Genomic DNA, 55,700 nt, shown 5'->3' on the forward strand with positions numbered 1-55,700 from the left:
CGGGCGACACCTGCGGCGAGGTCGAGTCCACCAAGTCGGTCAGCGACCTCTACGCGCCGGTGGCCGGCGAGGTCACGGCGGTCAACGACGCCCTCGACGCCACCCCGGAGCTCGTCAACTCCGACCCCTACGGCGAGGGCTGGATGTACGAGCTGCGCCCGTCGGACGCCGCGGCCGTCGCCGCGCTGCTCGACGTCGACGCCTACCGCGCCCAGCTCTCCTGATCACTGCCCTGCGCAACCGGTTTCCCCCGGGACCGGGACTTCCGCGCCGACGTGATCTAGGGTGGCAGGTCCCGGCGACCGCCGACGGAGAGGGTGGTAGGACGACATGACTGGCGACGAGCGCGGCGAGCAGCAGCAGCCGCCCGTTCCCGAGCCCACGACGATGCGCCTGCAGGCGGTCGAGGGGACCCGGGTCGAGCCGCAGAGCGAGGCCGAGCACGTCCTCACGAAGGCGGACCTCGCCACCGTCGAGGCGCTGCGGGCGGGCACGGCCCTCCTCGTGGTGCTCCGCGGGCCGAACACCGGCGCGCGCTTCCTCCTCGACGACGACGAGGTCGTCTCCGGTCGTCACCCCGACAGCGACATCTTCCTCGACGACGTGACGGTCTCGCGCCGGCACGCGGTCTTCCAGCGCTCCGGCGGGACCTTCGTCGTGCGCGACGTGGGCTCGCTCAACGGGACGTACGTCAACCGCGACCTCGTCGACGAGGCGGAGCTGTCGACGGGCGACGAGGTGCAGATCGGCAAGTTCCGGCTCGTCTTCTACGCCTCGGCCCAGGCCTGACGCCCCCGCCGTGCGACCCCTGACCATCGGGGCGGTCGTCGCGGCCCTCGCCGAGGACTTCCCGGACGTCACCGTCTCGAAGGTGCGCTTCCTCGAGGCCGAGGGTCTCGTGACGCCCGAGCGCACCGGGTCGGGCTACCGGCGCTACACCGAGGCGGACGTCGAGCGCCTGCGCTACGTCCTGCGGGCCCAGCGCGACCTGTTCTGGCCGCTGCGGGTCATCAAGGACTCGCTCGAGGCCCTCGAGCGCGGCCTGGTACCGGACGGCCCGGGTCGCCCGCCGGTCGTGCCCGACCCTGCGGCGGACCCCGCCGTGCCCGCCGTCGCCGAGCTCGTCGAGTCCGGCACCCCGCTCCGGCTCACCCGGGCCGAGCTCGCGACCGCCGCGGGCCTCGACGCCGGTCTCGTCGCCGACCTCCTCGACCACGGCCTGCTGCGGCCGGGCGCCGACGGGATGCACGGGCGCGAGGACCTGCGCGCCGCCCGCGCGGCCGCGGGCCTGGCCCGTTTCGGCGTCGAGGCCCGGCACCTGCGCGCGGCGCGGACCGCGGCCGACCGCGAGGTCGGGCTCGTCGAGCAGGTGACCGGCGGCCTGCGCGGCGAGGACCGGCGCCGCGCCGCCGCCGAGGTCACCCACCTCGTCCTCACCCTCCACACGGCGCTCGTGCGTGCCGGCCTCGACACCTCCGGATGAGCGCCCGGGCACGGCGTCGGGGTCGCGGGGTACGGTGACGGGGTGAAGCTCATGGACGTCCTCGGCGTGCGGGTCGAGATGCCGGGCAACCAGCCGATCGTCCTGCTCCGGGAGCGCGACGGCGTCCGCTACCTGCCGATCTGGATCGGCGCGGCGGAGGCCACGGCGATCGCGTACGCCCAGCAGGGTGTCGTGCCCCCGCGCCCGCTCACCCACGACCTGCTGCGCACCGTCATCGACGACCTCGGGCACACGCTGACCCGGGTGCGGATCGTCTCGCTCCAGGACGGCGCGTTCCACGCCGCGCTCGACATCGACGGCGGCGGCGAGGCCGGCGGCACGACGATCGACTCCCGCTCCTCGGACGCCATCGCCCTCGCGCTGCGCGCCGGCGCCGACATCGTCGCCGAGGAGGCGCTCCTCGACGAGGCCGGGGTCGAGATGGCCGAGAGCGAGGACGACGAGGTCGAGAAGTTCAAGGCCTTCCTCGAGGACGTCTCCGCCGACGACTTCGACACCGAGACGGGGTCCTGACTGCGACACGCCGGTGAGCGTACGGGGCCTGCGGTCGTTGACCGCCGTCACAGCCGCCCCTACTGTCACACCAGTCACAGAAGTGGCCGGGAGAGTGACGTCGATGTCATTCCCGGGCGTATCGTCGTCCGGAGCAGCCGGCACCATCAGGAGGTAGGCGTGGGCTCCACCGGAGAAGCGCGACAGGGCGGCACCCCCGCGCCCGTCGTCGCGCAGGGCGTGCTGTTCGCCGACGACCTGCCCCAGCTCGACGACGAGGTCGGCTACCGCGGCCCCACGGCGTGCAAGGCGGCCGGCATCACCTACCGCCAGCTCGACTACTGGGCGCGCACCGGGCTCGTCGAGCCCTCGGTCCGCTCGGCGGGCGGCTCCGGCACGCAGCGCCTGTACGGCTTCCGCGACATCCTCGTGCTCAAGGTCGTCAAGCGGCTCCTCGACACCGGGGTCTCGCTCCAGCAGATCCGTGGCGCCATCACCGTGCTGCGCGCCCGCGGGGTCGACGACCTCGCCGGCATCACCCTCATGAGCGACGGCGCCTCGGTCTACGAGTGCACCTCGAACGACGAGGTCATCGACCTGCTCCAGGGCGGCCAGGGCGTGTTCGGCATCGCCGTCGGCAAGGTCTGGCGCGAGGTCGAGGGCACGCTCTCGGACCTGCCGAGCGAGCGGGCCGCCTCCGAGGGCGGTGCCGAGGCGATCCAGCCCGGCGACGAGCTCGGCGCCCGCCGCATCGCCCGTCTCGCCTGAGTCCGCCACCCCGGCCGCCGGCGCCTCCGGTGGTAGGTTGACTTCGCCGCTCACACCGTGCGGGAGAGTCCCCGGCACTGCCGGCCGGGGCGCCGAAGGGGCAATTCTCCCCAGAACCTCTCAGGCGCAAGGGACCGCACGGGACAGGCACCTCTGGAGGGTCCACCGACCCGACAGAGGGGGAGGACGTCAGCATCGTCTGCCCTCCGGAGGACCTTCGTGAGCACGCCAGCCCTTCCCGCCTTCGCCGCCCGCCACATCGGCCCCCGCGAGTCCGACCTCGCCGGGATGCTCAAGGTCGTCGGGCGCGAGTCGCTCGAGGACCTCCTCGCCGCCGCCGTGCCGGACGGCATCCGCTTCGAGGGCGCCCTCGACGTCGAGGCGGCCGGCTCCGAGGCCGCCGTCGTCGCCGAGCTGCGCGAGGTCGCGGCGCGCAACCGCGTCGTCCCCTCGCTCATCGGCCTCGGCTACTACGGCACCCTGACGCCCGCCGTGATCCAGCGCAACGTGCTCGAGAACCCCGCCTGGTACACGGCCTACACGCCCTACCAGCCCGAGATCTCGCAGGGCCGTCTCGAGGCGCTCCTCAACTTCCAGACCGTCGTCGCCGACCTCACGGGCCTGCCGACCGCCGGCGCCTCGCTGCTCGACGAGGGCACCGCCGCGGCCGAGGCGATGACGCTGATGCGCCGCTCGTCGAAGGCCGCCGCCGGCGCCGTGCTCGTCGTCGACGCCGCCGTCTTCCCGCAGACGCTCGCCGTCGTGCGCACCCGCGCCGTGCCGCTCGGGCTCGACGTCGTCGTCGCCGACCTCACCGAGGTCACCTCGGCCGAGGCGCTGCGCGCCGCCGCCGGCGACCGCGACGTCTTCGGCGTCCTGCTCCAGTACCCGGCCGCGGACGGCCGCCTCCACGACCTGCGCGCCGTCGCCGACGCCGCGCACGAGGCCGGCGCGCTCGTCACCGCCGCCGCCGACCTCCTCGCCCTCACCCTCGCCACGCCGCCGGGGGAGTGGGGCGCCGACGTCGCCGTCGGCACGACCCAGCGCTTCGGGGTGCCGATGGGCTTCGGTGGCCCGCACGCCGGCTACATGAGCGTGCGCGCCGGGCTCGAGCGCACGCTGCCGGGCCGGCTCGTCGGCGTCTCCGTCGACGCCGACGGCGCGCCGGCCTACCGCCTGGCCCTCCAGACCCGCGAGCAGCACATCCGCCGCGAGAAGGCGACCTCGAACATCTGCACCGCGCAGGTGCTGCTCGCCGTCATGGCGAGCATGTACGCGGTCTACCACGGCCCCGACGGCCTGCGTGCCATCGCGCTGCGGGTGCACGCGCACGCCGTGGCCCTCGCCGACGCGCTGCGTGCCGCGGGCGTGGAGGTCGCGGACGTCCCGTTCTTCGACACCCTCGCCCTGCACGTCCCGGGGCGGGCCGACACCGTCGTGGCCGCCGCCCTCGCCGAGGGGGTCAACCTCTGGCAGCACGACGACGACACGGTGTGGCTGAGCGTCGACGAGACCACCGACACGACCGTGCTCGGCAAGGTCGCCCGCGCGCTCGGTGCCACGGCCCCCGAGCGGGTCGAGGTCGCGGCCCCGGCGTGGCCCGAGGCGCTCGTGCGCACCTCCGAGTACCTCACCCACCCGGTCTTCTCGGCGCACCGCTCCGAGACCGCGATGCTGCGCTACCTGCGCCGCCTCGCCGACCGGGACTTCGCGCTCGACCGCGGGATGATCCCGCTCGGCTCCTGCACGATGAAGCTCAACGCGACGACCGAGATGGTCGCGGTCACCTGGCCCGAGTTCGCGAACCTGCACCCCTTCGCACCGCACGAGCAGACCCGCGGCATCCGCGGCCTCGTCGACGAGCTCTCGCAGTGGCTCTGCGAGGTCACCGGGTACGACGCGGTCTCGCTGCAGCCGAACGCGGGCAGCCAGGGCGAGCTCTCCGGCCTGCTGGCCATCGCCGCCTACCACCGCGCCAACGGCGACGACGAGCGCCGCGTCTGCCTCATCCCGAGCAGCGCCCACGGCACGAACGCGGCGAGCGCGGTCATGGCGGGGATGAAGGTCGTCGTCGTCGGCACCGACCCGGTGTCGGGCAACGTCGACCTCGACGACCTGCGCGCCAAGATCGAGCAGCACCGCGACACCCTCGCCGCGATCATGGTCACCTACCCCTCGACGCACGGCGTCTTCGAGGACACGATCACCGAGCTCTGCGGGCTCGTCCACGACGCCGGCGGCCAGGTCTACGTCGACGGCGCCAACCTCAACGCGCTCGTCGGGCTCGCCCGGCCGGGCAGGTTCGGCGCGGACGTCTCGCACCTCAACCTGCACAAGACCTTCTGCATCCCGCACGGCGGCGGTGGCCCCGGGGTCGGCCCGGTCGCGTGCCGTGAGCACCTCGCGCCGTACCTGCCGAACCACCCCCTCGACGCGGCGGCCGGGCCCGAGACCGGCGTCGGTCCGGTCGCGGCGGCGCCGTACGGCTCGGCGAGCATCCTGCCGATCTCGTGGGCCTACGTCCGGCTCATGGGCGGTGAGGGCCTGCGGCACGCCACGGAGGTCGCCGTCCTCAACGCCAACTACGTCGCCGCGCGGCTGCGCGACCACTACCCGGTGCTGTACTCCGGCGCCGACGGCCTCGTCGCCCACGAGTGCATCCTCGACCTGCGCGGCATCACGAAGGAGACCGGCGTCACCGTCGACGACGTCGCCAAGCGCCTCGTCGACTTCGGCTTCCACGCCCCGACCATGTCCTTCCCCGTCGCGGGCACGCTCATGGTCGAGCCGACCGAGAGCGAGGACCTCCAGGAGATCGACCGCTTCTGCGACGCGATGATCGCCATCCGCCGCGAGATCGACGAGGTCGCCGCGGGCTCGGTGGCCGTCGCCGACAGCGTGCTGCGCCACGCGCCGCACACGGCCGTCTCGCTGGTCGGGGAGTGGGACCACCCGTACGACCGGAAGACCGCCGCCTACCCCGACGGCGTCGACGCCACGGCGAAGTACTGGCCGCCGGTGCGCCGCATCGACGGCGCGTACGGCGACCGGCACCTCATCTGCTCGTGCCCCTCGCCCGAGGCGTTCGAGGACTGAGGCCCTAGGCCGCGGGGGCGGCGTCGCCGGCACGGACGGCGACGCCGCTCCCGGACACCCCCTTGGTCACGACGACCTGGTGGGTGATGCGCGAGCGCAGGTCGGCGACGTGGCTGACGACACCGACGGCGCGGCCGCCCTCACGCAGCCCGTCGAGCACCGACACGACCTGCTCGAGGCTGTCGTCGTCGAGGCTGCCGAATCCCTCGTCGACGAACAGCGTGCCGAGGTCGAGGCCGCCGACCTCCTCGCGGACGGCGTCGGCGAGGCCGAGCGCGAGGGCGAGGGAGGCCATGAACGCCTCGCCGCCGGACAGCGTGGCGGTGTCGCGGACGCGGCCGGTCCACTGGTCGAGGACCTTGAGGCCGAGCCCGGACCGCGCCCCGCGGGCCGCGCGGTCGTCGGAGTGCTCGAGCAGGTAGCGGCCGGCGCCCATGACGGCGAGCCGCTCGTTGGCCAGGGCGGCGACCTTCTCGAGGCGGGCGGCGAGCACGAACGCGCTGAGGCGCATCCGGAAGGTGTTGTCCGCGCCGGTCCCGGCGACGGTGTCGGCGAGGTCGCGCACTCGCGCGTGGCGCTCGGCGAGGCGCACGACGAGCGCGGCCTGCTCCTCCAGCGCCGGGCGCAGGCGGTCCAGGGCCCGGCCGGCGCGCACGAGGACGTCGTGGGCCGCGCTGCCGGCGAGGACGGCGCGCCGGGCGGCGCCGTGGGCCTCGACCAGGGCCGGGAGGTCGGGTGCGGGGGAGGCGAGGGCGACCGCGACGTCCGGGTCGTCGAGCACGGCGCGGGCGGCGGCGCGGTCGCGGCCGTGCGCGAGGACGAGGTCGCGCAGCCGGTCCGTCTCGGCGACCGGGAGGAGCGCGGCGGCCACCTCGTCGACGGCGGCGAAGCCGGCCTCGGCGAGGGCGGCCTCGAGGGCGGCGGCCGCCTCGTCCCGCCGCTGGTGGGCGGCCACGAGGGCGTCCTGCTCGTGGGCGAGGGAGGCGAGCACCCGGTGCACGGACCGGTGGTGCGCCGGCTCGGTGCCGCGGCACGGGCAGTCGGCGTGCGCGGCGAGGTCCTCGGCCAGCCGGTCGCGGACGGACTCGGCCTCGGCGGTGACCTCGCCGAGCCGCTCCTCGAGCGTGCCGAGCGTCGTCGCGGTCTGCTCGACGAGGGTGGACAGGCGCTCGGCCTCCGCCCCGGCCCGGGCCTGCTCGGCGGTGGCCTCGGCGAGACGGTGCTCGGCGGCGCGGGCCTGCGCGAGGGATGCGGTGGCCGCGTCGCGCGCCGCCACCACCGTGCTGCGGTCGGCGCCCTCGAGGACCTCGCGTCGGGTGCGGACGGCCGCGTCGAGGGCGCCGGCGCGGGCCTCGAGCCCGGAGAGCGTGGCGCGCGCGGCGCTCGCCTCGTCCTCGGCGGCGGCCAGCTGCTGCGGCGTGACGGGGTCCGTGGCGTGGGCGGGCCTCGGGTGCTCGGTGCCGCCGCAGACCGGGCACGGCTCACCCACGGCGAGCGCCGTCGCGAGCTCGGCGGCCATCTCGTCGAGGCGGCGCTGGCGCAGCCCGATGAGGTCCGCGAGCCGCTCGGAGAGGGCGTCGCGGGCCGCGAGCAGCGCCGGGTCGAGGGCCGCCCGCGCGGCCCGGTCGGCCTCGACCTCGTCGAGCAGGGCGAGCCGGCGCTCCTCCTCGGCGACGGCGGCGGCGAGGTCGGTGGTGCGCCCGCCCTCGACGCTGAGCCGGGTGACGAGGGCGGCGGCGTCCGCGGCGAGCGTGCGCGCGGCCGGGAGCTCGAGCAGAAGCCGCGCGTGCCGGGCGCGGAGGGTCTCGGCCCGGGCGGTGCCCTCCGCGAGCGCCGTCCCGAGGTCGCGAGCGGCCTCGGTGTGCCGGGCGACGGCGGCGACGGTGTCGTCGAGGGCGGCGACCTGCTCGGCGAGGAGGTCGGCGTCGTCGCAGACCTCGACCCCGAGGTCCGCGACGCGGCGACGCCCGTCTCCGACGGCGCGCTCGAGGTCGGTGACCTCGCGCCCGAGCCGCTCGACCGCGGCGAGGTGGCCGCGCAGGCCGGCGGCGCGGTCTGCGGCCTCGAGCCGGCGGGTGCGCGCGTCGTGCTCGGGGGCGGCGGCCTCCAGCGCGTCGAGCCGTGCCTGCGCCGCCTCGCCCCGGGCGCGGGCCGCGGCGACGGCCCGGCCGTCGGCGAGCGCCTGCTGGGCGGCGCCCTCGGCGCCCTCGGCCGCGTCGAGGGCGGCCAGCGAGTCGGTGAGGCGCTCGGCGAGGTCGGCGGCGACGGCACCGAGCCGGTCCTGAAGCTGCTCGAGGGGGCCTTCGGCGAGGGCGGTGTCGGCGTCGGCCGTCGCGAGCGGCTCGAGGGCGTCCGCGAGCCGCAGCAGGTCGGCGTCCAGCGCCGAGCGGGCCTCGTCGAGCTCCGCGGCGCCGGTGCGACGGGTCTCGGCCAGCCACTGCTCGACGTCGGAGTACACGCCGATGTCGAAGAGCCGCTCGAGCAGCGCGCGTCGCTCCTCGGGCTCGGCGCGCAGGAAGCGCGCGAACTCGCCCTGCGGGAGCAGCACGACGGTGGAGAACTGCTGCAGGCCCATCCCGAGCAGGTCCTTGACGACGTCGGCGACCTCGTCGTGCCGGGTGCTCAGCGCCGCCCAGCGCCCGGACCGCAGCTCCTCGAGGACGACCGAGGGCTGCACGCGGGTCGTGCCGTCGCCGCGGCGCTTGGGGCGGTACCACTCCGGGGAGCGGGTGATGCGCAGGCGCCGGCCGGCGACCGTCACCTCGAGCACGACCTCGGGCGGGGTCTCGGCGTCGGCGTGGTCGGAGCGCAGCGAGCGCCGCGAGCGACTGCCCGGGACGTCGGCGTAGAGCGCGAAGCAGACGGCGTCGAGGAGGCTGGTCTTGCCGGCGCCGGTCGGGCCGTGGACGAGGAAGAGCCCCGCGGACGCGGCGGCGTCGAGGTCGACGTCGACGCGCCCGGCGAAGGGCCCGAAGGCCTGGACCTCGAGGCGGTGGATCCTCACGCCGCGCCCGCTCCCCGGCTCGACGCGACGCCCTCGTCGTCGGCGAGGCCGCGGGCGACGCGCGCCGCGGTGACGGCCTCGTCGAGCAGGCCCCGCTCCTCCTCGTCGACGGGGCGCCCGCCCCGCACGTGGTCGAGGAAGTCGCAGCAGACGTCGACGACGGAGGCCGCCTGCACCCGCGAGGCGTAGGAGCGCAGCGGCACGGCGGCGCCCTCGGGCTCGAAGCGCAGCTCGAGGGTGTGCGGGAAGCGCCGGCGGACCTGTTCCATCGCGCCGATCGGGCGGGCGGCGTCGGTGAGCGTGACCTGGCACCACGCGCGCTCGGCCGGTGCGTGCCGCGGGTCGGCGAGCAGGTCCTCGAGGGTGCCGCGCAGCACGGCGAGGGGACGCTCGACCGGCGCGTCGACCTCGGTGACGACCGGCTTCGCCCCGCCGAGGTCGACGAGCAGGGCACCCTTGGTGTGGCCGTGCTCGCTGAAGCTCATGGCGACGGGGGAGCCGCTGTAGCGCACGGTGTCGGAGACGCGCTGGCGCCCGTGCAGGTGCCCGAGCGCCGCGTAGTCGACCCCGTCGAGGACGTCGAGCGGCACGGCGGCCACCCCGCCGACGGCGATGTCGCGCTCGGAGTCGCTGGAGAACCCCCCGGAGACGAAGGCGTGGGCCATGACGACGGTGCGCCCCCCACGGGTCGCCGCGTCGGCGCGCACGCGGTCGAGGGCCGCCCGCAGCACCGCGGCGTGGGTGCGCTCGGGAGCGCCGAGGGCGTCGGCGACGAGGGCGGGCTCGAGGTAGGGGAGGGGGTGCACGGCGACGTCGCCGACGAGCACCGGCCGGCCGACGTCGGCCACGGAGGTACGGATGTGCACGCCGGCGCGCTCGAGCAGGCCCGAGGCGAACCCGAGCCGCACCGCCGAGTCGTGGTTGCCGCTGGAGACGACGACCTGCGCACCCGCGTCGACGACCCGCTCGAGGGTCTGCGACAGCAGCGCGACCGTGTCGGGAGCCGGCATCGCCCGGTCGTAGACGTCGCCGCTGACGAGGACGGCGTCGACCCGCTCGGTGCGCACGACCTCGACGAGGTGGTCGAGGTGGGCCGCCTGGGCAGCGAGGAGCCCGACCCCGTGGAACGAGCGTCCCAGGTGCCAGTCGGAGGTGTGGAGGAACCGCACGGGGTCCACGCTAGGAGACACCCCCGACAGCCCCGTGGACCGAAACGCGGCTCCGGCTTCCGCGCCCCCACCGGATGTGGTTGGTTGTCGTCATGGGTGCGGAGGTCACGGCGCAGAGCTACTCGCGCGAGGAGCGTCAGCGGTACCGCGAGAAGGTGCGTCAGAACCTCGACGTCTTCGAGCGGATGCTCACGACGAGCTCGTTCGAGTTCGACCGGCCGATGACCGGCCTCGAGATCGAGCTCAACCTCGTCGACGAGCAGCAGGACCCGCACTTCCACAACGCGGCCGTCCTCGAGGCCATCGCGGACCCCGGCTACCAGACCGAGCTGGCGCGCTACAACATCGAGCTCAACGTGCCGCCGCGGCCGCTGCCGGGCGACTCCGCGATCGAGCTCGAGCACGACCTGCGCGAGAGCCTCAACGCCGCCGACCAGGCGGCCAAGGAGGTGGGCTCGAAGATCGTCGCGATCGGCATCCTCCCGACGATCATGCCCGAGCACTACGAGGGCGACTGGATCAGCGCGAACAACCGGTACACCGCCCTCAACGACTCGATCGTCCTGGCCCGCGGCGAGGACGTCTACCTCGACATCGAGGGCCCGACGGGGGAGCGGGTGGCGACGTACTGCTCCTCGATCGCCCCCGAGTCGGCGTGCACGTCGGTGCAGCTGCACCTCCAGGTCGCGCCGCACGAGTTCGCGCAGCACTGGAACGCGGCCCAGGCGCTGTCGTCGGTGCAGCTGGCCCTGGCCGCCAACAGCCCGTACTTCTTCGGCAAGCGCCTGCACGCCGAGACGCGCATCGAGCTGTTCAGCCAGGCCACCGACACCCGCCCCATCGAGCTGAAGAACCAGGGCGTGCGCCCGCGCGTCTTCTTCGGCGAGCGCTGGATCACCTCCATCTTCGACCTCTTCGAGGAGAACGTCCGCTACTTCCCGACCCTCCTCGCCGAGATCACCGACGAGGACCCGATGGCCAAGCTCGAGGCCGGGGTCGCGCCCGAGCTCGCCGAGCTGCGCCTGCACAACGGCACGGTCTACCGCTGGAACCGTCCGATCTACGACATCGTCGGCGGGACCCCGCACCTACGGGTCGAGAACCGCGTCCTGCCCGCCGGCCCGACGATCGCCGACGTCCTCGCGAACGCCGCCTTCTACTACGGCGCGGTGCGCCACCTCGCGGCCGCCGACCGGCCGGTCTGGACGAAGATGAGCTTCGCCGCCTGCGCCGACAACTTCGAGCGGGCGGCCCGCTCGGGGATGGACGCGCGCCTGTACTGGCCGGGCTTCGGCGAGGTCTCGGCCGACGAGCTCGTCCTGCGCCACCTGCTGCCGATGGCCCACGAGGGGCTGCGGTCGTGGGGCGTCTCGGACGCCGTGCGCGAGCGCTACCTCGGCATCATCGAGGGGCGGGCGACGACGGGCGTCAACGGCGCCGAGTGGCAGACCCGCACGGTCGAGCACCTCGAGGCGCAGGGGCACGGCCGGCGCGACGCGCTGCGCCGGATGCTCGCCCGCTACTCCGAGCTGATGGACTCCAACGAGCCGGTGCACACCTGGCCGCTGCCGTAGGGCGTCAGCCGGTGGGCCGGTCGCGCGCGTTCCAGGCGAGGATGGCCGGGCGCCCGTGCTCCTGCCCGAGGACGCACAGCGCCCCCGCGTCGAGGACGACGCAGGCCCCGAACCGCGGCTCCTGCCTCAGGTAGGTCGCGGTGAGGACGCGCAGGGCGTGGCCGTGCCCGACGAGGACGACGTCGCCCGTGGCGAGGTCGGGCTCCACCCGCTGCAGCACCCGCGAGGCCCGCGCCGCGACCTCCTCGACGGTCTCACCGGGGGTGTCGCCGGGGACCACGCCGTCCTCGAACACGGTCCACGCGTCGCCGCCGCGCCGTTCGCGCACCTGTGGGGTCGTCAGCCCCTCGTAGCCCCCGTAGTCCCACTCGTGCAGGTCCGGGTCGACCCGGTCCACCCGCAGCCCGGCCAGCTCCGCGGTGCGCCGGGCCCGCTGGAGCGGGGAGGACACGACGCGGGCGACGTCGAAGGTGCCGAGCGGCCCCCGCAGCGCCGCGGCGTCGCGCTCGCCGGCCGACGTCAGCGGCAGGTCGGTCCGACCGGTGTGCCGTCCGGTGGCGGACCACTCGGTCTCGCCGTGACGGAGCAGGACGAGGCGGCCGCGTGAGGACATGCCCGCATCCTTCCAGCCCCCGGGTGACAGGATGGCGCCCGCGGCCGGCGGACGTCGGCCCCGGACCCGAGAGGACGGAGCAGGCATGGTGCAGCCCCAGGAGGTGACCGGCGGGACCGGGCTCGGCCACCGCAGCGTGTCGATGACCCGCGTCGGCAAGGGCCTCTACGAGGTGACCAACGAGCGCGGCGGCACGATGCTCGTCGGCGGTGGCGGCGACTCGCCGGACTTCACGCCGGTCGAGCTCTTCCTCGTCTCGATGGCCGCCTGCAGCGCGACCGACGTCGACTTCATCACGAGCCGGATCGCCGAGCCGACCTCCTTCGACGTCGTGTCCGAGGGCGAGAAGAGCAAGGACGAGGGCGGCAACCACCTCTCCGACATCGAGATCACCTTCCGCGTGCGCTTCCCCGAGGGCGCCGACGGCGACCGCGCCCGCCAGCGCCTGCCGCGGGCCATCGCCCAGAGTGGTGACCGCCTGTGCACCGTCTCGCGCACCGTGCAGCGCGGCGCCCCGGTGACGTACCACGAGGACTGACGCGGGCCTAGGCTGACGGGATGGCGCGCTACCTCGACGTCCACCCGGTCGACCCCCAGCCGCGCTCGATCGCGCAGACCGTGGCCGTGCTCGACGAGGGCGGCCTCGTCGCGTACCCCACCGACTCCGGCTACGCGCTCGGGGCCCGGATGGGCGACCAGCAGGCCAAGGAGCGGATCCGGACGATCCGCCGGCTCGACGACCGCCACCACTACACGCTCGTCTGCCGCGACTTCGCGCAGCTCGGGCAGCTGGTCCACGTCGACAACCACGTCTTCCGCGCGGTCAAGGCGGCCACCCCCGGGCCGTACACGTTCATCCTCCCGGCGACGCACGAGGTGCCCCGGCGGCTGCTGCACCCGAAGAAGCGCACGGTCGGCGTCCGCATCCCCGAGCACCCGGTCGTCCGGGCGCTGCTCGCGGCGCTCGGCGAGCCGATGCTCTCCTCGACGCTCATCCTCCCCGGCGAGAGCGAGCCGATGACCGACGGCTGGAGCGTCAAGGAGGAGCTCGACCACGTGGTCGACGTGGTCATCGACTCGGGGGAGTGCGGCACCGAGCCCACGACGGTCGTCGACTTCACCGGCGCCGACCCGTCGGGCGAGGTCGTCCGCCAGGGGGCGGGGGCCTGGCCCGTACGCTGAGCGAGGCCCGGGGCAGTGGTCGTCGACGTCGCAGTGGTTGTCGGCGTCGCGCCGGACCGGGGTACCCACGGCCTGCGGCGCGACGCCGACGGGTCTGTGCGCCTCGGCGCCGGTGAGCCGGCCGGCGCCGAGGCGGCGGTGGGTGGTCGGTCCCCGGCCGCGGCCGGAGGGGGAGGACAGGCGGCACCTCGACGGTGCCGGGCCTGCGGCCGGAGGACCTGCTGACCACCTGCCGACAACGTTATCGCCGGTGGGTCAGGCGGTGGCCAGCGTGGCGTCAGGAGTCGGTCAGGGTTGCGAACAGTTCGGTCAAGGACCGGTCTGCCGGCGGTCTCAGCCCTGCTCCTCGCCGCGCAGGACGGCGAGGACGCGCGCGTCGATGCCGCCGGCGGCGTGCCGGTTCTCGAGATTGGCCTCGCCCATCCACGCCTCGAGCGCGGCCTCGACCTCGCCGGGGTGGCCGAGCGCCGCGAGGCGGGCGCCGACCTCGTCGCGCAGCTCGCCGGTCAGCGGCCGCACGTCCTGCGCCGTGCCGAAGTACAGCGTCGAGAGGCCGTGCAGGCGGGCGAGCTCGGTCGTCGCGTCCGGGTGGTCGTCGACCCGCAGGTCCGCGACGACGCCGCTCGCGTCGTAGCCGGCGCCGGGGGCGCGCACGAGGAGGGCAGCGCTCTGCCGGCCGCGGGAGTCGCCGCCGGCCGCGTCGCCCGCGAGCAGCACCGCCATGAGCCGGGTCTCCAGCGGCAGGTCCGCCTGCGCGCGCCAGGCGGTGACCATCGCCTCGACCACTTCGGGCCCGGTGAGGATGTTGCCCTGCACGGCGAAGGCGGTGCGCCCGTCGCCCTCGGCCTCGCCGCCGGCCCACGTCATGCAGCCGGACCCGGTGAAGGTCGCGGCGCCGTCCGGGCCGACGACCCCGACCTGGCGGTCCTCGCGACCGGGGTCGGCCGCCGTGGCCGCGGCGAGGACGGCGGACGTGGCGTCGCCGGCCCGCAGCCCGGCCTCGAGCTCGTCGAGGTAGGCGACGCGGGCCATCGCCTGGGTCGCGACGGCGCAGACGCCGGGGACGACCCGGGGTACGACGGATCCGACGGCGAGGAACTTGCTGGCCACGGCGACGCCCCAGGCGTCCCCGTCGCGGGCGGCGATGGAGAAGGTCATGACCCGACCCTAGGTCGGCGCCGGGGACGCAGGCGGGTCAGGCGCGCTCGAGGAGCAGGACGGTCTCGACGTGTCGGGTCTGCGGGAACATGTCGACGACGCGCCCCTCGCGGACGGTGAAGGACGGCATGGCGTCGAGGTCGCGGGCGAGGGTGTCGACGTTGCAGCTGGAGTACACGACGTGGCGGGCGGGCGAGGCCTCGAGCCGAGCGGCGAGGTCGGCGCCGATGCCCCGCCGCGGCGGGTTGACGACGACGAGGTCGGGGTCGCCGGGCACGCCGTCGGTCGCGTCCCCGGCGGTGAAGGTGATGTCGAGACCCGCTGTGGCAGAACGTATCTCGCTGGCCGATGCCCGGGCGGCCGCGACCGCCTCGGACGACACCTCGACGCCCGTGACGCGGCGACCGGGGGCCGCGAGGTGCAGCGCGAAGCCGCCGACGCCGCAGTACAGGTCGGTGACGGCGGTGGGGGAGAGGCGGTCCGCCCACTCCGCCGCCTGGGCGTAGAGGGCGGTCGCGACCGTCGTGTTGGTCTGGAAGAACGCGCGCGGCCCGAGCCGCAGCGTGACCCCGCCCAGGCGCATCGGCAGCACCGCGTCGTCGGTGAGCACGACCTCCGTCTCGCCCTCGAGCACCGCCTTGTGCTCCGGGTGGAGGTTGACGGTGACGACGCGGGCCGACGGGAGCGCCGCGCGCAGGTCGGGCAGGAGCCGGCGTACGGCCTGCAGCCCCTCCTGCGTCCGGACGACGAAGCGCACGAGGTGCTCGCCGTCGGGGGAGTGGGTCACGAGCAGGTGCTTGAGCTCGCCCCTCCGGGCCGGGACGTCGTACGGCACGACGCGGTGGTCGGCGAGGAGGCGGTGCAGCGGGTCGAAGGTCGCCGACAGGCCCGGCTCGTAGAGGCCGCAGCGGCGCAGGTCGACACCCCGGCCACCGGTGTCGAGGATGCCGAGCGTCGGGCGTCCGGCGCTGCCGCCGACGACGAACTTGGCCTTGTTGCGGAAGTGCGACGCGGGGGAGCGCACCGGCTCGAGCCAGGTCGTGGCGCCGGCGTGCGGCGCGAGCGTGCTGCGGACGTGCCGGACCTTCTCGGCCAGCTGGTCGGCGTACGGCGTGCCCATGAGGGTGCACGAGCGGCACCGGCCGGCGTCGTAGTAGTCGCACTGCATCGCGGGACAGCGTACGGCGGTGCGGCGGTCAGGCCTGCAGGGCGGCGCGCAGGTGCGGCACGAAGGCGCGGGCCAGCTCGGCGTAGCCGGCGTCGTTGGGGTGGAACAGGTCGGCGGCCAGGCGCCCGCGCCAGCTGCTCGGGCCCTCGGCGCGCATGTCGACCAGGTGCAGCTCGCCGCGGGCCACGGCCTGCTCGAGGTGGGCGTTGGCCCGGTGCGCCGCGGTGCGCGGCTGGGGGAGCGTCGCGACGACGGCGCCCCGGGGCAGGGCGGCGACCATCCGGCCGAACTCGTCGGGGAGGCGGTCGCGGACGGCACCACCGGCGAAGAGGTCGTTGGACCCGACCATGACCGAGACGAGGTCGGGGGCGTCGGTGCCGAGCGCCGGCGGCAGGGCGCGCAGGACGGGCAGCTGCTGGTCGACGACGTCGGCGGTGCGGGCGCCGGTGGCCGAGAGGTTGACGACGACGAGGGGGAGTCCGTCGTCGGCGAGGCTCGCGGCGGCCCGGTCGACCCAGCCGGTGTCCCAGGCCGAGGCGCCGACCGCCTGCGACATCGAGTCGCCGAGGACGACCCACCGGCGACCCGGCGTCGTGAGGGCGCGGCGGTTGTGCGCGGCCCAGGCGTCGGCCCACGGGGCGGCCGTGCCCTGGACCCGGCGGACGCCCGGCAGGACGACACCGAGGGCTCGCACGCCGCGTCCCGGCGCACGGCCGGTGCGGTTGGCGTAGCCCAGGAGCGGGTCGAGGTCCGGCACCGGCTCACTGTAGGTGGCGCTGCGCGGCGTCGACGTCCGACCGGTCACACCTCGACGCCGCGGTGACGGCCCGTGCCTACGCGGGGAGCGGGTCGGCCGCCGCACCGTCGTCTCTCCTGACGCGTAATGACATAATGTCGATTATCGGCGTTCTACGAGAGGGCGCCGGCAGCCCCGAAACCCCGCTCGGTGAGCACCGGCAGCACCTCGCTCGCGTCGAGGTCGGCCGCGACGTCGACGTCGTCCCCGAAGCCGGCGGCGGCGAGCTCGCGCCCGCCGACGCACGCGTGCAGTCGTTCGCGCAGCCGCGGCCGGACGACGTCGAACAGCTCGGCCGCGCTCAGTGCCTCCGGGCTCCACGCCGACGTCGAGCCCGTGGCGTCCCTCAGGGCCGTCAGGACGGCTCCTGCGCCGAGCTGGTCCTCGAGCGCCGGGCGCAGCGACCCGTCGGTGACCCAGCGCTCACCCGCGGCCACGACGACCACGGTCGACCCGGACGCCACCGACGGTGCGAGCCACCGCCCGACGGCGGAGGCGTTGCGCAGGCACCCGGCGACGACGTGCGCGCCGGCGTCGCGCAGGGACGCGCTGATCGTCGAGCCGTTCGGCGACGGCAGCACCAGGCGCGGCACGACCGGCCCGGTGAGCAGCCCGGCCGGCGACAGCGACGGCGCCCCGACGGCCCCGGCGCGCCGGGCCTCGAGTCGGCCGACGGCGAGGACGGCGTCGTGAGAGGCCGCGTACGCCGCGGCACGCTCGTCCCGCCAGGCGAACGGCAGCACGGTGCTCCCCCGGCCCACGGCGACGGTGACGGCCGTCGTGAAGCTGAGCACGTCGACGACGACCGCGAGGTCGGCGCGCACGACGCCCGCGCCGACCGGCCCCCACTCCATCCGGACCGCAGCGTCCGACTGGTCGAACGGTGCGCTCACGACGCGCAGTACGCGGCGAGGTGGCGCCCGGTGAGCGTCGAGCCGTCGGCGACGAGGTCCGCCGGTGTGCCCTCGAAGACGACGCGCCCGCCGTCGTGGCCGGCGCCCGGCCCGAGGTCGACGACCCAGTCGGCGTGCGCCATGACGGCCTGGTGGTGCTCCACGACGAGGACCGAGGTTCCGCCGTCGACGAGGCGGTCGAGCAGGGCGAGCAGGTTCTCGACGTCGGCCAGGTGCAGGCCGGTGGTCGGCTCGTCGAGCACGTACAGGGTCGTGCCCGACTCCCCCATCCGTGTCGCGAGCTTGAGCCGCTGGCGCTCGCCACCCGACAACGTGGTGAGCGGCTGCCCGAGGGTCAGGTACCCCAGGCCCACGTCGGCCAGCCGCCGGAGCACCCGGTGGGCGGCCGGGACGCGCCCCTCCCCCGCCGCGAAGAACGCCTCGGCCTCGGTGACGGTCAGGGCGAGGACGTCGGCGATCGAGCGGCCGCCGAGGGTGTACCCGAGCACCTCGGCCCGGAACCGCCGGCCCTCGCACTCCTCGCAGGGGGTCTCGACGCTCGCCATCACGCCCAGCTCCGTCACGACGACCCCGGCCCCGCCGCAGGTCGGGCACGCGCCCTCGGAGTTGGAGCTGAACAGCGACGCCGGCACCCCGTTGGCCTTCGCGAAGGCCTTGCGGACCGGCTCCAGCAGACCGGTGTACGTTGCTGCGTTGCTGCGGCGAGAGCCCTTGATGGCGCCCTGGTCGACGACGACGACCCCGTCGCGTCCCTCGACGGACCCGCTGACCAGCGAGCTCTTGCCCGAGCCGGCGACGCCCGTGAGCACGCAGAGCACCCCCAGCGGGAGGTCGACGTCGACCTCGCGCAGGTTGTGCGTCGACGCGCCCCGGACCTCGAGCACGCCCATGGCGGTGCGGACCGAGCGCTTGAGCGCGACCCGGTCGGCGAGGTGGCGGCCGGTGACGGTGTCGCTCCTGCGCAGCTCCTCGACGCTCCCCTCGAAGCAGACCTCTCCCCCGGCGCCGCCGGCTCCCGGCCCGAGGTCGACGACGTGGTCGGCGACGGCGATGGTCTCGGGCTTGTGCTCGACGACGAGCACGGTGTTGCCCTTGTCGCGCAGCCGCAGGAGCAGCTCGTTCATCCGCCCGATGTCGTGCGGGTGCAGCCCGATCGTCGGCTCGTCGAACACGTAGGTGACGTCGGTCAGGGCCGACCCCAGGTGCCGGATCATCTTCGTCCGCTGGGCCTCCCCGCCGGACAGCGTCCCGGCGGGCCGGTCGAGCGAGAGGTAGCCCAGCCCGATGTCGACGAAGGAGTCGAGCAGGTGGCGCAGGCCCGCGAGCAGGGGCGCGACGGACGGCTCGTCGAGATCCGCGACCCACGCGGCGAGGTCGCTCACCTGCATCGCGCACAGCTCGGCGATGTTGTGCCCGTGCACGCGCGACGCGAGGACCTCGGGCCCGAGCCGGGCCCCGTGGCAGCCCGGGCAGGTCTGGAAGGTGACGGCCCGCTCGACGAACCGCCGGACGTGCGGCTGCATCGCCTCCGGGTCCTTGCTGAGCATCGAGCGACGGATGCGGGGCACGACCCCCTCGAACGTGAGGTTGACGCCCTCGACGCGGATCTTCGTCGGGGAGGCGTGGAGCATCGTGTCGAGCTGCTTCGCGGTGAACGAACCGACGGGGACGTCCATGGGCAGGCCCATCCCGGCGAACAGCCGCCCGTACCAGCCGTCCATCGAGTACCCGGGCACGAGCAGCGCACCGTCGGCCAGCGAGCGCTCGGCGTCGTAGAGGGCGCCGAGGTCGATGTCCGTCACCTGGCCCATTCCCTCGCACCGGGGGCACATCCCCCCGAGGTAGACCGCCCCCTTGACGACGCTCTTCTCGACGCGCCCGCCCTTCTCGGTCGCCATCACCCCGCTCGCGGTGCGCGTCGGCACGTTGAAGGAGAACGCGGTCGGCGGGCCGACGTGCGGACGGCCGAGGCGGCTGAAGAGGATGCGCAGCATCGCGTGCGCGTCGGTGGCCGTCCCGACCGTGGAGCGCGGGTTGGCGCCCATCCGTTCCTGGTCGACGATGATCGCCGTCGTCAGCCCCTCGAGCCGGTCGACGTCCGGCCGGGCGAGGCTCGGCATGAAGCCCTGGACGAACGCGCTGTAGGTCTCGTTGACCAGGCGCTGGGCCTCCGCGGCGACCGTGCCGAAGACGAGCGAGCTCTTGCCCGACCCCGACACCCCGGTGAACACCGTGAGCCGGCGCTTGGGCAGGACGACGCTGACGTCCTTGAGGTTGTTCTCGCGGGCCCCCTGGACCCGGATGACGTCGTGCGAGTCGGCCCCGTCCATCCGCCCACCCTAGGGCGAGCCCCCCGCGACCCGCCGGAGCCGCCGGGCCTCCACCTCGTACCGGCTCGCCGGCGCGCCGCCGGCCCGGAAGAACCGCCGCCGCAGGCTGCCGTCGACCTCGACGCGGTCGCCCACCTCGAGCCGGCCCGCGACCCGGCGGGTCACGGCGCTCCAGCACGCGACGTCGAGGGCGTCGACACCCGGGCGGGCCCGCGCGTCGCGGCCGACGGTGACCCGGACGCCGTGGACGACGTCGCCGCTGGGCAGCGTGCGCGGCGGGTCGAGCGAGGTGACGCGCCCGACGAGGTGGACGGTGTTGACGTCGCCGGTCCGGTCGACGGTCGTGCGGTCGACGTCGCTGGTTCGTGCCATGAGACCCCCTGGAGCCCGGCCCGGCGCCGGTCGCCGGGTCCCGGGACCAGCACACCCCCGGACGGAGGGTGGCGGCAAGGACCGCAGCGCGACCTGTGGACGGGCGCGGCCCGCTCCCCCGCCTGTGGACGACGGGGGCCGACCGGCCGACCCCGGCCCGGCCGCCCGGCCGACGTGCACCTGACGATCGGGTGACCTTTCGCCGCGGACCCGGGACAGGTGCCGGGTCGGCGACCTATGGTGGGTGCAGGTACGCGGTGCAGGGCTGCGCGCCGGGCGTCGTCCGCGGCGCCCCGAGACCATTCGAAACGAGTCGTGGTGCGTTCTTCCGTCGTCCGTGGGGCCGTGCTCCGCCGCGCACTCGTGGTCGCCGTCGCCGCCGCGGTGCCGCTCGGCCCGGCTGCGGCCGCCGCCGTCGCCGACCCGGTCGCGACCCCCACGCCGACCGCCTCGGTCACGCCGTCTCCGAGCGTATCCCCCACTGCCACAGCGACTCTCGCGCCGGTCGTCACCGGGAACCCGCCGGAGGGCGACATCGAGCCCGACGCCGACCCCACCCTCTCCCCCGAGGTCGTCGCCGCCCAGGTCGCCGAGGCCGACCGCATCTCCGCCGTCATCGAGGGCTCCACCTCCGAGCTCGCCGTGCAGACCCGGAAGATGGACGAGCTCTCGGCCCGCTCCAACACCGTCCTCGAGGAGCTCGCCGCGGCGACCGACACCGAGAACTACGCCCACGAGGAGGCCGAGGGCGCCCGCGCCGACCTGGCCGCCCTCGAGGACCGGCTGGCCCGGGCCCGGGCCGTGGTCCGCGACTGGGTCTTCGACGTCTACTCCAACGGCGGCGGCAACTCCGACCTCACCGGGATGCTCGACGCGCTCGACGCCCGCGACGACGAGGTGAGCGACCCCCTCGGCGACCTCTCCTACCTGACGGGCGAGCGCACGCGCGCCCTCCAGGAGGTGCGCGTCCTCACCGCCGAGCAGGTCCGCCTGACGACGACCGCCGAGCAGGCCGAGCGGACCGCCACCGACGCCCGCGTCCGCGTCGCCGCCGCGAAGCAGGAGCTCGACGGCGTGATGCGCGAGCAGCGTGAGAAGATCGGCGCGCTGCGGGCGCTGCAGATGAACGAGGTCGACAAGGCCGGCCCCATCGCCAGCGCCCTCGTCGGCGCCAGGACCCCCGAGGCCAAGAAGGCGGCCGCCCGCCTGCGCGACGCGCTCTCGAACGCCGTCGTCGAGACCGCCCACGTCGGCAAGCCGTGCTCCGACGACAGCGGCGACCACCCCAACGGCCAGTTCCCGGACAGCGCGCTCTGCCCGCTGTGGAGCGCCCCGGGCGAGCGCCTCTCCCCTGCCGCGGCCGCCGCCTTCAACGCGATGAGCCAGGCCTACGCCGCGCAGACCGGCAGCCCCCTGTGCGTCACCGACTCCTACCGCTCCTACCCCGAGCAGGTGGCGATCAAGGGCACCCGCGGCAGCTTCGCCGCCACCCCCGGCACGAGCCGGCACGGTCTCGGCCGAGCCCTCGACCTGTGCGGCGGCATCGACGACTTCGGCTCGGCGGCCCACCGCTGGATGCGGCAGAACGCACCCCTCTACGGCTGGTTCCACCCCGCGTGGGCGGAGGCCGGCGGTCAGCTCCCCGAGCCGTGGCACTGGGAGTACGCGGGCTGAGCGGTGACGCGCCCGACCGAGTAGCGCGACCTACGGCGGCGCCGCCCCCGCGTGTGGAACGCTGCCGCTCATGACGACGCAGTCCGAGGCCACCGACGCCTGGGCCGACACCACCCGCTACCACCGCCCCTGGTACTGGTACGACTGGGCCAACTCGGCCTTCGTGACGACGGTGGGCACCGTCCTGTTCGGCCCCTACCTCACCGAGGTCGCGACCGAGGCGGCCTGCCCCGGGCTCGCCGAGGACGCCCGCTGCACGACCGACCTGTACGTGGTCCCCGCGGCCGAAGGCCTGCCGGGCTGGGTCCCCGGCCTCGCGATGGTCGCGGCCGTCGCGCTGCTCGTCGGCCTCGTCCTCTCGCTCGTCGCGTACGCGCGCGACACGCGCCTGCCCTACCGTCCCTCGACCCTCGTCCCGCCGCTGGCGCTGGCCACCGTCGTCCTCGTCCTCACCGCGCCGCTGGACCCGGGGTCGGTCGCGCCGTACACGGTGACGCTGGCGACCATCGTCTCCGCGGTCCTGCTCGTCTTCGTCGGCGCCGTCACGGACCGCACGCCCCGCCCGGCGCGCCTCATGGGCGTCTTCGCCTGGACCGGCTCGGCGGCCGCGGTGCTGCTGTACTTCCTGTCCGGCACGAACTGGCGCTTCGGGGCCCTGATGATGATCATCGCCTCGATCAGCCTCGGAGCCTCGCTCGTCGTCTACGACGCGCTGCTGTGCCGCATCGCCCGCCCGGACGACCGCGACCGCGTCTCCAGCCGCGGCTGGGCCCTGGGCTACCTCGGTGGCGGCCTGCTCCTCGCGGTCAACCTCGTCATCGTCAGCAAGCCCGAGCTCGTCGGTGCCACGACCGGCACCGCGGTCCGCATCAGCCTCCTCTCGGCCGGCCTCTGGTGGGCGCTGTTCACCCTCATCCCGGTCGTCGGGATGTGGAACCTGCGCGGAGCCCCGCGCACCGAGCTCGCGGACGCGCCGCGGGCGGGCATCGTGGGCGGCAGCCTCAGCCAGCTCGGACACACCTTCCGTGACCTGCGCGCCTACCCGAACACGTTGCTGTTCCTGCTCGCCTACCTCTTCTTCAACGACGGCATCCAGACGGTCATCTCCTCGAGCAGCCTCTACGGCGCCGAGCAGCTGAAGTTCGAGCAGAGCCAGCTCATCGCCCTGATCCTCCTCGTGCAGTTCGTCGCCTTCGGCGGCGCGCTGCTCTTCGGCTGGCTCGCCGCCCGCTGGGGGGCCTGGCGCACGATCCTGCGCAGCCTGGTCGCGTGGTCGGCGATCGTCGTCCTCGCGTTCTTCCTGCCCGAGAAGGCGTTCCTGCCCTTCCTCGTCCTCGGGATCTTCATCGGGATCGTCCTCGGCGGCAGCCAGGCCCTCAGCCGCTCGCTCTTCTCGCAGCTGGTCCCCCGCGCCCGGGAGGCCGAGTTCTTCGCCTTCTACCAGGCGATGGAGCGCGGCACCTCGTGGTTCGGGGCGCTGATCTTCGGGGTCGTCCACCAGCTCACCGACTCCTACCGCCCGGCGATCGTCGCGCTCGTCGTCTTCTTCGTCCTCGGCTACCTCGTCCTTCGGCGTGTCGACGTCCGACAGGGCATCATGGACGCGGGGAACGAGCTGCCGCGGATCGTGTGAGCCCTCGGGTGATCTGCGTCACACGCCCGCCTGCCATCCGGTGACCCCCGGAACAACGAACCCCGGCCGCACGTTCTCCAACCATTGACCCGGCCGCGAGGACCCCGGCCCGGGACATTCGAACTCCGGGAGACACCCATGGCAGAGCGAAGCCTGCGCGGCAGCCGGCTCGGCGCCCTCAGCATGGAGACGGACGCGAACGTCGTCCCCTCCGACCGCAACATCACGACCTACCTGTGCCCCAACGGCCACACCATCGAGCTCCCCTTCTCCGTCGAGGCCGACGTGCCGCCGACGTGGGAGTGCCGGTGCGGCGCCGAGGCCAAGCTCCAGGGGGGTGGCCCTGAGCCCGAGGCCAAGCCCGTCAAGCCGCAGCGCACCCACTGGGACATGCTGCTCGAGCGTCGCTCCATCCCCGAGCTCGAGGAGCTGCTCGAGGAGCGCCTGACGCTGCTGCGCCAGTCGCGCGGCGAGAAGACCTCGCGCAAGACGGCCTGAGCCGTCCACCCCACGCCGGAGCCCCGGTCACCGAGCAGGTGACCGGGGCTCCGTCGTGCGTGGCGCCGGACGTCGTGGGACGCCGGGTCAGCCGACGATCTGTCCCTGGACGACGTCGGGCGGGCCCTCCCCCGGGCGCCGCGGACCGCCGAAGGGCGCGAGCAGCCGCCGGGCGACCACCGCCTCGAGCCACACCCGGGCCAGCGGACGCGTCCACGGCAGGAGCACGAGCGCCCCGAGCAGGTCGGTGAGGAAGCCCGGGACGAGCAGCAGGACGCCCCCGACGAGCACGAGCACGCCGTCGGCGAGCTCGCGGGCCGGCATCCGGCCGCTGCGCAGGGCGTCGCGCAGGGCCGCCCAGGCGCGGGAGCCCTCCCGGCGGATGACCCACGCACCGAGCACGGAGGTGAGCAGGAGGAGCAGGACGGTGGGCCAGCCGCCGATCGCGTCGCCGACGAGGACGACGGTCGAGATCTCGAGCAGCGGGACGAGCACGAGGACGACGACGAGCAGGCGGCGCACCAGCCGTCCACGCCGGCCTCGGCCGGCGTAGGGGGTGGCACCGGGGTGGTTCACAGCTCGTGCCAACGCTCCGGGCGGCGCGCCAGTTCCCGGGCCTGGCGGGCCCGGTGCCGCACGCCCCAGCCGGTGATCCGCCGCAGCGACTCCGTCATGATGTCGCGGCTCATCTTCGAGGCGCCGACCTCGCGCTCGACGAAGGTGATGGGGACCTCGACGACCCGCAGGCCGGCGCGCACGGCGCGCCAGGTGAGGTCGGTCTGGAAGCAGTAGCCCTGCGAGGCGACGTCGTCCAGCCCCATGACGTGCAGGGCGTCGGCCCGGTAGACGCGGAAGCCGGCCGTCGCGTCGTTGACGGGCATCCCGAGGAGGACCTTGACGTAGAGGTTGCCGCCGACCGAGAGGGCCTTGCGGTGCAGCGGCCAGTTGACGACCTTGCCGCCGGGGACCCAGCGCGAGCCGATGACGGCGTCGGCGTCCGCGGCCGCGGCGAGCAGCGACGGGAGGTGCTCGGGGCGGTGGGAGCCGTCGGCGTCCATCTCGACGACGGCGTCGTAGCCGCGCTCGAGGGCCCAGCGGAAGCCGTCGAGGTAGGCGGCGCCCAGGCCCTCCTTGCCCGCGCGGTGCAGGACGTGCACCTGCGGGTCGGCGGCGGCCAGCTCGTCGGCGACCTGGCCGGTGCCGTCGGGCGAGGCGTCGTCGAGGACGACGACGTCGGCCGTCGGGACGGCGGTCCGGACGCCGTGGACGGCGGTGGGGAGGTTCTCGCGCTCGTTGTACGTGGGGACGAGCACGGCGACACGCGTGATCGGCGGGCGGGGACTCTCAGGCAACGGGGTGTTCCTCGGGTGGGCTGGACTCTGCCGTCACCCTAACGCGCCGGCCCACCCGCACCGACGACAGGACGAGCAGGGCCAGCAGCGCGCTCGCGAGCAGCACCGGGGCCTCCCCCACCCGGTCGGCCGGCGTCGTCTCCGTCCGCACGACGACGGGTTCGGCGGCCTGTGCGGCGGTGAAGAGCCCGGTCTCGGCGGAGACGCTGCCGTCGGGTGCGACGAACCCGGACACGCCGACCGTGGAGACGTGGACGACGCTGCGGCCGTGCTCGATGGCCCGGATGCGGGAGATCGCGAACTGCTGCTCGCTCTCGGCGGTGTAGCCGAAGGTCGCGTTGTTCGTCTGGACGACGAGCACCGAGGGCGTGGTGCCGGCCGCCGCGACGCTGTCGCGCATCAGGCCGTCGTAGGCGACCTCGAAGCAGATGGTCGGCAGGGCCACGTACGCGCCGCCCGCCGCCGGCACCCGGAAGACGCCGATCGTGTCGCCGGCGACGAAGTTGCCGGCGAGGTTGGCCATCGGGGTGAACATCGCGAAGAACTCGCGGTGCGGGATGTACTCGGCGAACGGCACCGGGTGCAGCTTCGTGTAGCGCTGCGGCTGACCGGAGCCGGTGTAGAAGAGCGAGACGTTGGAGTTGGCCCCGACCGGCTCGGCGAGCACGGCGCCGATCATGAGCGGGACGCCGACCTCGGCCTGCGACGCGCGGATCTCGGCGTCGGCGTCGGCGTTGCGGAACGGGTCGATGTCCGAGGCGTTCTCGGGCCAGACGACGAGGCTGAGGTCCTCCGGGGCCTTCTTCGCGAGCTCGAAGGTGCCCTTGACGTGGTTGTCGAGCACGGCCCGCCGCTGGGCGTTGAACTCCAGCCCCGCCGTGGGGACGTTGCCCTGGACGAAGCCGATCGTCTCGGGGCGGCCGTCGGTTGGCAGGGGCAGCAGTCCGGCGGCGAGCGGGGCGACGGCGACGAGGAGCCCCGCGACGACGCGGCCCGGCCGGCGTCCGACGAGGCCCCACCCGAGGGCCAGGAGGCCGGTGCCGACGACGGCCACGGCGAAGGTGACCCCGGGGGCCCCGAGCCAGCGGGCGACGTGCGCCAGCGGGCTGTCGGCCTGGCTGAAGGCCAGTCGCGCCCACGGGAACCCGCCGTACGGAGTGGTGGAGCGCGCCCACTCCTGGGCCACCCAGGCGAGCGGGACGAGGAGCAGCGCCGCGCGTCGGTGCCCGGCAGCGACCAGGCGTCGCCCGGCGTACCCGACGACGGCGCCCATCATGGCGAGGTAGAGCGCCTCGAGGGTCGCGAGGGCGAACCAGGGCAGCCTGCCCACGTACACCCCGGACCACGAGAGGGTCGGGACGAAGAACGCCAGGCCGGCGACGAGGCCGAGGAGGAACCCGCGCGCGGCGCCGGCCACGAGGACGACGGCCCCGAGCAGCGCCACGCCGACCGGGGCGAGCCACCACAGGTCGTGCGTGGGGAAGGCGAGCCAGAGCGCGAGGCCGGCGAGGACGGCACCGACGAGGGCGGCCGGCAGCCGGAGCGGGGTGGGCACCGGCCCACGGTAGGTCACCCGGCTGGGGGGACCACGACCACCCCGCGGGCGGTCGTGGCGAGCACCGGCGGGTCGAGGACGTCGGCCGCCGACTCCCCGCGCTCCGGGGCGCCACGGCCGACGACGCGGACCTCGAACTCCATCTCGCGCGAGCGGCTGCCGACCCGGACGATCCGGGCCTCGATCTCGATGACGTCGCCGGCCCGCACCGGCGCGCGGAACTGCACGTCGGAGTAGGAGGCGAAGAGTCCCTCGTCGCCGTCGGTGACGATGCACATCTCGGTGGCGACGTCGCCGAACGCGGCGAGGCTGTACGCGCCGTCGACGAGGTTGCCGGCGTAGTGCGCGTGCGAGTACGGGACGTAGCGGCGGTGGGTGACGGTGCGGCCGACCTCGGCTCGGGTCATCGCTGCTCTCCTCGGGGGTCGGTGCTCGTGCGGGGGGCGACGAGCTCGTGGACGAGGTAGGACGCCACCTCGCCGGGGGTGGTGCCGCGGCCGAAGACGCGGTCGACACCGAGCGTCGAGGCCGAGCCCTCCTCGAAGCGCGGGCCGCCGACGACGAGCAGCGGCACCTCCCCGGCGGGGAACGCCTCGCGGAAGGCGGCCGACATCGTCGTCGTGTTGTGGATGTGGGCGTCCTTCTGGGTGACGACCTGCGAGACGAGGACCGCGTCGGCGCCGACCTCGCGGGCGCTCGCCACGAGCTCCGGCACGAGGACCTGCGCGCCGAGGTTGACGACCTTCATCTCGCGGTAGTACTCCAGGCCCTTCTCACCGGCGAAGCCCTTGATGTTGAGGATGGCGTCGATGCCGACCGTGTGCGCGTCGGTGCCGATGCACGCGCCGACGACGACGAGCTTGCGCCCCAGGTGGCTCCGGATCGCCTGGTTGACCTCGGACGAGCCGAGCAGCGGGAACTCGCGCTCGACGACCTGGACCTCGCGCAGGTCGACGAGGTGGGTGACCGAGCCGTAGACGACGAAGAACGTGAAGTGCGGTCCCATCGCCTTGGCGTGCACGAGCAGCGCCGGGCTCATGCCCATCTTCGCGGCGAGCTGGAGGGCGGCCCCCTCGGCGCGCTTGTCGTGCGGCAGCGGCAGGGTGAAGGAGACCTGCACCATCCCGTCGCCGGTCGTGTCGCCGTAGGGGCGCACGAGGGGGCCGGGCGTGGCCGGGGTGGGGGTCGCGCTCATCGGGTGGCCCCTTCCTCGAGGAGGGCGGTCGCGGGGTTGTCGTAGCCGTCGGCCTTGACGAAGACGCCGTCGAGGCCCTTGCCCTTGGTCGGCGGCCGCTTCATCGCCCCGAACGTGCCGTCGGTGATCGCGGCGAGCAGCGGCTGCGGGTACTGCGTGCCGCGGGTGCTCGTGTCGGTGACGATCGTGTCGAGCAGGTCGACCGCCTCCGAGAGCACCTGGCGGGCGCGGGTCTGGATGAATCCGTCGCGCGGCGGGTGGAAGTCCTCGGTGAGGCCGCCGGCCGCGTCCATGACGTAGCGGACGTTCTGGAGGGCGAGGTCGCGGTCGGAGAGCCACGGCGTGACGACGGCCTCGGTCATCATCCCGACGAGGAGGATGCCCTGCCCGGTCATCGCGCCGACGAGGTTGAAGAACCCGTCGAGGAGGTAGCCGCGGAAGACGTCACCGGTCATGTGCTTCGTCGGCGGCATCCACTTCAGGGGCGCGTCCGGGAAGAGCTGACGGGCGAGCAGGGCGTGGGCCAGCTCCATCCGGAAGCTGTCGGGGATGTCGGGGTTGATCTCGAACGCGTGCCCGAGGCCGAGCTGCCAGTCCTCGAGGCCCGCCTCCTTGGCGAAGTACTCGTTGAGCAGCTGGCTGACCGTGACGGTGTGCGCGGCCTCGACGGCGTCGGCGGTCGTCAGGTAGTTGTCCTCGCCGGTGTTGATGATGATGCCGGCGCGCGCGTGGACCTGGCGGCTGAAGCGTTGGTCGACGAAGGTGCGGATCGGGTTGATGTCGCGGAAGAGGATCCCGTACATCGAGTCGTTGAGCATCATGTCGAGCCGCTCGAGCCCGGCGAGGGCGGCGATCTCGGGCATGCAGAGGCCGCTGGCGTAGTTGGTCAGGCGGACGTACCGGCCGAGCTCGCGGCTGCTCTCGTCGAGGGCGGCGCGCATCAGGCGGAAGTTCTCCTGCGTCGCGTAGGTGCCGGCGTACCCCTCGCGCGTCGCGCCCTCGGGGACGAAGTCGAGGAGGCTCTGCCCGGTGGAGCGGATGACCGCGATGATGTCGGCGCCCTCGCGGGCGGCGGCCTGCGCCTGCGGGATGTCCTCGTGGATGTCGCCGGTCGCCACGATCAGGTAGACCCACGGGGTGCGCGGTGCGTCACCGACCTTGGCGATCATCCGCTCCCGGGCGCGGCGCTGGGAGTCGACCGTGCGGACGCCCTTCGCGACGGCGCTGCGGGCGGCCTTGCGCGAGCCGGTGAGGTCACGCCCCTCAGGGAGGCGGAACGACACTCCCCCGCTGCTCGCCTTCTGGGCGAGCGTCAGCAGGTCCGGGGCCTCGCCGCGGCGCAGGGCGTCCCAGACCGGGGTGGTGACGCCGTGCTCGAGCCCGACCTCGCCGCGCACCGCGTCGACGAGGTGGTTGACCCACGGCGTGCCCTCGTGGTCGGCACCGGAGAGACCGGCCAGGCGCAGCGTGGCGCGCTCGACGGAGACGGTCGTGTGGGCTCGGGCGAGGTCGACGACGGGCTTGCCGGCGCGCCGTGCGAGGCTGCGGGCCTTGCGGACGACGGCGGGGTCGAGGTCGAGCAGGGCAGGACGACGCGAAGACACGGCGTCAATCTAGCAATTCGGCCGCAGAACTTGTAGCGGATCCGGCCGCGCGCCGCAGATCCTCGCGGCGCGACCCGGGCACGAGAACTCGATGGAAGCGCGCGTCCCCGTCTGGTTCGATCGAGGGATGAGCGACGACCCCGGCCTGCCCCCGGTCCGCCCGCGCCGGGACGGGGACCTCGTGCTCCGCCCGGCCGTCGAGGCGGACGTCGCGGCCGTCATGGCGTGGCGCAACCACCCCGACGTCGCCCGGTGGCTGCTGCGCACGACGATGACCGAGGCCGAGATGCTCGAGCGCCTCCGGGATCGACCGGAGTGGACCCTGCCGCTCGCCGTCGAGCACGAGGGGCGCGTCGTGGGGACCGCGTTCGTCGACGTCCTCGACGGCATGGGCCAGGACGGCGGCACCGAGCACCTGCGCTCCGAGGGGCTGGTGGGGTACCTCTTCGACCCCGCGGTGCACGGGCGCGGCTTCGCGAGCCGCACGCTGGTGCTGCTCCTGGAGATCGCGTTCGAGGACCTGCGGCTGCGGCGGGTGACGGCCGGCTGCTTCGCGGACAACATCGGTTCGTGGAAGGTCATGGAGAAGGCGGGGATGCGGCGCGAGCAGCACGGCGTCCGCGACTCCTGGCACGCCGAGCTCGGGTGGGTCGACGGCCTGACCTACGCCCTGCTGCGCGAGGAGTGGATGGAACGAGAAGCGCGCTGAACGTCGTTGAGGGCCGCTCGGAACCGGCTGTCGTGGGCGGATGTTCGTTGTCCACAGATGCCTACTAGCGCTTGTCCGTCGAACACGCGTTCGGTACACTGAGGCATGGACACCGAGACCCTCGCCCGCCGCATCGCGGGGCTGCGCGAGGAGTGCGCGCGGCTGGGTCGTGAGCTGGCGGAGTCGGGTCAGTCGCTGTCGGAGGACGAGGCGTTCGAGCTGGCGGGGCAGCTGCAGGGTGTGGTCAACGCGGCCGAGGGCGCGACGGCGGTGGCGGGGGCCTGGGGTGCGCGGTTCGAGCTGACCCTGCTGGGGACCGAGCGCATCCACCCGCTGGGGTACATGGACCAGATGGCCTCGACGCAGATGGCGCTGGCGACCGGGCTGACCGAGGGCCTGGCCTCGCGGAAGGTCTCCCTCGGGGCGGCGCTGGGTGGGTGCTTCCCGCGGCTGCTGGAGCTGCTGCTGGCCGGTGAGGTCCCGGCGGCGTCGGCGCACAAGGTCATCGACGCGTGCGCCGGTCTGGACGCCGAGGCCTGCGGGCAGGTGGAGGCGGCGCTGGCGCCCCGGCTGGGATCGATGGACCCGGCGCGGGTCGCGGGTGAGGCGCGGCGGGTCGCGACGCGGGTGGCGGCCGACCAGGTCGCGGCGCACGCGGCGCGGACGCGCAAGGGGCGGCGGGTGGAGCTGTGCCCGGGTGAGGACGGGCTGACGGACTGGTTCGCGTCCGTGCCGACGGCGACGTCCTCGGCGATGTGGGCGGCGGTGGAGGAGCTGGCCGGGGACTACCGGCAGAGCGACGAGGCGCTGTCGGTGCCGGAGTCGCGGGCGGACGCGCTGGCCGACCTCGTGCTGCGCAACGTGAAGGTCAGCGCGCAGGTCACGCTCGGGGTGCCGGTGGTGAGCGACCGGCCGGCGCCCGAGGAGCAGTGTGGGACGAGGTTCCGGGTGGAGTGGGACGACGACGAGACGGTCATCGACGCGGTGACCGGACTGGAGACGCGCTACGGGGACCTGGACGCGGCCAGCCGGGAAGCGCTGTCGTGGCTGGAGGAGCCGGCCGAGCTGGACGGCGACCTCGCCTACACGCAAGCGGTCGTGTCGCCCGGGTACGCGGTGTCCGGGACTCAGCTGCCCGGCCTGGGCTGGGTCGACCCCGCCACCCTCGCGAACCTGCTGAAGCTGCTGCCGTTCGAGGTCGCCCGTGCGGTGCTCGAGGCCGAGACCGGCACCCTGGCCTCGCTCACGACTGCCGCGTACAGGCCACCGAAGGCGATCAGCGAGTTCGTCAAGACGAGGGACGGGACGTGCCGGATGTGGGGCTGCACCCGACCGGCCGCTAGCTGCGACCTCGACCACGTCCGGCCTTGGCCTGTTGGTGCGACCAGCCCGACCGGGTTGGAGGACCTCTGCCGGCGCCACCACCGCTTCAAGCAGCAGGGCCGGTGGCGACTCCACCTCGACCCTGACGGCACCGTCACCTGGCACGGCCCCGACGGCGCCAACCGCACCACCGAACCCCAGCACCGCGTGCAGCGCTGACGCGCGGAGGGATGCTGGAGAGCGGCGACGTCAGGGCTCCTCGGGGAGGTCGAACGGCACGTCGCCCGAGCCGTCGTCGAACACCTCGCTCGAGGGGACGCCCGGGTGGACCTCGGTAGAGCGGGAGGCGATGTTCGAGAACACGACGAGCGCGATGATGGCGATGACGACGAACAGCACGATGCCGACCGGGCTCGTCGGCAGGCTGCTCCCCGAGCGTTGCGCCCGGTGGTGGCGCATCTGCTGCTCGTGCATCCACAGCGGCGACTCAGCGCCGTGCATCCCCGGGATCCCGTGGTCGTGCACCCCGTGAGTCCCGTGCATCCCGTGGTGGTCGATGCCCCCGGCGGGACCGGGGTCGAAGGAGGGACTCCCGGAGTCGAAGCCGCCTCCGCCGAACGAGCCGGAGTCGAAGCCTCCCCCGCTCGACCCGGAGTCGAACCCGCCGCTCGCGCCGCCGTCGCTCATGACTGCCTCCCCGCTGCCGTGGTGTGGTCCTCGTGCCGTGGACGCACGCGGTGGCCGAAGCGTTGCACGGCGCCAGCCTGCGCGCGACGGGAACCGACCGGACGCGCCGACCGACGTGGGGGTCAGGCCGAGGCGTCGTGGAGGACGACCCCGTCACGCACGGTGAGCAGGCACTCCGGCAGCGGCGCACCGCCACCGAGCGTGGGCAGGTCGTCAGCGGCGTAGGCCGGGACCGAGAAGACCGCGAACGAGGCCGCCGCTCCGACCGCGAGGACGCCACCCTCCCGCCCGGCGAGGTCGTGGCCGCCGACGGTGTGGGCCGCGAGCGCGGTCGCCGTGTCGATGCGCTCGGCGGTGTCGCGGTGCTCGACCGCGGCCCGGACGGCGACCCACGGGGCGAAGGGCGTGACCGGGGAGTCGGCGCCGAACGCCAGGCGAACCCCCGCCCGGCCGAACGACGCGAACGGGTTGGTCGCCACCCCGCGCTCGGCGCCGAGGCGCGCGGCGTACATCCCCTCGCGCCCACCCCAGTACGCGTCGAAGGCCGGCTGCACGCTGGCGGCGATCCCCAGCCGGGCCATCGTCGCGATGCCGTCGGCGTCGACCATCTCGGCGTGCTCGAGGCGAGGTCGCGAGGCGCGTACGGTCTCCTCCCCCACCAGCTCGGCGGCCTTCACGTACCCCTCGAGGACGAGGTCGAGACCGGCGTCGCCGATGACGTGGAAACCGCTCTGCACCCCGGCGGCGGCGCACGCCGCCACGTGGTCGCGGACCCCGGCCGCGTCGCGGTACGCCGTCCCGCGGCAGCCGTGCTCGTCGAGGTAGTCGTCGCGCAGCAGCGCCGTGTGCGACCCGATGGACCCGTCGATGTTGAGGTCGCCCCCGAGCCCGACGGCTCCGTGCAGCCCGGCCAGCGCACGGGCCTGGCCCGGCTCGGTGACGGCCTCGGCCCAGTAGCCGACGGTCTCGGGCAGGTCGGCCCGGCGGCCGAGGTCGAGGACGTCGGCGAAGTCCTCGGCGGAGGTGAGCAGCGGTCCGCCGCACTCGTGCACGGACACGATTCCGAGGGATGCCGCCGTCCGCAGGGCCACCTCGATGTCCTCGCGCCGGTCGGCGTGGCTGCGGGAGGCGTCGAAGGCGGACCTGGCGGCGTTCTTCGCGTCCCGCACGACGAAACCGCTCGCCGACCAGCCGTCGAGGGCGTCGGCCCCGGAGAGGGCCACGAGCGCGGTCGAGACGACCGCCGAGTGGCCGTCGATGCGCGAGGCGTACACCACCCCTCCCCCGGTGGCACGGTCCAGCTCGAGGGCCGTCATCGCCCGCTCGCGGGTCCAGTCCTGCTCCTGCCAGCCGTGCGCGAAGACCGGCGCGCCGGGGAGCTCGCGGGCCGCCGCGGCGACGAGGTCGAGCGCCTCGGTGACGGTGCGCGTCCCGGACAGGTTCACCCCGCGCATCCCGAGTCCGGTGTGCGACACGTGCGCGTGCGCGTCGACGAACCCGGGCAGGACGAGCGACCCGCCGAGGTCGACGACGGCGTCCACCGCGTCGGCGTGCCGGTCAGCCCCGGCCTCGTCGCCGAGCCAGGCCACGCGTCCGTCGTCGCCGACGACGAGCGCCGTGCACGCCGGGTGCTCGGGGGTGCGGACACGGGCGTTGCGGTACAGGGTCGTCGGCACGGCGCCACTCTAGGATCCCGGACGCTGGCGCCGGGCCGGGGACGGGGCCACGATGGTGTCGTGCCTTCCCGAACGCCCTCCGGTCCGTCAACAAGCACGTGACCAACCGGCTGACGGTGCACCTGGTCGGTCGTGGCTCCTTCGCCGAGGTCGAGCACGTCGGGCGGCGGTCGGGACGGACGGACCGGAACCCGGTCAACGCGTTCCGCGACGGTGACCACGTGACGTTCGCGGCCGGAGCGTCCTGACCCTCGGTCCGCCGCACGACCTCGACCCGGCCGAGGGCCTGCGGCGGATGCCCGCCCCGGCCCGCGTGGTGCTGCGCCTGGCGTCGGTCGACGGGTTCGTCGAGATGCCGGTGCTGCGCGAGCAGCCCGCCGGCTAGCCCTCCGCGGCCAGGCGCGACTCGAACAGGCCGCGCACCGCCGGGTCGCGCCGCACGATGTCGACGGCGAGGTCGGCGTGTCCCGGGACGTAGCCGTTGCCGACGAGCATCCGCACGTCGGCGGCGAGCCCCTCGGCCCCGAGCGCCGCGGCGGCGAAGCTGGTGGCCATCGAGAAGTAGATGATCGTGCCGCCCTGCGCGGTCGCGAGGACGGCGGGCTGCTCGCAGCCGGGCACGTCGACGCAGACCACGGTGACGTCGGCCGGTCCCCCGGCGGCGGCGACGGCCTCCGAGAGCCCCAGCGGGGAGCGGGCGTCCGCGACGACGACCTCGTCGGCGAGGCCGGTCGGCCGCAGCAGTTCGGCCTCGGCCTGCGTCGGCACGACCCCGATGCGACGGCCGGCGCCGGCGTCGCGCGCGGCGGCCAGCGAGAGCGAACCGGACTTGCCCGCGCCGAGCACCGCGACCGTCGGGGCGCTCCCCCGCGCCAGGTGCTCCGCGACGACCCGGGCGACGAGCGCCGGGGCGCCACAGACGTCCATGACCATGAGGGCGAGCTCGGGCGAGAGGTCCTCGGGCAGGCGCGCGGCGATCGAGCGACCGAAGAGCACGGCCGTCCCGGCCGCGGGCACGCGCTCGGAGCGGCCGTCCCAGCGCTCGAGTCCGTCGGTGACGACGAGCGGGGTCAGCGACAGGGAGACCAGGGTCGCGACCCGGTCCCCCACCGCCAGCCCGAGCGGCGACTCGGGGCCGACCTCCGCCACCGTGCCGACGAGCATCCCGCCGGACCCCGTCACCGGGTTCTGCATCTTGCCGCGCTCCCCGACGATGGCGAGCACCTCGGCGCGGACGGCCTCGCCGTCGCCTCCGTGCTTCTCGGTCAGCTGCCGGAAGGAGGCCGCGTCGAGGTTGAGCGTCTCGACGTCGATGCGCACCTCGTCCGGCCACAGCTCGGGGCCGGCGTCGAGCACGCGCGCCGCCTGCGGCAGCGACGCACCGGCGGGTTCGAGCACGCGGTGGAGGCCGACGGGTGAGCTGGGGGTCGTCCGCACAAGAATCTCCTCGATATCCGACACGCAGCCGCATTTCTTACGGTGAGCGCGTGCAAGGGGCGCCATCCGTCCCGTATCCTGCCACGCATGGCGACGAGCATCGAGCAGCCCTACGCGTACCGGCGACGCGAGCTGGTGGAGCCGGACTGGACCCGCCTCCCCGGCTGGCGGGACGTCACCCGCCAGGAGTGGGAGAGCGCGCAGTGGCAGCGGTCCCACTGTGTGAAGAACGTCGGGCAGCTGCGCGCCGTCATGGGCGACCTGCTCGAGGAGCGCTTCTACGCCGACGTCGACCGGGACCAGGCCGAGCGGGCGACGATGTCGATGCTCGTCCCGCCGCAGATGCTCAACACGATGGTCGCCTCGACCGACGGCCCGATGCCGTCGGCCGGCGCCGCGTTCACCGAGGCGTTCTACGCCGACCCGGTGCGCCGCTACATGCTGCCGGTGTTCTCCGACCGGCGCACCGACTGGGCGAGCCACCCGTTCGCGACGCGCGACAGCCTCCACGAGCACGACATGTGGGCGGTCGAGGGCCTGACCCACCGCTACCCGACCAAGGTGCTCGCCGAGATGCTGCCGACGTGCCCGCAGTACTGCGGCCACTGCACGCGGATGGACCTCGTCGGCAACTCCACCCCGCAGTTCACCAAGCTCAAGCTCGCGGGCAAGCCGGTCGACCGCTACGCCGCGATGCTCGACTACCTCCAGCGCACCCCCGGTGTCCGGGACGTCGTCGTCTCCGGCGGCGACGTCGCGAACATGCCGTGGAAGAACCTCGAGGGCTTCCTCGACAAGCTCCTCGACGTCGAGAACATCCGCGACATCCGGCTCGCGACCAAGGCGCTCATGGGCCTGCCGCAGCACTGGCTCCAGCCCGACGTCGTCGAGGGTGTCGCCCGGGTCAGCGCCAAGGCCCGCTCGCGCGGTGTCTCGCTGGCCATCCACACGCACGTCAACAACGCCGAGTCCGTGACGCCGCTCGTCGCGCAGGCCGCGAAGGCGATGCTCGAGGCCGGGGTGCGCGACGTGCGCAACCAGGGCGTGCTCATGCGGGGCGTCAACGACTCCTCCGAGCAGCTCCTCGACCTCTGCTTCGCCCTCCAGGACGAGGCGAGCATCACGCCGTACTACTTCTACATGTGCGACATGATCCCGTTCGCCGAGCACTGGCGGCTCTCGCTGGCCGAGGCCCAGCACCTCCAGCACTCGATCATGGGCTACCTGCCCGGGTTCGCGACGCCGCGCATCGTCTGCGACGTGCCGTTCGTCGGCAAGCGCTGGGTGCACCAGGTCGACAGCTACGACACCGAGAAGGGGATGTCGTTCTGGCGCAAGAACTACCGCACCTCGATCGAGGGTGACGACGCCGAGGCGCTCTCGCGCGAGTACGTCTACTACGACCCGATCTACACCCTCCCCGAGTCCGGCCAGGAGTGGTGGCGCGCCAACACCGACGTCGAGGCCGTGCACGAGCAGGCCGTCGCCGGCGCCGGCGCGTCCCGCGCCGCGTCGGTCGCCGACCTCGTCTGAACCGCCGGCCCTAGGCTCGGCGGCATGGTCCGCCGCGCACCGTCCGGGACGCCCGCCACCGTGGCCCTCACGGCGGCGGGCGTCGCGTTCACCCAGCACGCCTACGCGCACGACCCGGCCGCGCCCTCCTACGGGCTCGAGGCGGCGCACGTCCTCGGGCTGCCCGCCGAGCAGGTGTTCAAGACCCTCCTCGTCGACACCGGAGCCGGGCTCGCCGTCGGCGTCGTCCCGGTCGCCGGGCAGCTCGACCTCAAGGCGATGGCGAGCGCGCTCGGGGTCAAGCGCGTGACGATGGCCGACCCGGCGGACGCCGAGCGGTCGACCGGCTACGTCGTGGGAGGCATCTCGCCGGTCGGCCAGAAGCGCGCCCTGCCCACCGTCGTCGACGAGTCCGCGGAGCTGTTCGACGTCGTCTACGTCTCCGGCGGGCGCCGCGGCCTCGACCTCGGGGTCGCGCCGGCCGACCTCGTCCGGGTCACCGGCGCGACCCTCGCGGACATCGGGCGCTAGTCGCGCCGCCGCGGGCGCGCGCGCACGTGCATCCGCTCCCCCTGCGGCCCCATGATGCTCAGCAGCTCGACCGGGTGGTCGTCGGCGCAGCCGAACCAGTGCGGGGTGCGCGTGTCGAACTCGGCGACCTCGCCGACGCCGAGGACGACGTCGTGCTCGGCGAGCACGAGGCGCAGCCGGCCGTCGAGGACGTAGATCCAGTCGTAGCCCTCATGGCTGCGCGGGTCGGGCTCGCGCCCGTCCGGGCGCAGCACCATCTTGAACGCTCGTGGGCCGCCGACCCGCTCGGTGAGCGGGACGACCTGCGCGTACGGGTGCTCCACCGGCTGCAGGTGCACGCGGGGGTCGCCGGTGCGGGGCGCGTCGACGAGCTCGTCGAGGGTCACCCGGTAGACGCGCGCCAGCCCGACGAGCAGCTCCAGCGTCGCCCGCCGCGAGCCGGACTCGAGCCGGGACAGGGTGCTGACCGAGATGCCGGTGCCGGCCGAGACCTCGGCGAGGGTCATGTGCCGTCGGGTGCGGACCTCGCGCAGGCGCTGCCCCACGGCGGTCGGGTCGAGGTTTGCCACTCCGGCAACGTACCTTGCCCGCGCGGTCGCCGGGGGCGCATCGTCGGTCCATGACCACCACCTCCGCTCCCCTGCCCGTCGACGTCCTCGTGGTCGGCGGTGGGGCCGCCGGTCTCTCCGCCGCCACCGTCCTCGCGCGGTCCCGCCGGTCCGTCGTCGTCCTCGACGCCGGTGAGCCGCGCAACGCCCCGGCCGGCGGGGTGCACGCGTTCCTCGGCCACGACGGCGTGCCGCCGCCGGAGCTGCTCGCGCGTGGCCGTGCGGAGCTCGAGGCGTACGGGGGCCGCGTCGTCGCCTCCGCGGCCGGATCGGCCCGCCGGGAGGACGACCGGCTCGTCGTCACGGCGTCCGACGGGTCCGCGTGGACGGCGCGTCACCTCGTGCTCGCCGGCGGCGCCGTCGACGTCCTGCCCGACGTCCCGGGGCTGCACCGGCACTGGGGCACGGCCGTCGTCCACTGCCCCTACTGCCACGGCTGGGAGGTGCGCGACCGCCGGGTCGTCGTGCTCGCGACGACGCCGAAGGCCGTGCACCAGGCCGGCCTCTTCGGGCAGCTGACCGCCGACCTCACCGTCCTCGTGCACGAGCCGTCCGTGCTCGACGCCGCGGCGCGCGAGCGCCTCGTGCGGCTGGGCGTCGCGGTGGTGGACGGCCCGGCGACCGGTGTCGTCGAGTGCGACGGTGCGCTCGTCGGCCTCGAGACCCCGGGAGGGGTCGTGCGCGCCGACGCCGTCGCCGTGCAGACGCGGGTCGAGGCACGCGACGCGCTCCTCGACGACCTCGGCCTCGCGCTCGTCGACCTCGAGATGCAGGGGCAGGTCCTCGCGCGGCACGTCGCGGCGGACCCCGTCGGGCGGACGTCCGTCCCCCGGGTCTGGGTCGCGGGCAACGTCACCGAGCCGATGGGTCAGGTGGTCATGGCCGCCGCGGCCGGCACCCGGACCGGGGCGATGGTCAACGCCGAGCTGGTCACCGAGGACCAGGAGCGCCGCCTCGCGGACGGATGACCGCCGTCGCCGTCAGCGGTGGGCGTCGGCCGCGCGCTGGACGTCGGCGACGAGGCGCTCGAAGCCGGCGTCCTCGCCGAAGGCCGCGGCGTCGCGGCCGACCTGCCCGTCGAGCCCTTCGCGGAGGATCTCGGCGTGACCGGCGTGCTGCGCGGTCTCGGCGACGACGCGGACCACGAGGTGACCGAACGTCGTCCGCCGGGTCGCCTCCGGCCACCACGGCGGCTCGGCGGGGGTGTCGAGCGGCACCTCGGCGAGCGCCGCGTCGGAGCGGGCCCACGCCTCGCGATAGAGGTCCAGCACCCACGACCGGCTCTCGTCGGCGCGGGCCCACAGGTCGCCGTTGTCCCAGACCGAGCCGTCCTCGTCCCACGGCAGGGTCGGCGCCGGGCGCCCCAGGGACTGCAGGAAGTACCCGACCTCGACCCCGGTGAGGTGCTTGACCAGGCCGAGGAGGTTGGTGCCCGTCGGCGTCAGGGGCCGCCGGACGTCGTACTCCGACAGGCCGTCGAGCGTGCGCAGCATCGCGTCCCGGGCGTCCTGCAGGTAGTGGTGCAGGTCGCTCGGCAGCCCCGGCGGGATGCTCACTCCCACGGGGTCGAGAGCACCACCGTGGTCCGGGTCGAGACGTGCGCGGCGCCACGGATCCGGGCGATGAGCTCCTCGAGCTCGGCGGGCGTCGCGACACGCACCTTGAGGATGTAGTTCTCGTCGCCGGCGACCGAGTGGCACTCCTCGATCTGCTCGATGCCCTGGAGGCGCTCCGGGATGTCGTCGGGCTGGCTCGGGTCGAGCGGGGTCACGGACATGAAGGCCGTCAGCTGCCGTCCGACGGCGCGGTGGTCGATCCGGGCGGTGTAGCCCTTGATGACCCCGCGCTGCTCGAGCCGGCGGACCCGCTGGTGCACCGCGGAGGTGGACATGCCGAGGGCCTTGCCGAGGTCGGTGTAGCTGGTCCGGCCGTCCTCGGTGAGCAGGTCGACGATGCGCCGGTCGAGGTCTTCCACGGCGTCAGCGTAGTGCGACCTCCCCCGTCACCACCCGGACTCGCCGACCGCCCGTAGGCTCTCGGCATGGCGCTCGACGACGGACGACTCCCGAAGCTGCTGCTGCTCGACTCCGCCTCCCTGTACTTCCGGGCGTTCTACGGCGTCCCGGACCAGCGCAAGGACGCCTCCGAGACGCCGACCAACGCGCTGCGCGGGTTCCTCGACATGATCGCCACCCTCGTGACGCAGCACCGGCCGACGCACCTCGTCGCGTGCTGGGATGACGACTGGCGCCCCCAGTGGCGCGTCGACCTCGTGCCCACGTACAAGACGCACCGGTTGACCGAGGGCTCCGACGCCGTCGAGGAGAGCCCGGACGACCTCACCCCGCAGGTGCCGCTCATCCGCGAGGCGCTGGCCGCGGTGGGCATCGCCCGGATCGGCGTGCCCGACCACGAGGCCGACGACGTCATCGGCACCCTGACGACCCGGCACCACGGGGTCATGCCCGTCGACGTCGTGACCGGCGACCGAGACCTCCTCCAGCTCGTCGACGACGCGCAGGCCGTCCGCGTCCTCTACACCGGCAAGGGCGGTGTGCGGGAGCCGGACATCGCCACGGAGTCGATGCTCCGCGAGAAGTACGGCGTGCCGACCGGCGAGGCCTACCTCGAGATGTCGGTGCTGCGCGGCGACACGAGCGACGGGCTGCCGGGGGTCAAGGGCATCGGCGACAAGACCGCCGCCCAGCTCATCGAGCAGTACGGCTCCCTCGCGGCCCTGCGCGCGGCCGTCGACTCCGGCGACCCGGCGATCAAGGGCGCGCGGCGGACCAACCTCGAGGCCGCCTCGGCCTACCTCGACGTCGCCCCGACCGTCGTCCGCGTCGTGCGCGACGCCCCGGTGCCCGAGGTCGACCTCGCGCTGCCCACGCAGGTCGCCGACCGGCTCGCGCTCGACGAGCTCGCGGCGCGCCACGGCATCGAGAACCCGGTGGGCCGGCTGCTCACCGCCCTCGGGCTGGCCTGACCCCGTCCGCGGCCCGCTCCCCAGCCGGCCGCGTCCAGCGCATCCGGAACGCCGTCGGCACGAACGCCGTCGCCGGGTCGTCCTGACGACGGAACTCGGTGGGAGACAGGCCGACCACCTCGGTGAAGGTGCGGCTGAAGGTGCCGAGGCTGGAGAACCCGACGGCCATGCAGACGTCGGTCACGGGAGTGCCGGTGGTGCGCAGCAGGGTCATCGCCCGCTCGATGCGCCGCCGCTGCAGGTAGCGGTGCGGCGTCTCGCCGAACACCGTCCGGAACTCGCGGATGAAGTGCGCTCGGCTCATGTGCGCGACCCGCGCCAGGGCCTCGACGTCGAGCGGCTCGGTGCTGTGCCGGTCGACGAGGTCGCGCGCCCGGAGCAGCCGCCGGTTGCGGTCCTCCTCGGCGGCGCTCACCGGGCCACCGTACGACGGGTCGTCGCGCACGGCGCACTTTCGGAGAAGCGCGCCTCCGCGTCCGCGCCCTAGCGTCGTCCCCGACACCCGAACCGGAAGGACCACCATGCTGACCCGCAACAACATCTCCTCGATCTTCGTGCTCGACCAGGACGAGGCGCTGCGCTTCTACACCGAGGTGCTGGGCCTGGAGGTCGAGCAGGACATGGACTTCGGCCCGATGCGCTGGCTGACCGTCCACGTGCCCGGCGACCCCAAGTCCATCCTCCTCGAGAAGCCCGGCGCCCCCGCGCACGACGAGGCGACGGCCGAGCAGGTGCGCGCCCTCGTGACCAAGGGGGCCGGCGGCGGCTGGCTCGCCTTCACGACCGACGACGTCGAGGAGATGTTCGCGCGCGTCCGGTCCGCCGGCGCCGACATCACGCAGGAGATCGTCGACCAGCCCTACGGCCGCGACTTCGCCCTGCGCGACCCGTTCGGAAACCACATCCGGATCGGCGAGGTCCTCGCCGGGTGACGCGCCGCGCCGGCCGGCTCAGTCGAGCCGGTCGGCGGCGACGACGCCGCGCATGACCGCGTCGACGGCCTGCCGCGCCGTGCGCCGCAGCGTGGTGTCGGTGGCGGCGTCCCCGACCTGGTCGAGGAGGTCGACGAGCTGCTTGCACCGGCGCACGAAGTCGCCGGCGGCCATGTCCTGGCCGCGCAGCACGTCGTCGAGGCGGCCGCCGGAGGCCCAGCGGTGCACCATCCACGCCATGCCGCCGTCGGGCATCGACGTCGTCGGCAGGTCGTGGTCGGTCTCCAGCTCCTCGATGCCCGCCCACAGCCGCTCCATCTCGCGGACGGCGTCGGCGACCTCGTCGGTCGGCATCCGCGGCGAGACGTCGGCCTCCTCGTGCCGCGGCTCGTGGACGAGGGCCGAGACGGCCGCCGCGAGCCCCGGCGCGTCGAGGCGCTTCCACACGTCGTGCCGGAGGCACTCGGCGGCGAGCAGGTCCTTCTCGGTGTAGAGGCGCCGCAGCCGCTCGCCGCGCTCGGTGACGACCGAGCCGTGCTCGGCGAGGTAGCCGAGGGACTCGAGGGCGTCGCAGATGCGGTCGAAGGTGCGCGCGACCGTGTTGGTCCGCCCCTCGACCCGCCGCTGCAGACCGGTGGTCTCGCGCTTGAGCCGCCACCACCGCTCGGCCCACCGCGCGTGCTCCTCGCGGCGCGGGCACTGGTGGCACGGGTGCTCGCGCAGCTGCCGTCGCAGGTGGTCGGTGAGGTCGGTGTCGGCGGTCGCGTCGGTGCGCCCGCGGCGCGAGGGCGCGTCCTCGAGGCCGTGCGGTGTCGCGACGCGCAGCGCGGTCGCGAGGTCGCGGCGCGACTTCGGCGACTTGGGGTTGAAGTGCTTCGGCACCGCGACCCGGGCCATCGCCTCGACCGGCTCCGGGACGTCGACGAGCGTCAGGCGGCGGAACTGCTTGTCCTCGGTGACGACGCCGGGCCCGGTCGGGGCGCCCTTGGCCGTCCGCGCGGGTTGGACGACGACGGCCCACCCGGCCCGCCGTCCGGCGGGGATGCGGATGACGTCGCCGACGCGCAGCGCCTCCATCGACACCGCCGCCTCGGCGCGCCGGGACGCGGCCCGCGCCTTGCGGCCGTCCTTCTCGGCGTCGGCGAGCTCGCGGCGGATGCGGGCGTACTCGCGGAAGTCGCCGAAGTCGCAGTGCATCGCCTCGGCGTAGCCGTCGAGGCCGTCCTCGTTCTTGCGCAGCTGGGTCGCGAGCCCGACGACGGCGCGGTCGGCCTGGAACTGCGCGAACGAGGTCTCGAGCAGCTCGCGGGTCGTCTCGCGGCCGACCTGCCGGACGAGGTTGACCGCCATGTTGTACGTCGGGCGGAAGCTCGAGCGCAGCGGGTAGGTGCGGGTCGAGGCCAGGCCGCCGACGGCCATCGGGTCCATCCCGCGCGTCCATTGGACGACCGCGTGCCCCTCGACGTCGATGCCGCGTCGCCCGGCGCGCCCGGTCAGCTGGGTGTACTCGGCGGGCGTGATGTCGACGTGCGCCTCGCCGTTGTACTTGACGAGCTTCTCGAGGACGACCGTGCGGGCCGGCATGTTGATGCCGAGCGCCAGTGTCTCTGTGGCGAACACGGCCCGGATGCGGCCGTCGGTGAACAGCTCCTCGACGATCTCGCGGAAGAGCGGGAGCATCCCGGCGTGGTGCGCCGCGAAGCCGCGGCTCAGCCCCTCGAGGAAGTCCCAGAAGCCGAGCACGCCGAGGTCCTCGTCGGCGAGCGACTCGACCCGCTCCTCGACGTGCCGGCGGATGCGCTCGCCCTCCCGCTCGGGGACGAGCCGCACCCCGGCCGACAGCAGCTGGCCGACCGCGGCCTCGCATCCGACCCGGCTGAAGATGAAGGTGATCGCGGGGAGCAGGCCCTCGCGCTCGAGGTCGAGCACGACCTCGGCGCGGGTGGCGCCCCCGGCCGGGCGGCTGCCGCGCGCGAAGCCCCGACCTCCTGCTCCCCCGCCGGGACCGCGCGGGGCGGCGTGGTCGCGGCGCCCCCGACCCCCGCGGTGGCCGCCGCCTGAGGGGCCGCCGAGCCGGCGCGCGTCCTCGGTGTACCGGCCGCGCTGCTCGGCGTTCCGGATGGCGTGGAGCAGGTCCGGGTTGACCCGGTTGCCCGCGAAGAGGTCGAACATCGTCGTGCCGACGAGCATGTGCTGGAAGAGCGGCACCGGCCGGTGCTCGGACACGACGACCTCGTGGTTGCCGCGGACCTCGGCCAGCCACGCCCCGAACTCCTCGGCGTTGCTGACGGTCGCCGAGAGGGACACCACCTGCACCGACTCGGGCAGGTGGATGATGACCTCTTCCCAGACCGCGCCTCGGAAGCGGTCGGCGAGGTAGTGCACCTCGTCCATGACGACGAAGCCGAGCCCGGTCAGCGTCGAGGAGCCGGCGTACATCATGTTGCGCAGGACCTCGGTGGTCATGACGACGACCGGCGCCTCGCCGTTGACGGAGCTGTCGCCGGTCAGCAGACCGACGTTCTGCGCTCCGTGCACGCGCACGAGGTCGTGGTACTTCTGGTTGGAGAGGGCCTTGATCGGCGTGGTGTAGAACGCCTTGCGGCCGGTGGCCAGCGCCAGGTGCACGGCGAACTCGCCGACGATCGTCTTGCCGGCCCCCGTCGGAGCCGCGACGAGGACGCCCTTGCCCTCCTCGACCGCCTCGCACGCCCGGAGCTGGAAGTCGTCGAGCGGGAAGTCGAGGGCGGCGGTGAAGCGGCCGAGCTCGGTCCGCTCCCGGCGGGACCGCGCCTGCGCCGCGGCGTACCGCTCGGCGGGACTGGGCATGTCCTCAGGCTACGTCAGGGGTGCGTCACCGCAGCGCGGTGCGGGTCACGCGAGGACTGACACCGCGCCGGGCACGGCCTCGACGTCGAGCGGCAGCGGCCCGAACCGCTCGCCGTCGGCGTACCCGACGATGCCGGTGGCCTCGAGCGTGACGCGGCGGGCGCGCAGCACCTCGACCGCCGGGTGGCCGACGTGACCGCCGCTGAAGACCTTGGGGAACACGCGCAGGAACTCGGGCACCGGGAGGCGGTGCAGCACGAGGACGTCGAGCAGCCCGTCGTCGAAGCGTGCGTCGGGCGTCACCCGCATCCCGCCGCCGTAGGAGGGGCCGTTGCCGACGGCGACGAGCATCGCCTCGGTCTCGTGCCGCTCGCCGTCGAGGGTCAGCGCGTACGGGATGGGTCGGAAGACGGGCAGCTCGCGGACGATCGCGAGGTTGTAGCGCATGCGGCCCTTCGGCCAGCGCCACAGGTTGGCGCGCTCGTTGACGACGGCGTCGAACCCGGCGGCGAGGACCCCGAGGAACCAGCGATCCTCCCCCGCGGGCGTCACGTGGCGCGCGGCGTCGACGGCGCGCGTGCGCCCGGCGAGGATGCGCTCGACCGCCGCGGCCGCGTCGCGCACCGGCAGGCCGAGCTCGCGGGCGATGTCGTTGCCGGTGCCCGCGGCGACCACGCCCAGCGGGATGCCGGTGCCGGCGACGAGGTTGGCCCCGAGGTGGACCATCCCGTCACCGCCGGCGACGACGAGCGCGTCGACGGATCGTTCCGCGACGGCCGCACGCCCGTGCGCGAGGGCCCCCACCGCGTCCGCGGCGGAGAGGTCGACGACCTCGGCCCCGGCGGCCCGCAGCAGGGTCAGCGCCTCGACCCCGACGCGGGCGCCGGTGTTCTTGCCCGACGTGGGGTTGACGACGACGCCGACGCGCACGGCGCTCAGAGCGGGGAGGCCTCGGTGTCGTCGACGTCGAGCCAGTCCGGCCGGTTGGCGGCCTTGCGCTTGTCGAGGACACGGCAGACCGCCCAGGCGCCGAAGTAGAGGACGCAGAGCGGGGCGGCGAAGACGAACATCGTGAAGGGGTCGGCCGTCGGCGTGGCGACCGCGGCGAAGACGAAGATCGCGACGATGGCGAAGCGCCACCCCGCGATGAGCCGCTTGGCCGGCAGGGCACCGATGAGGTTGAGCCCGACGAGGAAGACCGGGAAGAGGAACCCGAGACCGAACACGAGGATGAACCGCGTGACGAACGAGAAGTACATCGAGGCGGCCTGGATGTTCGACGTGCCCGCCGGAGAGAGGCCGTAGAGGATCGACAGGCTCTGCGGGAGGATCGTGTAACCGAGCCAGCAGCCGAGCAGGAAGAGCGGAACCGTCGAGGCGATGAACGTCAGGCTGATCCGCTTCTCCTTGCGGGTCAGCCCCGGGACGATGAACGCCCAGAACTGGTACATCCAGATCGGGCTCGAGGCGATGACCCCGATGAAGATCGACAGGCTGATGAGGTTCGAGAACGCCGACGTCGCTTCCGCGAAGTTGATGCTGATGTCGCTCTGCGGGTTCGCGTCGGCGTACTGCTGGAACGGGGCCTTGAGGAACTCGAAGATCGGCTCGTAGTAGATACCGGCGACGACGGCGGAGACGAACACCGTGGCCGCGGCGATGAACAGCCGACGACGGAACTCCCTGAAGTGCTCCGCCAGCGTCATGCGGCCCTCGGGGTCGCGAGGGCGGCGGCGCAGTCGGGCCATGGAGGGCGTGGACCCCCGGTGTCAGGCGGTCGGGCCGGACGGGTTGTCCGTCCGCGGGGCGCGCTCGTGCACGGCGTTGCCGTGAGGGTCGGGGGTGACGACGTCGTCCACCGGCCGGTTCGTGCCGAGCGACTCGCCGCGCACGGTCTCGCTGGAGGCGGCCGAGGAGGACTTGCCGTCCTTCTTCATCTCGTCGACCTCGGACTTGAAGACACGCGCCGAGCGGCCGAGGCTGCGGGCGGCGTCGGGCAGGCGCTTCCACCCGAACACGAGGATGATCAGCACCGCGATGATGATGATCTCGGGCGCACCGAAGTTCCGGAACATTACGTACTACCGCCTTCCGCGGTCGAGGTCGTCGTCAGTCTACGCGGGCCCAAGGAGGCATCCGCTCGGCGTTGCGGGTTCCCCGCGCGTCGGCCTGGCGGGCCCGCTCGCGCCGATGCTCCTCGCGGAGGCTGTGAGGATCCTGCAGGACCGCTGTGACCGGCAGCTCCGGGTCGCCCTGCCGCGAGGCCACCTGCTCCAGCTCCTCGACGAGCCGCCCGGCCCGCCCGAGCTCGGCGGTCAGCGCCCGCAGGCTGCGCCAGGTCGCGCGGGCCCGCAGCCCGACGAGCACGGCGCCCCCGACGACGAGGACCACCCACAGCAGCACCCAGCCCCACCACGGCAGCACGGGTCAGCGCTCCCCTGCGGCGGTACGCCGCGGGTAGCCGGCGAGGGCCGCGGCCGCGCCCTCGCGCACCTCGGCGACGACGTCGGCCGGCTCGGTGACGTAGCCGCGGCCGCCGAGGCGCCGCAGCAGCCGGTGCAGCCACGCGGTGTCGGCCGTCGCGATGCGCACGACCTGCCCGCCGCCCTCGGTGGCCGGCACCTCCTCGAGCGACTCGACCGGGTAGTAGTCCGAGACCCAGGTGGCACCGGGCAGCAGGCGCAGGGTGACGACGAGGTCGTCCGGCGCCGGGCGGAACGTGCCCTCGGAGAGGTCGCGCTCGGCGGCCTGCGGCGGCGGGGTGCCGTCGACGTCGAGGACGCTCAGCTCCTCGACGCGGTCGAGCCGGAACAGACGGGTGTCCTCGGCGCGGTGGCACCAGCCCTCGAGGTACCAGCGGCCGTCGATGCCGACGACGCGCATCGGGTCGACGTCGCGCTCGGTGGCCTCGTCGCGCGCGGGCACGAGGTAGCGCAGGTGCACCCGGCGGCGGGTCGCGAGGGCGGTGCGGGCGCGGGCCAGCAGGTCGGCCGAGGTGTCGTCGGCGACCTCCGCGAGCACGCGGCTCGCGGGGTCGGCGGCCTCGCCGGCGGCGGCCTCGAGCTTGGCGAGAGCCCGGTCGACGGCGTCGCGCTCGTCGAGGCCCGGGACCTCGCGCAGGGCGCGCAGCCCGACGATGAGGGTGACGGTCTCGTCGACGCCGAGGCGCAGCGGCCGGGCGATCGAGTCGGCGTTGCCGACGAAGACGCGTCCGCCCTCCCAGTCGGCCTCGATGAGCTCGTCGGGCATCTGGCCGTAGCCGCAGAGGAAGAGCAGCTGCAGGTCCGCCTCGAGCTGCTCGGTCGAGACACCGAGGTCGGCGGCTGCCTCCTCGAGGTCGATGCCCTGGCGGTTGACCAGCCAGGGGACCATCGTCAGCAGGCGCGCGAGCCGCGCGGTGGCGGTCTCCTGCGGTGCGGGCGGCATCAGGACCCCCCTCCGCCGTGCGCGGCGAGGGTGCCGCGCAGGCGCTCGACGACGGCGTCCACGAGCTCCGGCGGCTGCTCGACGACGACGTCGGCGCCGTAACCGGCGACCTCCTCGGCGAAGGACCAGACGTCGCCGTAGTCGAGGTCGACGAGCGACCACTCGTCGTCGACCTCGCCGACCGTCCGGGCGCGCAGCCGCAGCGCGTGGCCCGCCCCGACCCGGACCCGCAGCATGGCAGGGCTGGACTGCGTCGCGGACCCGGCCATGCTGTCGACCATGACCCGCGGCTCGTGGTCGGCCGGGACCTCGAAGGAGCCGGGGCGGCCTGCGCGTCGGACCGTGCCGCTGATGCGCGAGAGGCGGAAGACCCGGGGCGCCTCGCGGTCCAGGTCCCAGGCGTTGAGGTACCAGCGCCCGTGCCACGACACGAGCGACCACGGCTGCACGCGGCGCTCGGCGCCCTCGGCCGCCTCGGGCCGGCGGTAGGTGAAGGTGAGCGGCACCCGGCGCACGACGGCGTCCTTGACGGCGTCGAAGGCCGGCTCGGCGGTGCGCAGCCGCGGCTCGATGCCGATGAGCGACTCGGTGTCGCGCTCGACCCCCGCGGCCCGCAGCTTGCGCAGGGCCTGCGCCGCCGGGCCGGCGAGCGACGCCTGCGCCCAGGTGCGGCTCGCGAGGCCGAGGACGGCGAGCTCGTCGGGCTCGAAGGCGATGTCGGGCAGCGCGTAGTCGCGCTGGTGGATGCGGTAGCCCGGCTCGTCGTCGTGGAAGGCGTCGATGTCCTCGGTGACGAGCGGGATGCCCAGCTCGCGCAGCTCGTCCTTGTCGCGCTCGAACATCCGCTCGAAGGCCTCGGTGGAGGCCGACTGGCCGTACTGCGGCACGAGCCGGCGGATCTGGGCCTTCGCGAGGGGGCGGCGCGCGTACAGCAGCACGAGGACGAGGTTGAGCAGGCGCTCGGTCTTGACCTGGGCCGCGCTCGGCGCACCTCCCCCGCTCTGGCTGCTCACCCGGGAGACGCTACCCGACGGCTACGCTGCCCCGCGTGATGCACTGGCGCGCCGGGACCGTGGCCGAGGAGGTCCGGCGTGGGCCGGGCTCCGTCGAGCTGGCCGTCGACCTCGAGGGGACGGGCGAGCGGGTGCGCGCGCTGGCCTACACGGCCCTGACCGGCGCGCCCGAGGCCGGTGAGCGGGTGCTGCTCAACGCGTCGGCGCTGCTGCGCGGCCTCGGCACCGGTGGGCTGGCCTTCGTCGTCGCCCGGGGCGACGTGCTGCCGGCCGATCCCCCGGCCGGGCCGGGCCACATCGTCAAGGCGCGCTACACGCCGCTGCAGCAGATGCTCCTGGCCGTCGACGAGCAGGAGTCCCCGCACCACGACGTGCTCGCCGGGGCCGACGACCTCGGCGGGATGCCCGTCGTCGTCGCGGACCTGCACAGCGCGCTGCCCGCGGTGCTCGCGGGCATCCGGTCGGTGCGGCCCGACGCGACGGTCGCCTACGTGATGACCGACGGCGGGGCCCTCCCGGCCGCGTTCTCGCGGGCGGTCGCCGGGCTGCGAGAGGCCGGTTGGCTCGCGTCGTGCCTCACGGTCGGTCAGGCCTACGGCGGCGACCACGAGGCCGTCACGGTGCACACGGGCCTGCTCGCGGCACGGCACGTCGTCGGCGCCGACGTCGCGGTCGTGGCGCAGGGCCCGGGCAACGTCGGCACCGGCACCCGCTGGGGGTACTCGGGGGTGGCGGCCGCGGAGGCGCTGCACGCCGCCGACGTCCTCGGCGGACGGCCGGTCGCGGCGCTGCGGGTCTCGGGCACCGACCGGCGCGACCGGCACCTCGGCATCAGCCACCACAGCCTCACCGCGTACGGGCGGGCGCTCTACGCCCCGGCCGACGTGCCGGTCACGACCCTGCCGGACCCTGCGCTCGACGCCCGGGTGCGGGACCAGCTCGCGCGGCTCGTCGGGACGGCGCGTGCCCGGCTGACGCCGGTGGAGGTGCCCGCGGACGGGCTGGCCGAGGCCCTCGCGACGAGCCCGGTGGGCCTGTCGACGATGGGCCGCGGCCTCGGGGAGGACCCGGCGCCGTTCCTCGTGGCGGCGGCGGCCGGGTCCCACGCGGGGTCGGTCAGCGCACGTCCATGAGGTCGACGACGAAGATCAGCGACTCGCCCGGCTTGATGACGCCGCCCGCACCGCGCTCGCCGTAGGCCTTGTGCGACGGGATGGTCAGCTTGCGGCGGCCGCCGACCTTCATCCCGGCGATGCCCTCGTCCCAGCCGGCGATGACCATGCCGACGCCGAGGCGGAACTCGAGCGGCGCGCCGCGGTTCCACGAGGCGTCGAACTCCTCACCCGTGGAGTGCGCGACCCCGACGTAGTGGGCCGACACGGTGCTGCCGGGGGTGGCCTCGGCGCCGTCGCCGACGGTGATGTCCTCGACGACCAGCTCGGTCGGGGCCTCGTCGCCGGGGAAGTCGATCTCGGGCTTGGTCAGCTCGGTCACAGGGTGATGCCTCTCTGGGTGCCGGTGGGGGTGGTGGGTCAGTAAGCGGCGAGGATGTCGACCGCGAAGACGAGGGTGTCGGTGCCCTTGATCTTGTCGCCGCTGCCCTGCTCGCCGTAGCCGTCCTTCGGCGGGATGACGAGGAGCACGCGGCTGCCGACCTTCTGGCCCTCGAGGCCGGTGTCCCAGCCCTTGATGACCTGGCCCTCGCCGAGCTTGAACTCGAACCAGGGCTGCTCGGGACGGTTGGCGCTGGAGTCGAAGACCTCGCCGTTGCGGTAGAGCGCGCCGGTGTAGGCGACCCGGACGGTCTGGCCCTTCTTCACCGCAGCGCCGGTGCCCTCGACGAGCGGCTGGACGACGGTGTTCGTGGGGGCCTTGACGCCCTTGGCCGGAGTGATGGTCGCCGGCTTGCCGGCGTTCATCGTCACGGTCGGCAGGCCCTTCTTCGGCGCGACGGCGGTGCCCTGCGCCTCGTCGAGGACCTTAGTGGCGCCGACGAGGTCGAGCACGAAGATCACCGGGTCGTCCTTGGTGATGCCGAGCTGCTGGTTGCCGGTCTCGCCGTAGGCGTCGGCCGGCGTGGACGCGATGACCATCCGCGTACCGATCTTCTTGCCCGGGATCTGGCTCTTGAAGGAGGCGAAGAGGTTCTGGTCGTCGAGGTCGAGGCCGACCGTGCCGGTCTTCCACGTGCTCGTGACGACCTTGCCGTCCTTGCCGTTGACGAGGATGGCCTGGAGGGTCACGAGGTCGTCCTTGGTGACGGCCGCGCCGTCGCCCTCGGTGAGGACCTGCGACTGGGTGCGCGAGACCGCGACGGGCGCCTTGACGGTGACCTTCGGCTCCTTCTGGGCCTCGCCGATGACCTGGACGCCGCTGATCGAGCTCGACGGGGTCGTGGCCTCCTCCTCACCGCAGCCGGTGAGCAGGAGCGCGCCGGCGAGGGCGCTGACGGACAGGACGGACGTGAGGCGACGGGGCACGAGTCTGGGACACCTTCGGGACGGGGACGCCGCGCGGAGTGGGACGCGACCGGTCTCCTCACGATAACCGCGGCGGATGGGAACTCCCGCATCGCTCCCTGAGAGCCCGGTGGACGCGGGTCAGGCGGTGAGGCCCTCGATGAGCCGATCGACGCGGGTGTCCTCGGCGAGGAACGGGTCCTTGCACAGGACCGTGCGCTGGGCCTGGTCGTTGAGCTTGAGGTGGACCCAGTCGACGGTGAAGTCGCGCCGCTGCGCCTGCGCGGCCCGGATGAAGTCACCGCGCAGCTTGGCGCGTGTCGTCTGCGGCGGGCGCACCTTGGCCTCGAAGACCTCCGGGTCGGACACGACCCGCTCGATGCGTCCGCGTCGCTGGAGCAGGTAGAAGAGACCGCGCGAGCGGTCGATGTCGTGGTAGGCGAGGTCGATCTGCGCCAGGCGCGGGTGGTCGAGGTCCAGGCCGTGCCGTGAGGCGTACTCGTCGATGAGCCGGTACTTGACGACCCAGTCGATCTCACGGCCGACGAGCCCGAGGTCGCCGGTCTCCACGGCGGTCAGCGTGCGGTCCCACAGCTCGAGGACGCGCTCGTGGAGCGGGTCGGCGGCGCCCTCGCGCTGCACGAACTCGGCCGCCTTCGCGTGGTACTCGCGCTGGAGATCCAAGGCCGACAGCTCGCGGCCGTTGGCCAGGCGCACGGTGCGCCGGCCGGTCATGTCGTGCGAGATCTCGCGGATCGCCCGGATCGGGTTCTCGAGCGTGAGGTCGCGCATGACGACGCCGCTCTCGATCATCCGCAGGACGAGGTCGGCGGAGCCGATCTTGAGCATGGTCGTCGGCTCGGCCATGTTGGAGTCGCCGACGATGACGTGCAGCCGCCGGTAGTGCTCGGCGTCCGCGTGCGGCTCGTCGCGGGTGTTGATGATCGGCCGGCTGCGGGTGGTCGCCGACGAGACGCCCTCCCAGATGTGGTCGGCGCGCTGGCTGAGCGCGTACGACGCGCCCTTGCTCGTCGTGACGAGCTTGCCTGCGCCGCAGGTCAGCTGGCGGCTGATGAGGAACGGCAGCAGCGTCTCGGAGAGCGCCTGGAACTCGCCGGAGCGCGTGACGAGGTAGTTCTCGTGGCATCCGTAGGAGTTGCCGGCGGAGTCGGTGTTGTTCTTGAAGACGTAGATGTCGCCGGCGACGCCGTCCTCGCGCAGGCGCTGCTGGGCGTCGGCCACGAGACCCTCGACGATCCGCTCCCCCGCCCGGTCATGGGTGACCACCTGCCGGATGGAGTCGCACTCGGCCGTCGCGTACTCGGGGTGCGAGCCGACGTCGAGGTAGAGGCGCGAGCCGTTGGTGAGGAAGACGTTGCTCGAGCGGCCCCAGGCGACGACCTTCCGGAAGAGGTAGCGCGCCACCTCGTCCGGGGTCAGCGTGCGCTGGCCGCCGGTGGAGCAGGTGATGCCGTACTCGTTCTCGATCCCGAAGATCCGCCGGTTGCCGCGGGTGCTCACGCGTCCTCGCCGCCCTCGGAGGCCGCCTCGGGACGCTGCGTCTGCGGGTTGGTGGCCGCGCCGCGGGCCGAGTCGCCGTCGTCGCCGGCGGGCACGTCGGCGGTGGGGTCGTCGGAGCTGAGCAGCCGGGCGAGGAGGTCGCCCTGCACGCGGCGGAAGCGCCGGCGCGGCCGATGGCGGTCGAGGACGGCCACCTCGAGCTGCTCGGGGGCCAGCGTGCGCGGCTCGCCGCCGGCCGGGTCGGCGCCGAGCAGGCGGACGGCGAGGGCGAGGGCGTCGGCGAGGTGCATCCCCGGCTGCCAGGCCTCGCGCAGGCCGGTCTCGATCTGCTCCGCTCCCCCGCCCATCGCGACGAAGCCGTGCTCGTCGGCGACCGAGCCGTCGTAGGTGAGGCGATAGACCTGGTCGCCCTCGGGCGTGGCCCCCACCTCGGCGACGACGATCTCGACCTCGTAGGGCTTGGACTCCTGCGTGAACACCGTGCCGAGCGTCTGGGCATAGGCGTTGGCCAGCCCGCGCGCGGTGACGTCGGAGCGGTCGTAGGAGTACCCGCGCAGGTCGGCGTAGCGCACGCCCGCGACCCGCAGGTTCTCGAACTCGTTGTACTTGCCCACCGCGGCGAAGGCGATCCGGTCGTAGATCTCGGAGACCTTGTGCAGCGCCCGGCTGGGGTTCTCGGCGACGAAGGCGATGCCGGCGTCGAACTGGAGGACGACGACCGAGCGGCCGCGAGCGATGCCCTTGCGCGCGAAGTCGGCCCGGTCCTTCATCAGCTGCTCGGGCGAGACGTAGAACGGCATCCCGGCGGTCATCGGGCCTCCTCCGAGCGCTCGGTGATGATGGCGTCGACGACCGGCGCGAGGTCCGGCTGCGGCACGAACCGCGCGCCCTCGGCGTCGACGAGCCCGACGGTCGGCCAGATGCGCCGGCCGACGTCCGGGCCGCCGGTGGCCGAGTCGTCGTCGGCGGCGTCGTAGAGCGTCTCGACGGCCACGCGCACTGCCTGCTCGGCCGTGAGGTCGCGCCGGTAGAGCTTCTTCAGCGCGCCGCGCGCGAAGAGCGAGCCGGAGCCGACGCTGTGGTGGTCCTGCTCCTCGTAGCACCCGCCGGTCACGTCGTAGGAGAAGATCCGGCCGCGCCCCTCCTCGAGGTCGTAGCCGGCGAACATCGGCACGACGGCGAGGCCCTGCATCGCCATCCCGAGGTTGCCGCGGATCATCGACGCGAGGCGGTTCGCCTTGCCCTCGAGGGACATCAGCGTGCCCTCGATCTTCTCGTAGTGCTCGAGCTCGACCTGGAAGAGGCGGACCAGCTCGATGGCCAGGCCGGCCGTGCCCGCGATGCCGACGAGGCTGAACTCGTCGGTGGCGAAGACCTTCTCCATGTCGCGGTTGGCGATGACGTTGCCCATCGTCGCGCGACGGTCACCGGCCATGACGACCCCGCCGGTGTAGGTGACGGACACGATGGTCGTCCCGTGCGGCGCCTCGAGCGCCGCGCCCGGGGGCAGCGGCCGGCGCGAGGGCAGCAGGGCCGGGGCGTGGGCGGAGAGGAAGTCGGTGAAACTGGAGGACCCCGGGACGAGGTACGCGGAGGGCAGGCGCCCGGAGTCGGCTCCGGCGCTCACTGGCCGCCCTTCTGGACGAAGCCGCGGACGAACTCCTCCGCGTTGGATTCGAGGACGCCGTCGATCTCGTCGAGGATGTCGTCGATCTCGCTCACCTGCGCGGCGGGGGCGGCGGCTGCGGGCCCCGGGGTGTCGACGTCGTCGGGCCCGTCGTCGCGACGCTGCGGCTTGATCTGCTCCTGACCGGCCATGGTCACCCTCCTCGGGTCGTGGTCGTGTCCCCGAGCCTAGTCGCAGACCCGGGTTCGCCGACGTCAGGGCGCGTCGGCGTCCGCACCTCGGTCACCCCGCTCGTCGGCGGTGGCGAGCGCGCGCAGGAGCGAGGCCGCGTCCGGGGCGTTGCGGACGATGTCGCCGACACCGGCCTCGGTGCCCCGCAGCGGCTCGAGCATCGGCACGCGCTGGAGCATCCGCTGCCCGGCGACGTCGAAGATCACGGAGTCCCACGACGCCGCGACGACCGACTCCGGGAAGCGCCGCAGGCAGGTGCCGCGGAACCACGCGCGCGTGTCGGCCGGGGGCTCGGTGACGGCGCGGACGACCTCGGCCTCGTCGACGAGGACCTCGAGCCGCCCGCCTGCGACGAGCCGGTGCGCGAGGCCGCGCTCGGCCCGCACGTCGGACCACTGGAGGTCGACGGCCTTGAGGCGCGGGTCCCCCCAGCCGATGCCGTCGCGCTCCCGGTAGCCCTCGAGCACGGCGAGCTTGGCGACCCAGTCGACCTCGCGGCGCGCCTCCATCGGGTCGCGGCCCAGCTTGTCGAGGACGGTGCC

General features: G+C 74.2%; 56 protein-coding genes and 1 riboswitch (2 of these 57 running past the window's edge). Of the genes, 20 read left to right on the forward strand and 36 right to left on the reverse strand.

Translation table 11 applies throughout. The features are described from left to right. From gcvH to gcvP, 6 genes are all read left to right on the forward strand, one after another. Positions 1 to 224, forward strand: the 3' portion of a protein-coding gene (gene gcvH / locus IG69_RS0115865) for a glycine cleavage system protein GcvH (RefSeq protein WP_030529152.1). Its footprint begins 163 nt before the window's first position; 224 of the gene's 387 nt are visible here — the last part of the coding sequence; the start codon falls outside the window, past its left edge; its stop codon occupies positions 222 to 224. A gap of 106 nt (positions 225 to 330) precedes the next feature. Further along, positions 331 to 789, forward strand: coding sequence for an FHA domain-containing protein (locus tag IG69_RS0115870; protein WP_030529153.1), 459 nt, complete (start codon positions 331 to 333; stop codon positions 787 to 789). 10 nt (positions 790 to 799) lie between these two features. Beyond that, complete coding sequence (gene ftsR, locus IG69_RS0115875; RefSeq protein ID WP_036830363.1) at positions 800 to 1,483, forward strand: transcriptional regulator FtsR; 684 nt, start codon at positions 800 to 802, stop codon at positions 1,481 to 1,483. 42 nt (positions 1,484 to 1,525) lie between these two features. Beyond that, positions 1,526 to 2,017: a bifunctional nuclease family protein gene (locus IG69_RS0115880; RefSeq protein ID WP_030529155.1), complete on the forward strand. Its 492-nt coding sequence runs from the start codon at positions 1,526 to 1,528 to the stop codon at positions 2,015 to 2,017. Between the two features lie 159 nt (positions 2,018 to 2,176). Further along, the gene (locus tag IG69_RS0115885) at positions 2,177 to 2,764 is read left to right on the forward strand and encodes a MerR family transcriptional regulator (RefSeq protein WP_030529156.1); all 588 of its coding nucleotides are present in this window, start codon (positions 2,177 to 2,179) and stop codon (positions 2,762 to 2,764) included. Between the two features lie 50 nt (positions 2,765 to 2,814). Next, positions 2,815 to 2,911, forward strand: a riboswitch (glycine riboswitch). Positions 2,912 to 2,983: 72 nt separating this feature from the next. Beyond that, positions 2,984 to 5,860: an aminomethyl-transferring glycine dehydrogenase gene (gene gcvP, locus IG69_RS0115890; RefSeq protein WP_030529157.1), complete on the forward strand. Its 2,877-nt coding sequence runs from the start codon at positions 2,984 to 2,986 to the stop codon at positions 5,858 to 5,860. Between the two features lie 4 nt (positions 5,861 to 5,864). On the opposite strand, the gene IG69_RS0115895 is transcribed toward gcvP, so the two are convergent. Both IG69_RS0115895 and IG69_RS0115900 read right to left on the reverse strand, forming a co-directional pair. Beyond that, complete coding sequence (locus IG69_RS0115895) at positions 5,865 to 8,864, reverse strand: AAA family ATPase (RefSeq protein ID WP_030529158.1); 3,000 nt, start codon at positions 8,862 to 8,864, stop codon at positions 5,865 to 5,867. Further along, a complete protein-coding gene (locus tag IG69_RS0115900; RefSeq protein WP_030529159.1) occupies positions 8,861 to 10,033 on the reverse strand; it encodes an exonuclease SbcCD subunit D in 1,173 nt (390 codons plus the stop codon). The genes IG69_RS0115895 and IG69_RS0115900 overlap by 4 nt, the downstream gene beginning before the upstream one ends. A 92-nt stretch (positions 10,034 to 10,125) precedes the next feature. On the opposite strand from IG69_RS0115900, the gene IG69_RS0115905 reads away from it, so the two are divergent. Next, a complete protein-coding gene (locus IG69_RS0115905; protein WP_030529160.1) occupies positions 10,126 to 11,607 on the forward strand; it encodes a glutamate-cysteine ligase family protein in 1,482 nt (493 codons plus the stop codon). 4 nt (positions 11,608 to 11,611) lie between these two features. On the opposite strand, the gene IG69_RS0115910 is transcribed toward IG69_RS0115905, so the two are convergent. Next, a complete protein-coding gene (locus tag IG69_RS0115910) occupies positions 11,612 to 12,220 on the reverse strand; it encodes a histidine phosphatase family protein (RefSeq protein ID WP_030529161.1) in 609 nt (202 codons plus the stop codon). Between the two features lie 85 nt (positions 12,221 to 12,305). Between IG69_RS0115910 and IG69_RS0115915 the strand changes: the two genes are divergently transcribed. Next, positions 12,306 to 12,758 carry an OsmC family protein gene (locus IG69_RS0115915; protein WP_030529162.1) on the forward strand — a complete coding sequence of 151 codons (453 nt, stop codon included), beginning with the start codon at positions 12,306 to 12,308 and terminating at the stop codon, positions 12,756 to 12,758. 20 nt (positions 12,759 to 12,778) lie between these two features. Beyond that, complete coding sequence (locus IG69_RS0115920; protein ID WP_030529163.1) at positions 12,779 to 13,402, forward strand: L-threonylcarbamoyladenylate synthase; 624 nt, start codon at positions 12,779 to 12,781, stop codon at positions 13,400 to 13,402. 333 nt (positions 13,403 to 13,735) lie between these two features. Here the strand turns inward: IG69_RS0115920 and IG69_RS0115925 are convergent, their stop codons facing one another. The 6 genes from IG69_RS0115925 to IG69_RS0115950 all read right to left on the reverse strand — a co-directional run bounded on the left by IG69_RS0115925 (position 13,736) and on the right by IG69_RS0115950 (position 20,140). Continuing rightward, the gene (locus IG69_RS0115925) at positions 13,736 to 14,560 is read right to left on the reverse strand and encodes a DUF1028 domain-containing protein (protein WP_030529164.1); all 825 of its coding nucleotides are present in this window, start codon (positions 14,558 to 14,560) and stop codon (positions 13,736 to 13,738) included. A 37-nt stretch (positions 14,561 to 14,597) separates the two neighbouring features. Then, a complete protein-coding gene (locus IG69_RS0115930) occupies positions 14,598 to 15,728 on the reverse strand; it encodes a methyltransferase domain-containing protein (protein ID WP_030529165.1) in 1,131 nt (376 codons plus the stop codon). 28 nt (positions 15,729 to 15,756) lie between these two features. Next, positions 15,757 to 16,485, reverse strand: a complete 729-nt coding sequence (locus tag IG69_RS0115935; RefSeq protein WP_030529166.1) for an SGNH/GDSL hydrolase family protein — start codon at positions 16,483 to 16,485, stop codon at positions 15,757 to 15,759. A 152-nt stretch (positions 16,486 to 16,637) separates the two neighbouring features. Beyond that, entirely contained in the window at positions 16,638 to 17,417 is a 780-nt protein-coding gene (locus tag IG69_RS0115940; RefSeq protein WP_030529167.1) for a 2-phosphosulfolactate phosphatase, read from the reverse strand. Further along, on the reverse strand, positions 17,414 to 19,768 hold the full coding sequence (locus IG69_RS0115945) for an ATP-binding cassette domain-containing protein (protein ID WP_030529168.1): 2,355 nt from the start codon (positions 19,766 to 19,768) through the stop codon (positions 17,414 to 17,416). The genes IG69_RS0115940 and IG69_RS0115945 overlap by 4 nt, the downstream gene beginning before the upstream one ends. 9 nt (positions 19,769 to 19,777) lie before the next feature. Continuing rightward, on the reverse strand, positions 19,778 to 20,140 hold the full coding sequence (locus tag IG69_RS0115950) for a single-stranded DNA-binding protein (protein WP_051750644.1): 363 nt from the start codon (positions 20,138 to 20,140) through the stop codon (positions 19,778 to 19,780). Positions 20,141 to 20,485: 345 nt separating this feature from the next. On the opposite strand from IG69_RS0115950, the gene IG69_RS21215 reads away from it, so the two are divergent. The 3 genes from IG69_RS21215 (at position 20,486) to IG69_RS0115970 (ending at position 23,945) form a co-directional block, all read left to right on the forward strand. After that, complete coding sequence (locus tag IG69_RS21215) at positions 20,486 to 21,814, forward strand: M15 family metallopeptidase (protein WP_051750645.1); 1,329 nt, start codon at positions 20,486 to 20,488, stop codon at positions 21,812 to 21,814. Positions 21,815 to 21,884: 70 nt separating this feature from the next. After that, the gene (locus IG69_RS0115965) at positions 21,885 to 23,447 is read left to right on the forward strand and encodes an MFS transporter (RefSeq protein WP_030529171.1); all 1,563 of its coding nucleotides are present in this window, start codon (positions 21,885 to 21,887) and stop codon (positions 23,445 to 23,447) included. A gap of 138 nt (positions 23,448 to 23,585) precedes the next feature. Next, entirely contained in the window at positions 23,586 to 23,945 is a 360-nt protein-coding gene (locus IG69_RS0115970) for an RNA polymerase-binding protein RbpA (protein ID WP_030529172.1), read from the forward strand. A gap of 87 nt (positions 23,946 to 24,032) precedes the next feature. Here the strand turns inward: IG69_RS0115970 and IG69_RS0115975 are convergent, their stop codons facing one another. Genes IG69_RS0115975 through kamD form a run of 6 tightly spaced genes read right to left on the reverse strand, consistent with a single transcriptional unit; the run spans position 24,033 to position 29,651 of the window. Then, a complete protein-coding gene (locus IG69_RS0115975; protein WP_245616173.1) occupies positions 24,033 to 24,467 on the reverse strand; it encodes an FxsA family protein in 435 nt (144 codons plus the stop codon). Positions 24,468 to 24,517: 50 nt separating this feature from the next. After that, positions 24,518 to 25,297 carry a polyprenol monophosphomannose synthase gene (locus IG69_RS0115980; RefSeq protein ID WP_030529174.1) on the reverse strand — a complete coding sequence of 260 codons (780 nt, stop codon included), beginning with the start codon at positions 25,295 to 25,297 and terminating at the stop codon, positions 24,518 to 24,520. Beyond that, positions 25,290 to 26,852 carry an apolipoprotein N-acyltransferase gene (gene lnt / locus IG69_RS0115985; RefSeq protein WP_036830367.1) on the reverse strand — a complete coding sequence of 521 codons (1,563 nt, stop codon included), beginning with the start codon at positions 26,850 to 26,852 and terminating at the stop codon, positions 25,290 to 25,292. Before lnt ends, IG69_RS0115980 begins: the two co-directional genes overlap by 8 nt. Positions 26,853 to 26,866: 14 nt before the next feature. Continuing rightward, positions 26,867 to 27,259, reverse strand: coding sequence for a 3-aminobutyryl-CoA ammonia lyase (gene kal / locus IG69_RS0115990; protein WP_030529176.1), 393 nt, complete (start codon positions 27,257 to 27,259; stop codon positions 26,867 to 26,869). Beyond that, positions 27,256 to 28,047: a lysine 5,6-aminomutase subunit beta gene (gene kamE, locus IG69_RS0115995; RefSeq protein ID WP_051750646.1), complete on the reverse strand. Its 792-nt coding sequence runs from the start codon at positions 28,045 to 28,047 to the stop codon at positions 27,256 to 27,258. The genes kal and kamE overlap by 4 nt, the downstream gene beginning before the upstream one ends. After that, positions 28,044 to 29,651 carry a lysine 5,6-aminomutase subunit alpha gene (kamD, locus tag IG69_RS0116000; protein WP_030529178.1) on the reverse strand — a complete coding sequence of 536 codons (1,608 nt, stop codon included), beginning with the start codon at positions 29,649 to 29,651 and terminating at the stop codon, positions 28,044 to 28,046. Before kamD ends, kamE begins: the two co-directional genes overlap by 4 nt. Positions 29,652 to 29,778: 127 nt before the next feature. Between kamD and IG69_RS0116005 the strand changes: the two genes are divergently transcribed. Together IG69_RS0116005 and IG69_RS0116010 are read left to right on the forward strand one after the other, a co-directional pair. Continuing rightward, on the forward strand, positions 29,779 to 30,360 hold the full coding sequence (locus tag IG69_RS0116005) for a GNAT family N-acetyltransferase (protein WP_051750647.1): 582 nt from the start codon (positions 29,779 to 29,781) through the stop codon (positions 30,358 to 30,360). Positions 30,361 to 30,465: 105 nt separating this feature from the next. Further along, on the forward strand, positions 30,466 to 31,902 hold the full coding sequence (locus IG69_RS0116010; RefSeq protein ID WP_030529180.1) for an HNH endonuclease: 1,437 nt from the start codon (positions 30,466 to 30,468) through the stop codon (positions 31,900 to 31,902). Positions 31,903 to 31,932: 30 nt separating this feature from the next. Here the strand turns inward: IG69_RS0116010 and IG69_RS0116015 are convergent, their stop codons facing one another. The 3 genes from IG69_RS0116015 to kdd all read right to left on the reverse strand — a co-directional run bounded on the left by IG69_RS0116015 (position 31,933) and on the right by kdd (position 35,483). Beyond that, the gene (locus IG69_RS0116015) at positions 31,933 to 32,370 is read right to left on the reverse strand and encodes a hypothetical protein (protein WP_030529181.1); all 438 of its coding nucleotides are present in this window, start codon (positions 32,368 to 32,370) and stop codon (positions 31,933 to 31,935) included. 122 nt (positions 32,371 to 32,492) lie between these two features. Further along, positions 32,493 to 34,046 carry an amidohydrolase gene (locus IG69_RS0116020; RefSeq protein WP_030529182.1) on the reverse strand — a complete coding sequence of 518 codons (1,554 nt, stop codon included), beginning with the start codon at positions 34,044 to 34,046 and terminating at the stop codon, positions 32,493 to 32,495. A 381-nt stretch (positions 34,047 to 34,427) separates the two neighbouring features. Continuing rightward, a complete protein-coding gene (kdd, locus tag IG69_RS0116035; protein ID WP_030529183.1) occupies positions 34,428 to 35,483 on the reverse strand; it encodes an L-erythro-3,5-diaminohexanoate dehydrogenase in 1,056 nt (351 codons plus the stop codon). Between the two features lie 87 nt (positions 35,484 to 35,570). Here kdd and IG69_RS0116040 point away from each other — a divergent pair, with 87 nt between their 5' ends. Together IG69_RS0116040 and ybaK are read left to right on the forward strand one after the other, a co-directional pair. Next, a complete protein-coding gene (locus IG69_RS0116040; protein ID WP_030529184.1) occupies positions 35,571 to 37,016 on the forward strand; it encodes a KamA family radical SAM protein in 1,446 nt (481 codons plus the stop codon). Positions 37,017 to 37,040: 24 nt separating this feature from the next. After that, the gene (gene ybaK, locus IG69_RS0116045; protein ID WP_030529185.1) at positions 37,041 to 37,526 is read left to right on the forward strand and encodes a Cys-tRNA(Pro) deacylase; all 486 of its coding nucleotides are present in this window, start codon (positions 37,041 to 37,043) and stop codon (positions 37,524 to 37,526) included. On the opposite strand, the gene IG69_RS0116050 is transcribed toward ybaK, so the two are convergent. Next, positions 37,523 to 38,095 (reverse strand): helix-turn-helix domain-containing protein, encoded by a 573-nt coding sequence (locus IG69_RS0116050; protein WP_030529186.1) that lies wholly within the window; start codon positions 38,093 to 38,095, stop codon positions 37,523 to 37,525. The genes ybaK and IG69_RS0116050 overlap by 4 nt on opposite strands. 50 nt (positions 38,096 to 38,145) lie before the next feature. On the opposite strand from IG69_RS0116050, the gene IG69_RS0116055 reads away from it, so the two are divergent. Continuing rightward, positions 38,146 to 39,102, forward strand: a complete 957-nt coding sequence (locus IG69_RS0116055; protein WP_030529187.1) for an NAD(P)/FAD-dependent oxidoreductase — start codon at positions 38,146 to 38,148, stop codon at positions 39,100 to 39,102. 12 nt (positions 39,103 to 39,114) lie between these two features. Here IG69_RS0116055 and IG69_RS0116060 read toward each other — a convergent pair whose 3' ends face one another. After that, a complete protein-coding gene (locus IG69_RS0116060) occupies positions 39,115 to 39,690 on the reverse strand; it encodes a DinB family protein (protein WP_245616174.1) in 576 nt (191 codons plus the stop codon). Then, positions 39,687 to 40,109, reverse strand: a complete 423-nt coding sequence (locus IG69_RS0116065) for an Lrp/AsnC family transcriptional regulator (RefSeq protein WP_030529189.1) — start codon at positions 40,107 to 40,109, stop codon at positions 39,687 to 39,689. Before IG69_RS0116065 ends, IG69_RS0116060 begins: the two co-directional genes overlap by 4 nt. A 66-nt stretch (positions 40,110 to 40,175) precedes the next feature. Between IG69_RS0116065 and IG69_RS0116070 the strand changes: the two genes are divergently transcribed. Continuing rightward, positions 40,176 to 41,120 carry a 5'-3' exonuclease gene (locus IG69_RS0116070; protein ID WP_030529190.1) on the forward strand — a complete coding sequence of 315 codons (945 nt, stop codon included), beginning with the start codon at positions 40,176 to 40,178 and terminating at the stop codon, positions 41,118 to 41,120. Here IG69_RS0116070 and IG69_RS0116075 read toward each other — a convergent pair. Then, positions 41,098 to 41,535 (reverse strand): helix-turn-helix domain-containing protein, encoded by a 438-nt coding sequence (locus IG69_RS0116075; RefSeq protein WP_030529191.1) that lies wholly within the window; start codon positions 41,533 to 41,535, stop codon positions 41,098 to 41,100. The genes IG69_RS0116070 and IG69_RS0116075 overlap by 23 nt on opposite strands. A gap of 106 nt (positions 41,536 to 41,641) precedes the next feature. Between IG69_RS0116075 and IG69_RS0116080 the strand changes: the two genes are divergently transcribed. Continuing rightward, on the forward strand, positions 41,642 to 42,052 hold the full coding sequence (locus IG69_RS0116080; RefSeq protein ID WP_030529192.1) for a VOC family protein: 411 nt from the start codon (positions 41,642 to 41,644) through the stop codon (positions 42,050 to 42,052). Positions 42,053 to 42,070: 18 nt separating this feature from the next. On the opposite strand, the gene IG69_RS0116085 is transcribed toward IG69_RS0116080, so the two are convergent. Genes IG69_RS0116085 through IG69_RS0116115 form a run of 7 tightly spaced genes read right to left on the reverse strand, consistent with a single transcriptional unit; the run spans position 42,071 to position 49,320 of the window. Beyond that, entirely contained in the window at positions 42,071 to 44,881 is a 2,811-nt protein-coding gene (locus IG69_RS0116085) for a DEAD/DEAH box helicase (RefSeq protein ID WP_030529193.1), read from the reverse strand. A gap of 45 nt (positions 44,882 to 44,926) precedes the next feature. Beyond that, complete coding sequence (locus IG69_RS0116090; RefSeq protein ID WP_245616175.1) at positions 44,927 to 45,811, reverse strand: YegS/Rv2252/BmrU family lipid kinase; 885 nt, start codon at positions 45,809 to 45,811, stop codon at positions 44,927 to 44,929. Positions 45,812 to 45,816: 5 nt separating this feature from the next. Continuing rightward, entirely contained in the window at positions 45,817 to 46,629 is an 813-nt protein-coding gene (tatC, locus tag IG69_RS0116095; protein ID WP_245616176.1) for a twin-arginine translocase subunit TatC, read from the reverse strand. A gap of 21 nt (positions 46,630 to 46,650) precedes the next feature. Next, positions 46,651 to 46,956 (reverse strand): Sec-independent protein translocase subunit TatA, encoded by a 306-nt coding sequence (tatA, locus tag IG69_RS0116100; protein WP_030529196.1) that lies wholly within the window; start codon positions 46,954 to 46,956, stop codon positions 46,651 to 46,653. Positions 46,957 to 46,990: 34 nt separating this feature from the next. Next, positions 46,991 to 47,305, reverse strand: coding sequence for a hypothetical protein (locus IG69_RS0116105; RefSeq protein ID WP_030529197.1), 315 nt, complete (start codon positions 47,303 to 47,305; stop codon positions 46,991 to 46,993). A gap of 3 nt (positions 47,306 to 47,308) precedes the next feature. Next, a complete protein-coding gene (locus tag IG69_RS0116110) occupies positions 47,309 to 48,307 on the reverse strand; it encodes a helix-turn-helix transcriptional regulator (protein ID WP_030529198.1) in 999 nt (332 codons plus the stop codon). Further along, positions 48,307 to 49,320, reverse strand: a complete 1,014-nt coding sequence (locus IG69_RS0116115; protein ID WP_030529199.1) for a helix-turn-helix transcriptional regulator — start codon at positions 49,318 to 49,320, stop codon at positions 48,307 to 48,309. Before IG69_RS0116115 ends, IG69_RS0116110 begins: the two co-directional genes overlap by 1 nt. A 35-nt stretch (positions 49,321 to 49,355) precedes the next feature. On the opposite strand from IG69_RS0116115, the gene IG69_RS0116120 reads away from it, so the two are divergent. Further along, on the forward strand, positions 49,356 to 50,453 hold the full coding sequence (locus IG69_RS0116120; protein WP_030529200.1) for a DUF3866 family protein: 1,098 nt from the start codon (positions 49,356 to 49,358) through the stop codon (positions 50,451 to 50,453). Here the strand turns inward: IG69_RS0116120 and IG69_RS0116125 are convergent. The 7 genes from IG69_RS0116125 to dop form a co-directional block, all read right to left on the reverse strand. Continuing rightward, entirely contained in the window at positions 50,437 to 50,814 is a 378-nt protein-coding gene (locus IG69_RS0116125; protein WP_030529201.1) for an FKBP-type peptidyl-prolyl cis-trans isomerase, read from the reverse strand. The two genes, IG69_RS0116120 and IG69_RS0116125, sit on opposite strands and share 17 nt — an antisense overlap. 38 nt (positions 50,815 to 50,852) lie before the next feature. After that, positions 50,853 to 51,800: an FKBP-type peptidyl-prolyl cis-trans isomerase gene (locus tag IG69_RS21220; RefSeq protein WP_051750648.1), complete on the reverse strand. Its 948-nt coding sequence runs from the start codon at positions 51,798 to 51,800 to the stop codon at positions 50,853 to 50,855. 120 nt (positions 51,801 to 51,920) lie between these two features. Further along, a complete protein-coding gene (gene pafA / locus IG69_RS0116135) occupies positions 51,921 to 53,300 on the reverse strand; it encodes a Pup--protein ligase (protein WP_030529203.1) in 1,380 nt (459 codons plus the stop codon). Further along, a complete protein-coding gene (gene prcA / locus IG69_RS0116140; protein WP_030529204.1) occupies positions 53,297 to 54,112 on the reverse strand; it encodes a proteasome subunit alpha in 816 nt (271 codons plus the stop codon). The genes pafA and prcA overlap by 4 nt, the downstream gene beginning before the upstream one ends. Then, the gene (gene prcB, locus IG69_RS0116145) at positions 54,109 to 54,927 is read right to left on the reverse strand and encodes a proteasome subunit beta (protein ID WP_030529205.1); all 819 of its coding nucleotides are present in this window, start codon (positions 54,925 to 54,927) and stop codon (positions 54,109 to 54,111) included. Before prcB ends, prcA begins: the two co-directional genes overlap by 4 nt. Further along, on the reverse strand, positions 54,924 to 55,118 hold the full coding sequence (locus IG69_RS0116150; RefSeq protein WP_030529206.1) for a ubiquitin-like protein Pup: 195 nt from the start codon (positions 55,116 to 55,118) through the stop codon (positions 54,924 to 54,926). Before IG69_RS0116150 ends, prcB begins: the two co-directional genes overlap by 4 nt. 63 nt (positions 55,119 to 55,181) lie before the next feature. After that, positions 55,182 to 55,700: the end of a depupylase/deamidase Dop gene (gene dop / locus IG69_RS0116155; RefSeq protein ID WP_051750649.1), read on the reverse strand. 1,032 nt of this gene lie beyond the right edge of the window; the window shows 519 of its 1,551 coding nt (coding positions 1,033-1,551); its start codon lies beyond the right edge, outside the window; the stop codon is at positions 55,182 to 55,184.

Source organism: Phycicoccus jejuensis (assembly GCF_000720925.1).
Taxonomy (GTDB): Bacteria; Actinomycetota; Actinomycetes; order Actinomycetales; family Dermatophilaceae; genus Phycicoccus; species Phycicoccus jejuensis.

Bases quoted from the DNA above. Each gene is read 5' to 3' on its own strand.
- tatA (WP_030529196.1), bottom strand. From the start codon at position 46,956: ATGTTCCGGAACTTCGGTGCGCCCGAGATCATCATCATCGCGGTGCTG.
- prcA (WP_030529204.1), bottom strand. From the start codon at position 54,112: ATGACCGCCGGGATGCCGTTCTACGTCTCGCCCGAGCAGCTGATGAAG.
- IG69_RS0116010 (WP_030529180.1), top strand. From the start codon at position 30,466: ATGGACACCGAGACCCTCGCCCGCCGCATCGCGGGGCTGCGCGAGGAG.
- tatC (WP_245616176.1), bottom strand. From the start codon at position 46,629: ATGGCCCGACTGCGCCGCCGCCCTCGCGACCCCGAGGGCCGCATGACG.
- IG69_RS0116150 (WP_030529206.1), bottom strand. From the start codon at position 55,118: ATGGCCGGTCAGGAGCAGATCAAGCCGCAGCGTCGCGACGACGGGCCC.
- IG69_RS0116110 (WP_030529198.1), bottom strand. From the start codon at position 48,307: ATGCCGCCCGCACCGCAGGAGACCGCCACCGCGCGGCTCGCGCGCCTG.
- IG69_RS0115910 (WP_030529161.1), bottom strand. From the start codon at position 12,220: ATGTCCTCACGCGGCCGCCTCGTCCTGCTCCGTCACGGCGAGACCGAG.
- IG69_RS0116055 (WP_030529187.1), top strand. From the start codon at position 38,146: ATGACCACCACCTCCGCTCCCCTGCCCGTCGACGTCCTCGTGGTCGGC.
- IG69_RS0116085 (WP_030529193.1), bottom strand. From the start codon at position 44,881: ATGCCCAGTCCCGCCGAGCGGTACGCCGCGGCGCAGGCGCGGTCCCGC.
- IG69_RS0116005 (WP_051750647.1), top strand. From the start codon at position 29,779: ATGAGCGACGACCCCGGCCTGCCCCCGGTCCGCCCGCGCCGGGACGGG.
- IG69_RS0116015 (WP_030529181.1), bottom strand. From the start codon at position 32,370: ATGAGCGACGGCGGCGCGAGCGGCGGGTTCGACTCCGGGTCGAGCGGG.
- IG69_RS0115950 (WP_051750644.1), bottom strand. From the start codon at position 20,140: ATGGCACGAACCAGCGACGTCGACCGCACGACCGTCGACCGGACCGGC.
- IG69_RS0115915 (WP_030529162.1), top strand. From the start codon at position 12,306: ATGGTGCAGCCCCAGGAGGTGACCGGCGGGACCGGGCTCGGCCACCGC.
- kamE (WP_051750646.1), bottom strand. From the start codon at position 28,047: ATGAGCGCGACCCCCACCCCGGCCACGCCCGGCCCCCTCGTGCGCCCC.
- IG69_RS0115970 (WP_030529172.1), top strand. From the start codon at position 23,586: ATGGCAGAGCGAAGCCTGCGCGGCAGCCGGCTCGGCGCCCTCAGCATG.
- IG69_RS0115925 (WP_030529164.1), bottom strand. From the start codon at position 14,560: ATGACCTTCTCCATCGCCGCCCGCGACGGGGACGCCTGGGGCGTCGCC.
- IG69_RS0116040 (WP_030529184.1), top strand. From the start codon at position 35,571: ATGGCGACGAGCATCGAGCAGCCCTACGCGTACCGGCGACGCGAGCTG.
- IG69_RS0115905 (WP_030529160.1), top strand. From the start codon at position 10,126: ATGGGTGCGGAGGTCACGGCGCAGAGCTACTCGCGCGAGGAGCGTCAG.
- IG69_RS0115870 (WP_030529153.1), top strand. From the start codon at position 331: ATGACTGGCGACGAGCGCGGCGAGCAGCAGCAGCCGCCCGTTCCCGAG.
- IG69_RS0115965 (WP_030529171.1), top strand. From the start codon at position 21,885: ATGACGACGCAGTCCGAGGCCACCGACGCCTGGGCCGACACCACCCGC.
- IG69_RS0115945 (WP_030529168.1), bottom strand. From the start codon at position 19,768: ATGGACGGGGCCGACTCGCACGACGTCATCCGGGTCCAGGGGGCCCGC.
- kal (WP_030529176.1), bottom strand. From the start codon at position 27,259: ATGACCCGAGCCGAGGTCGGCCGCACCGTCACCCACCGCCGCTACGTC.
- IG69_RS0116070 (WP_030529190.1), top strand. From the start codon at position 40,176: ATGGCGCTCGACGACGGACGACTCCCGAAGCTGCTGCTGCTCGACTCC.
- IG69_RS0115920 (WP_030529163.1), top strand. From the start codon at position 12,779: ATGGCGCGCTACCTCGACGTCCACCCGGTCGACCCCCAGCCGCGCTCG.
- ybaK (WP_030529185.1), top strand. From the start codon at position 37,041: ATGGTCCGCCGCGCACCGTCCGGGACGCCCGCCACCGTGGCCCTCACG.
- IG69_RS0115930 (WP_030529165.1), bottom strand. From the start codon at position 15,728: ATGCAGTGCGACTACTACGACGCCGGCCGGTGCCGCTCGTGCACCCTC.
- IG69_RS0116080 (WP_030529192.1), top strand. From the start codon at position 41,642: ATGCTGACCCGCAACAACATCTCCTCGATCTTCGTGCTCGACCAGGAC.